Source organism: Oceanibaculum sp., assembly GCF_022449305.1.
Lineage (GTDB): Bacteria > Pseudomonadota > Alphaproteobacteria > Oceanibaculales > Oceanibaculaceae > Oceanibaculum > Oceanibaculum indicum.
The window spans coordinates 1-57,327 of the sequence record NZ_JAKUSO010000013.1 but is presented as its reverse complement, the minus strand read 5'-3'; the positions used below and the strand labels follow the sequence as shown (position 1 = coordinate 57,327).

Genomic DNA, 57,327 nt, shown 5'->3' with positions numbered 1-57,327 from the left:
AGCGTATTGATGGTTAATTCACAACCAAAGATGGGCTAATCTTATCTTGTGCCGGCTGGCACGCGGATGGCTTGCCAGACGGAGCGTGACAGTGGCCAAGGGCGAAACCTCGAATGGCGGTGCTTCGCCTACGCTACCCGGAGAATCCCCCTCTCCGGCGCCCCGTCGGCCGCGGCTATTGCGCAAGATGCTGCGGGCGCGGCGCCGGCTGAAGCAGGCGCTGACGCGGCCGGTTCTCACGCTGCGCTGGTATCCCTTCGGCACGCCGGTGATCCGCTGGGCCGATCTTATCGGGCTGACGGCCCTGCCCGCCATCCTGCTGACCCTGCTGGTCGCGTTGCTCGACCCGTTCGAGCTGACCGAGAAAACCCAGCTGGAATCGGACGCCTTCTTCTACCAGATCATCCGGCCCGACTATCCCGACACGGCGCGCGACGACATCACGGTCATCCTGATGACGGATCAGGATCTCGCCTCCTTCGCCGAGGAATCGCCGGAGATGGGTGTCTGGCCGCCACCCTATTCCGTCTATGCCCGCATGCTGGAGGTGATCCTGGATTTCCAGCCGAAGGCGGTTTTCGTCGATGTCGGCTTCCTGAGCCGCCGGGAGGCGCCGGGATATGACCGGCTGCAATCGGTGCTGCATGATTACATCATCTATCATGACGAACCGGTGCCGCTGTTCCTCTCGGGCGGCGAAAAGCGGGACGGCATAGACCGCACCATCATCTTCGATCTGCCCGGCCCGTCCGTCGCCGAGGTCAGCGTCACGCACAACCCGGCCTATTATCCGCTCTACGATTTCCGCAATGACCGGCTGTCGGCGGCCTGCGCCCTGTTTCGCAGCGGCAGGAGGCTCAATCTCGCCGCGCCCGAAAGCTGTATCGCCAATGATGACACGAACCAGCTTATGTCGGTGGTCTGGCCGCCGCGCGGCAGCAGCAGCCAGGGGGCGGGCATCTTTGCCTGCCGCGACCTGCCGGAAAGCCGTACCCAGCGCGTCATCGGCGCCTTTCTGGGGATGGCCGGCCTCGACTTCCTCGGCATCGCCCCCAGGAATGAGGCCAGCGGTTCGCCCTATCGCCAGACCTGCCCGCCGCATGTAACGCTTGCCGCGGGCGACCTGCACAGGCAGGGCGGCGATGTGCTCGAACGGCATCTCGCGGATAAGTACGTCCTTATTGGCAGCAGCTTCGCCATGGCGGACGATCTGATTGCCCTGCCGGCGCATCAGCCCCTGCCCGGTGTCTTCTGGCACGCGATGGCGCTGGATAATCTTCTGGTCTATGGCGACGGGGCGGACGGCAGCCGCTATGTCCGCCATGACAGCACCCCCCTGTTCGGGCCGCTGACCCACAGCCTGGTGATGAATATCGTCACCCTGATCATCATCCAGATTCTAACCTCGATCTTCCTCAGGATACTGGATGCAACACAGCTCTCCTTCCCGTCCGGCGCGGGCTTCGGACGTGTACTTTTTGGCGCCGCCGGTTGGCTGATCTTTACCGCCCTGATCATCCTGGCCGGTCTGGCCGTAATCTGGGCTACAAAGATCGCCCTCGCCCTGTTCGCCTTCGAGCAGCTGAAACTCGCCCCGATCAACCTGTGGGGCATCTTCACCGCCACGGCGGCCCGCACAATCATCCACCTGCCAAAGAGCCTGGCCGCCATGAGTGGCCTTGTCCTGCTGCGCTATCTGGCGCGCCGGGGCGGCTCCCGGCTATCTGCATAGGAGGTACCGATGAAGCTCTTTCCCCGCGCACTCCTGTCCGCCATCTGCTTGATTACGCTGCATCTTGTTGCAACACCGGCGAGGGCGGAGCCGACCCAGGTTCTTGCCGTCAAGTCGAAGAAGCTGAACCTTTACGGGGCCGCCGACGGCCCACGGGTGGAGTCCCTGCCCGGCGAACAGGTGAAAACGCCCATCGCCATCCTGGAGGTCGCGCCGAACAACCGGCTAAAAGTGGAGATCGGCGGCAAGCCCTACTGGCTGGCGCCGCACCAGGTCGAAACCGACGAAAAAATCACGGTCGAGGTCCGCTGCCGCGATCAGGTGTCGAGCTATGCCTCGACACGCGGTAACCTCGAAAAATGCAAGCCCTAGGAGCCAGCGATGACATCTCCCCACCCCTTGATACTTGTCCTCGCGGCCGTCCTGGCACTGGGCACGCTCTGGCCGGTCAACGCCGCGCACGCCTTTTTGGACCGAATCCTGCCCAGTACCGACACCAAGGACGAGTTTGACGGGCGCTTGATCGATACGCTGACGCCCGGCGCCTGGAACCCGCCGCTGGAAGCCGCGATGCGAGAAGCTGCGGAGAAATCCTCAGACTCCCCGTCCAGCTTCAGCTTCGGCGGCAGCGGGGACGATGTCAGTTCCGTCGAAGAAAAGATTGGAGCGAAAAATGCCATCCAGCCCGAATTCGAGGAAATTCCGGGCCTGACCATGCTGCGCATGGATGAGCGCGGCATCGTCGTTCTGCCGGCGCTGGACGCCTATCTTGCCGGCATCGCGCGGCGGCTGCTGGAACCCTCCCCCATTACCGGCGCGCCGATCACGGTCTATGTCACCGCCAGCGAGCGCTATGGCGAAGCCAAGGCCCTGCCGGATGGCACCATCGCCATACCGATGGCCTCCATCCTGCAGGCTGACAGCGAGGACGAGCTGGCTGCTCTGCTGGCCCATGAAATCAGCCATGTGCTGCGCGGCCATCACGATCTCGACTGGTTCGAGCAGCGCCAGGGTAATCTCGTCTCGGGGGCCGAACTGATGCTGGGCCTTGCCTCAGGCCTCGCGCAGCAGGTCGGCAAGGGTAACGAGATGGCGGCGAAGGCCGCGCGTATCCTGATCGTGGCGGAGGCCACCATGGCGGCGACCTCGAAAGGACTGTTCCCCAGCTGGACGCGCGAACATGAGGATGAGGCGGACCTGCTCGGGCTCGATCTGCTGATTGCCGCTGGCTACAATTATGATGGCATGTTCACGCTGATGCAGAAGATGGAGGAAGCGGAACTCATCGAAGCCAGCAAGCCCGATCCCTATCAGGAAGCCAGGAAGGCGCTGGAAGAGGAAATCCAGCAGCAGACCAACCAGGGCAATATCGGTGCTGCGCTGGGTAATGTGCTGCAGGCGGCGACGCTGGAATTTGGCACCGCGCTTGATCGCGCCTCCGCCGATCATCGCAGCGCGACGGACAGGCTGGCATCCATCCGCGATTATTTCGACCGGGAATATGCCGACGAGATTCCGCCGGCCATGACCGCCCTGCCGCTCGAACAGGTGCGCAAGTCGAGGGAATTCATGGAATTCGCGGAGGCCTACAAGGATGCCAGCAAGGCGCTCGACCTGGCGACAAAGGGCGAGCTGTCCGCCGCCGAGAAGGCAGCCCGCAGTGCCGTGAGCGGCCCCTACAAGAACCACGCCTGGACCCGCTATGCCTTCTACAAGGTGCGGCTGGAACAGGGGCACCGGGACCGCGCGATGCAGAATCTTGAACTGGCGCTGAACGACCCTTATGTGCCGCTGTCAGTCTATACCGAACTGGAAAAGATGAACCGCAAGGCTGGCTCCATGGACAGCGCCGCCCGGATTCTTGCCAGCGCCTGGGAGGAATTCCAGCGCCCGGCGGCCCTCTACCCGCCGTTGATCCATCACCACCAGCGCAAGGGCGAAAAGGCGCGCGCGCAGGAACTGGCCATCGAATGCGCCTTCAAGAACCGCGAAGTGGCGAAAATCTGCCGGACCGCGGCGGAAGGCCGCGACCCGGACATGGCAAGGACACAGAGCTGGCTGCAGGCCCTGCGCTAACGCCGGACTGTAGGCCAGCTACCAGAGCGGCGCCTTGTCCATGGTGGACACATGGGCGGCGACGACCTTCCAGCCCACATCGGGGAAGCGCACCCAGGTCTGGCTCTGGCGGCCGATCAGATCCTTGTCGCGGATCTTGAATTCCAGATTGGTGGTGGCGAAGTCGCGGCCCAGCGTCATGATCTCCAGGCGCAGCCGCTTTTCCTTGATGCCCGGTCCCTTTGGCCGGCGCACCCGGTGCTGGTGGATTTCATCGAAGCCATAGCCGTTTTCGTGCATGGCGTAGCGGATGGTCAGCGGACTATTCCAGAAGGTGTCGTCCAGCACATCGACATCCTTCTCCGCCAGCGCCTTCTCGTAACGCTCGAACAAGGCCGTCACTTCGGCCAACACCTCGGGAATGTTCGGGGTCATGTCGGTCATCGCTTTTCCTCCATCGCTTTCGCTACGGCAATCAGGGTCGCGTCGGTACCGGGGCCGCCCAGGATCGACAGGCCGATGGGCAGCCCGTCCACCATCGAGCCCGGCAAATTCACCTGCGGCATGCCGGCCAGCCCGCCATGCGCGCACAGGCACAGGATGCGGTCGCGGTCACTCTGCTGTTCCGGCACGCTGCGCCCGCGCAAGGGGGCCGGGAACGGCGTCGTCGGCAGGCACAGGATGGTTCCCGCCGGCAGCAGATAGCGCAGCCGGCCGCGCACCTCCTGCCGCATCAGATTGGCCCAGTTGCGTTCCTCCTGCGTCACCTGCGAGCCGGCGATCAGCCCACGCGCGACGGTAAAGGCCAGGCGCGGATTCGCGGATTCCAGCCAAGGCTGGAAGGTCTGCCACGCCTCATAGGGCTGCAGCACGCGCTGCGCCCGCCCCCAGACCGACAGGCCCGGCGGCGCCATCAGCACCTCCTCGGAAGCGCCGAGAAGCCCGGCCAGCTTATCCACCATCGGGCGCAGGGCGGCAGAGACAGCCTCATCCGCGAATCCGAAGGCGTCGGTCGCGATCAGCAGCTTCGTGGGCAGCGCTTCCGGTATCGCCTCCTGCAGCAGGACCGCGGACACCCGCGCGAAGGTTGCGGCGTCGCGGGCAAACCAGCCGACGGTGTCGGAACTCGGCGCCTGCGGCATCAGCCCTTCGACGCTGACCCGTCCATGCGTCGGGCGGATGCCGTACAGCCCGCAGAAGCTGGAGGGCACCCGCACCGAGCCGCCGGTATCGGTCCCCAGCGCCGTGTCGCACAACCCGGCGGCCACGGCGGCGGCGGAACCGGAGGAGGAACCGCCCGGCACGCGGTCGGGTGCGGCACTGTTCAGCGGCGTGCCGTCATAGGCGCTCTCGCCGAAGATGCCGAGCGAGACCTCATCGGTGATCGTCTTGCCGATCAGCGTGGCGCCGGCATCCAGCAGCGCCTGACCCGTCCAGGCATGCGCCGTCGGAACGCGATAGTTCTTCGCCCAGTCATGGTTGCCGCCGCCGGTCGGAGGACCCGAACAGATCCTTCGCCGCGAAGCTGAGGCCGGAGAGCGGCCCGCCCGGCTTGCCTTCGACCTTGACCGACGTTCCCGGCACGAAGGCGTTTATCCGATCCTGCACCTGCGACCCTCCCCTGCGTGATTGATCCTCGACAAAACGAACAGCTGCCGGAAGGATGCAGCGAACCAACCGCAGCCGGATTGCGACCCTTCATGGAGATCTTGCTCGATATCATCGTCCCGGTTTTCGGGATCGTGTTCCTGGGCTATGGCGTCGCCCGATTCGGCCTGTTCTCGGAGGGAGCCACCAAGGGCCTCAGCACCTTCGTGTTCAATTTCGCGATTCCGGCGCTGATGTTCCGCGCCATGGCGACGCAGGATTTCCCCGAGGAAGTCGAATGGGGCTTCCTGATCGCCTATTTCGGCGGCGGCTACATCGCCTGGGCAACCGGCCTGCTGGTCAGCAAATATGTATTCAAGCGCGATTTCGCGACCGCCTCCATCGTCGGCATGGGTGGCGCCTTCGGCAACACGGTGCTGCTGGGCATTCCACTGATCCTGACGATCTATGGCGATGCAGGCGCGCTGCCGGTGTTCCTCATCATCGCTTTCCATTCCTGGCAGCTGATGTCGGTCATCACCATCCTGATCGAGGGCTCGCGCGGCAACCGGCAGGAGATGTGGCAGATTCCGCGCAACATCGCCAACGGGCTGGTGCGCAACCCGATCATCGTCGCCGTGCTGCTGGGGCTGGCCTGGCATTTCAGCGGCTTCGAGCTGCCGAAGGTGGTGGATCAGCTGACCGCGACGCTGGGCCGAGCCGCCCTGCCCTGCGCCATCTTCGCCATGGGCGCGTCGCTGGCCGGCTACCGCATCGGCGGGGCGGTGCTGGGCGAGGCGACGCTGATGACGGTTCTGAAGCTGGGGCTGCACCCGCTGATGGTGTTCCTGATCGGCCACTTCATCTTCGATCTGGAGCCGCTTTGGCTGCATGTCGCGGTGATCGTATCCTCGGTACCGGTCGGCGTGAACGTCTATCTGTTCGGCGCGCGCTACAATGCCGGCGATGCGCAGGCGGCAACCGCGATCATCCTGTCCACAACCCTGTCGGTGGCGACGATGACCCTGCTGCTGTCCTTCCTGGGCGTGCGCTGACCTCACCACCCGCGCCCGCTACCACCAGCGCCCGTTCAGCACGATCCCGCCGCAGCGCAGATGCTGCTTTCCCTTGTGCGTCTCGCCGGTCGAATCGCGGAAATCGAAGCTGCCCTCCTCGACCTCCAGCACCGTCGCATCACCCAGCAGGCCGGGCTTCAGCGTGCCGCGATCGTCGAGATTCACCGCCTTTGCCGCGTTGATCGTGCTGGCGCGGATCACCTCCACCAGCGGCACGCCGATGGCCATGAATTTCGACATGGTGGAGAGCTGGTCGAAGGCCGGTCCCTGAATCGACAGCACATGCACGTCGCTGGAGATCACATCCGGCAGGAAGCCGTGCTTCAGCATCGTCAGCGCGGTCTCGAAGCCGAAGCTGCCCTTGCCATGGCCGATATCGAAGATCACGCCACGTTCGCGTGCCTCCAGCACATCGTCATGGATGTTCATGTCGCCGGCGACCGGGCTGTTCGGGAAGGGCCGGAAGCAGTGCGTCAGGATATCGCCCTTGCGCAGCCGCGGCATGACCTCGCTGCGGTAGGGCGGCGGCGAATCGAGATGCACCATCACCGGCAGGCCGGCGTGATCCGCCACTTCCAGCGCCATGTCGAGCGGCGCGATCGCCATCGGTCCGCTGGTGGTGCGGCCGACGCGCACCTTGATGCCGCGCACCAGATCGGCATGCTCACGCGCCGCCTTCAGGCATTCCGGCGAAGAGATCAGCCGTAGATTCTCGTTCTCGCCGAACATCACATTCAGCGAGAAGGCGAAGATGCCGGGATAGGAGATGTTGATCAGCGGCACGATGCGGGTTTCCGACCGCTCGATCACATGCTTGCGGAAGCCCAGGATATTGCCCGGCCCGGCCGACCCGGCATCGATCAGCGTGGTACAGCCGGCCTGCCGCGCGTAGGAATCGGGATCGACGCCCAGCGAAGTGCCACCGTAATAGACATGGGTGTGCAGATCGATCAGGCCCGGCGTGACGATCTTGCCGGAAACGTCGCGGACCTCCTTGCCTTCCAGCCCGTCGCCAAGGGCCGCCACATTGCCGCCCGTGAAGCCGACATCGGTGACCTTGTCCAGCCCCTGCGCCGGGTCGATCACCCGGCCGCCCTTCAGCACCAGATCGTGCATTGCCCGCTCCCTCTTCTCAGCTCAGCCGACCGCGCGCGGCCACCGGCAGCTCGCCCACGATCTCGTCCCCGCGAACCGTGACATAGCGGTCCACCATGTTGCACACGACGCAGACATGGTTCGGCCCGATGCGCACCCCCTCGCCCCCGCACCGCCGCGCGTTGCAGGCCGACAGATCGAGGAAACCATGCTCCTCCGAGAATTTCGGGATGCGCGCCTGCGGATGGTCGAGGATCAGCCCGTGCCCGTCCAGCCCCGGCATGGTCTCCACGGTCAGGGTCTTGGAGCCGGCATCGAGGATACCGCGCTCGGGTGCCGCGCGGCTCACCACCGTCGAATAGACGGTCAGCGCGCAATCCTCCAGCGTGGCGGCACTGCAGGCCAGCATCATCCGGTCGTTGAAGATGCAGGTGCCGGCGCGATGTTCCGTCGCCCCCTTGATCTTGCCGAGATTGACGAGGTTCGGCGTACCGCCGGAGGACACCACAGTGACCTCGAGCCCCATGTCGCGCACGCCTGCCGTGGCGGTATCGAGGAAGGTCTGCGTCTCCGCCATCGCATCCTCGGGCGGATAGAGCATGAAGCCGGCGAAGTTCAGCCCCTCGGCCTCCTTGATGGCGCGGGCAACGGCAATCGCGTCTGCCGGGCTCTCGACGCCGGAGCGCTTGCGCCCAGTATCGCATTCCACCACCACGTCGAGCGGCCTGCCAGCCAGTGCAGCAGCCTTGGCGAGATCGCCGACCACAATGGGGTTATCAGCGGCGACGCGCATGGTCACGCGCTGCATCAGCTTCGCGAGGCGGCCCATCTTCTCCTCGCCCAGCAAATTGTAACTGATGAAGATGTCGTCCTGCCCGCCATCGGCCATCACCTCGGCCTCGCCCAGCTTCTGGCAGGTGATGCCGGAAGCACCGGCCTTGCGCTGCAGTGCCGCCAACACCGGGCTCTTGTGGGTCTTGATGTGCGGCCGGTTGGCCACCCCCGCCTTGTCGCACAGCGCCTGCACGCGGGCGATGTTGCGCTCCACCACGTCGAGGTCGATGACCACCGCCGGGGTGGAATAGTTGAGGGCGATCTCCCGCTTCAGCTTTTCGATGTTCATGGCGATTCATCCTACTCGCATGTCATTGCCGGGCTTGACCCGGCAATCCAGGCTGCACCGGCTTTTCCCGTTATTCGATGTCAGAGGCTAGGCACCGCCCCTGGATGCCCGGGTCAAGCCCGGGCATGACAATCGTGTTTACGCACTCTCCGCCGGCGGGGCGGTGACGATGGATTTCAGCTCCGGCCGGGGATCGCGCAGCTTGGCCATATCCGGCTTCGGCCGGCCGAGGCCCGGAATGCCGGCAAAAGCCTGCTCCATGCCCTGCGCGATGTTCAGCAATTCCAGATCGCCGCGGAAGCGGCCGATGGCCTGCAGCCCGAACGGCATGCCCTGCGCATCGACGCCGCAGGGCAGCGAGATCGCCGGGTTGGTGGTCAGCGTGATGAAATAGGTCAGTGCCAGCCAGTGATAGTAGTTACGCAGCTTCTGGCCTTCGAGTTCCTGCAGGTAGAGCTGCGTCCAGGGGAAGGGCGAAACCGGCGTGGTCGGCGCCAGGATCAGGTCGTACTCCCTATAGAGCGCCTGGAAGCGGCGGAACAGGCTGGTCTGCTCGGTATGCGCCCAGGCCGCATCGGCCAGCGACATGGAGGCCGCCAGCTCGTAATTGGCGATGATGTTCGGCCCCAGCTTCTCGCGCTCGTTATTGTAGGAATGGTGATAACGCGCGAGGTAGCTCTGGCCGCGCACGACGTCGAAGCAGCGGTCCGCCTCGCCGAAATCGAACGTCAGTTCGTCGCAGCTTTTGAACAGATGCCCCATCGCCTTCATGCGGTCGCGCATCACCTGCTTGATCTCGGAAGAGACCGGGCACTGGCCGAAATCGACGCTCCAGGCGACGCGGAGCGTACCCAGATCGACCGGACGATAGGCGGCAATCTCCTTCGGATCGACCGGCTGGGACAGCGGATCGCGGTCATCCACCCCGACCTGGCTGGCGAACAGCAGGCGGGTATCGGCCACATTGCGGCCCATCGGCCCCAGCACCGAGATCGGCGTCCAGCCGAGGCCGCGCCCATCCATCGGCACCAGCCCCGGTGACGGGCGGAAGCCGACGATACCGCAGATCGCGGCGGGGATGCGCAAGCTACCGCCTGTGTCAGAGCCGGTGCAGATCGGCAGCATGTCGCAGGCCAGCGCCGCCGCCGAGCCGCCGGACGAGCCGCCGGCATTCAGGGTCGGGTTGAACGGGTTGCCGGTGGCGCCCCAGACCGGGTTGCGTGAATTGGCGCCGGCGCCAAACTCCGGCACGTTGGTCTTGGCGGTGACGATGGCGCCGCCCTTGCGGGCCAGCGCGATCTGCGCCGAGTCCTTCTTCGGCACATTGTCGCGGTAAAGCGGCGAACCGTGGGTGGTCAGCAGCCCCTCGGTATCCTGCAGATCCTTCACGCCCAGCGGCAGCCCGTGCAGCGGACCCAGCTCACCGCCCTTCAGCACCGCCGCCTCGGCGGCCTTTGCCTCCTCCCGCGCGCGCCTGTAGCCCTTGGCGGAGATCGCGTTCACCGCCGGATTCACCGCCTCGATACGATCGATGCAGGCTTCCAGCAGTTCGACCGGGGAAACCTCCTTCGTGCCGATGCGGCGGCGCAGTTCGACGGCGGACAGGGACAACAGCGACTCGGCAGACATGGAACGGTCTTTCAGTAAGGGGATCAGACGGTGGGGGTAAGCGGGACGGGTTCGGCGCCGACCGGGCGGCGGATACAGGCGACCTGCTGGCCCGGCGCCACCTCCATCAGCACCGGATCGATCTGCCGGCATTCCGGGATGACATAGGGGCAGCGTGTGTGGAAATGGCAGCCGCTGGGCGGCTTGGCCGGGCTCGGTACATCGCCCTGCAGGATCAGCCGGCTGGCGCGCTTCTTCTTCGGGTCAGGGATCGGCGCGGCCGACAACAGCGCCTCGGTATAGGGATGCAAGGGGCGCGTGAACAAGGTGCGCTTGTCCGTCAGCTCCACCACCCGCCCCAGATACATCACCGCGATGCGGTGGCTGATATGGCGCATGACGGCCAGATCATGGCTGATGAACAGATAGGCAAGCCGGTATTCCTCCTGCAGGTCGATCAGCAGGTTCAGCACCTGCGCCTGCACCGAGACATCGAGCGCGGAGACCGGCTCGTCGGCCACGATCACATCGGGATTGACCGACAGCGCCTTGGCAATGCCGAGACGCTGGCGCTGGCCACCGGAAAATTCATGCGTGTATTTCCGCATGTTCTCCGGCCGCAGCCCGACGCGCTGGAACAGCTGCGCCACCCGCTCGTCCTTCTCCCGGCCCCGCGCGATGCCGTAATTCTCCAGCGGTTCGCCGACGATGGTGCCGGCCCGCAGGCGCGGATTCATCGAGGAATACGGGTCCTGGAATACGGTCTGGATGCGCCGCCGGTGTTCCCACATCTTCCCCTGGCTCAGATGCGTCACATCCGTCCCGCCCAGCAGGATTTCACCGGAGGTCGGCTCCAGCAGCTTCAGCACGGTCTTGCCGACGGTGGATTTGCCGCAGCCGGATTCGCCGACCACGCCCAGCGTCTCGCCGCGCTTCAGGCTGAAAGACACGCCATCCACCGCACGCACCGCGCCGACCTGGCGCTGCAACAGCCCGCCGAGGATCGGGAAATGCTTCACGAGGTTGCGGACTTCGAGGCTCGGCTGTTCGGAGCTCATGCGGCACTCTCCATCACGCGGGCGGTTTCCCAGCAGGCGGCGACATGGCCCGGCCGGCTCTCGACCAGCGGCGGCCGTTCAGCGCGGCAGCGGTCGGTGGCGAAGTCGCAGCGCGGCGCGAAGGCGCAACCGGGGATCGGCTGTGTCAGCACCGGCACGAGGCCCGGAATCTCCTGCAGGCGGGCGCGGCGCCCTTCCGCCTCGGCATCGATATCGAGGCGCGGCACGGCGCGCATCAGCCCGCGCGTATAGGGGTGCAGCGGGTTCTCGAACAGCTCCTCGACTGTTGCCTCCTCGACCTTGCGGCCGGCATACATGACCACGACACGCTGCGCGGTTTCCGCGACCACGCCGAGATCGTGGGTGATCAGGATGATGGCGGCGTCGATCTTCTGCTTCAGCTCGATCATCAGATCGAGGATCTGCGCCTGGATGGTCACATCCAGCGCGGTGGTCGGCTCGTCGGCGATCAGCACCTTCGGATTGCAGGAGAGTGCGATGGCGATCATCACGCGCTGGCGCATGCCGCCGGAAAGCTGATGCGGATATTCGTTCAGCCGCCGCTTCGCATCGGCGATGCCGACCAGCTCCAGCATCTCCCGCGCGCGCTCTAGTCCCTGCTCCCAGGACACGCCCAGGTGCCGCACCACATTCTCCGCAATCTGCGTGCCGATGGTCAGCACCGGATTCAGGCTGGTCATCGGCTCCTGGAAGATCATCGAGATTTCGTGGCCGCGGATCGCCCGCATCTCCTCCTCGGAGAGTTTGGTGAGATCGCGCCCCTCGAATTCGATGGCGCCATCGACGATGCGGCCGGTCTCGGCCTGGATCAGCCGCAGGATCGACAGCGAGGTCACCGACTTGCCGCAGCCCGATTCGCCGACGATGGCCAGCGTCTCGCCCTGGCTCACCTCGAAGGACACGCCATCGACGGCCCGCACCACGCCATCCTGGGTGAAGAAATGGGTCTTGAGGTCCCGGACCTTCAGAATGCTCACATGCGCCTCGACAATCTCGGGTCCAGCCGGTCGCGCAGACCGTCGCCCAGCATGTTCACCGCCAGCACGGTGAGGGTGAGGAAGGCGCCGGGGATCAGGATGCTCCAGGGCGCGATCTGGAAGAAGGTGCGGCCCTGCGAGATGATGTTGCCCCAGCTGGGGATTTCCGGCGGCACACCGGCGCCCAGGAAGGACAGCCCCGCCTCCACCAGCATGGCGGAGGCACAGACATAGGTTGCCTGCACGATCAGCGGCGCCATGGTGTTCGGCAATATGTGCTTCACCAGCAGCTTCGGCCCGCGCGTACCGCCCGATATCGCGCTCTCGATATAGGGCTGGCTGCGGATCGACAGCACGACCGAGCGTGTCAGTCGCACGATGCGCGGCACTTCGGGAATGACGATGGCAACCAGCACGATGCCGAGGCCCGGACGGGTCAGGGTGATCAGCGCGATCGCCAGCAGGATGGAGGGGATCGACATGATGCCGTCCATGATCCGCATGACGATGGCATCCACCTTGCGGAAATAGCCACACAGCAGCCCCAGCGTCAGCCCGATTACGCTGGCGAAGGCAGCGACCGCCAGACCCACCACCAGCGAGACGCGGGCGCCATAGATGGTGCGGGAATAGACGTCGCGACCATACTGGTCGGTGCCGAACCACCAGCGCTCCGACGGCGGCTTCAGGCGCTGCGCGGGGTTCAGCTTCAGCGGATCGCCGGTGATCCAGGGCGCGATCACCGCCAGCACGATGAGGGTCAGCAGGATGCTCCCGCCGATGAAGATGGTGGGGTTGCGCCGGATCGCCGTGCGGGCGCGGGAGAGAAGACCGGGTGCCTCGGCGGCGCTGGCCGTGCCAGTGCCGCCCTCGGTGACCGCTGCCATGCCCTCAGCCTCTCAAGGCGAAGGAGCGGCGTGGAGGCATTTTCACGGCAATTTCAATTGATTGTCCCATTCGCCTCACCCCGCCTCTGTTCATCAGCGCCGCCTTAGGGCAGCTTTATCTTGTAAAGTATGGTGACAAAAATCCGGTGGGGTCAACGGCGTAACTTCTCCTAGTCCACAGAGCAAAAATTAATTAGCATATCCACATGAACGCCGGACTAAACAAGACATATGAACCGCACAAGCCATGCCCACAGCTAAAGGCAGGCGAAATTTGTTTTGTAGTTGAGCAGTACAATGAAGGTAAAATTGAGCGTCTTTATCATGAACATGCCCCAAGGCGCAGGATGAGCCGCGATGCAATTGTTAGCACATTACGCTGCTTAAATGCCGCCACCACCAAAATGAGCTTAATTCAAATTATATCAGCACATCTAAACACTGCTGGAAAAAAGCCGGAAAGACATCCTGCCTTCAACATCAGATCTGCATACATTGAACCTGGTGTGCAAAGATTATATTGCGGAACCAACACCGTATCTTGGGCAGATATTGTAATTAGTAAATCTCACTTCCGAACATAACAGTTACTTCGTCATGGTCGGGCTTGACCCGACCATCCATCCGGCGTTGCCGCAGGATGTATACGGATGCCCTATTACACCTACATCCTCGCCAGCAAACCGGGCGGCACGCTCTATATCGGCACGACCAACGACCTCATCCGCCGTATCCACGAGCATCGCGAAGCGGCCGTACCCGGCTTCACCAAACGCTATAAAATCCACCATCTCGTCTATTTCGAGGAACACGCCACCTCCGAGCAGGCGATCCGTCGGGAGAAACGTCTGAAGACCTGGTTGCGGATCTGGAAGGTGCAGTTGATTGAAACGGACAATCCGGACTGGAATGATCTGTATCCCTTACTGCTCTGAAGCTGCGCCTTCCGCTGTATGGTCGGGTCAAGCCCGACCATGACGAGATATGTTGGAATGCAAGGAGCTTCCCATACTCCCTCGTCACCCTCGGGCTTGACCCGAGGGTCTAGGGGCGATGCCCTACCTGTGACGTCTCAACCCACCGCGCCTGGATTGCCGGGTCAAGCCCGGCACTGACAGGGGATTAAAAAATCAACCCTGGGCTGGTCTCCTTGTCGAGCGGCCAGATCGGGCGCTGCACCTTGGTGAAGGGAATCTTCTCATAGGTGCGGCTGAGCGGCGCATCGGATTCGATGTAGAGCACCTTCTTGGCAATGGGCCCGAAGGCGGCCATGAAGTGGTTGGTGGACTTCACCAGCAGGATTTTCTGCTCCGTCGGCTCGATGCCGACATTGCGGAACAGCTCCAGCCCCAGCGCCTGGGTACGGTTGGAGATCAGCACCACTTTCACCCCGCCGATGCGGATAGCGGCACAATCGCCCAGCGGCACGGTGGTCGGGCCAAAGCTCTGCCGGCAGTCGCGGGCCAGCGCCGTGACCTCCACCATGGCATCGATGGGCTGGCCGGAGGTCGGGCCGATCTTGCCGCCGAAGCGCAGGGGGAAGGTCGCCCCCAGACCGGCATCGAAGCACAGCCGAACGGCCAGCGGGTCCCAGATCGGGCCGACCGCGGCATCCTGCGCATCCTGCGCGATCAGCTCGCGCAAGATGCTGGTATTGTCGGAGGGCGCGCCGCCGCCGGCATTATCCGCCGGATCGGCCATGACCACAGGTGCCACATTGGAGTCGATACCCTGCCTCACGCCGGAGGAAATCGAGTGATATTCCGGCATGGTCTTACCGCGCATGGAGACGAACTCCTCGCCCAGCTTTGTGGCCAGCGCATCGGCCTTCGCCTTGTCCCCATCCGCCACCACCAGGATGCGTCCCGACAGTTCCGGCACGTCGCCATAGGGGAAGCAGTGCGCGGCGGAGACCGAGAGGATGCCGTCCTTGCCTTCCAGCGCGAACATGCGGTCCACGAAGCCGCGCATCAGCGGCAGTGTCGTTGGGTAGCTGCTGATCTGCCGGCAGTCATAGACCGACATGACCGGCTTCACCTCGCCGCGGATCGTGCGCAGCACCAAGTCCAGCAGGTCTTCCGCGCGGTCCTGCACGTCGGTATGCGGGAATTCCTTGTAGAGGATGACGATGTCGGCGTTCTTCATCCGCTTCAGCGTCAGGTGGCAGTGCGGGTCCAGCTCCACGCCGATCACGCAGTCCGGCCCGACGATGGCGCGGGCGCGCTCCAGAATATCGCCCTCCACATCGTCATAGCCGTGGGCGACCATCGCGCCATGCAGGCCGAACAGCACGCCGTCCAGCGGCAGCGCCGCCTTCAGCTGGTCCAGCACCTCGTCGCGCATGAACTCATAGGCATCGCGGTTCACCGTGCCGGCCGGGCTGGCGGCGAAGCAGCTGCCCTCGATCAGCGTATAGCCCTCCGCCTTGGCGCGCTTGCGGGCAACGAACAGCGGTGCGGTGCACATGCGCGGCGTGTCGTCGGGATGCTCGCCCGGACGCAGCCAGACGCTCTCCCGGAAGGCATCCAGGCTGGTCGGCAGCGGCGAAAAGGTGTTGGTCTCGGTGGCAATGGTCGCGGAGAACAGACGCATGGAAGGCTCCTCAGGCGGCAGACTCAGGCGGCGGGCGGGGTCCAGACGGTCTGCTCGTCCAGCGGATAGACAGGGCGCGGCAGGCGGGTCCAGTTGAAGTTGTGGAGTGCCGGCGAGGTCAGGCCGGGGCAATCCACCTCATAGATGCGGTCGGGCGTGAAGAACTCGTCGAAGCCGGCTCGGAAATGCCCCCGGCTCTTCACCACGAGGCAGCGCACTTTCGACAGATCGACGCCGAACAGCTCCAGCTGCATCGGCTCCAGGCATTGCTGGCGGTTGGTGATGACCACGACCTGCACGCCGCCGACCTGCAGCAGCGCCGCCGGCCCAAGATCACAGGCCATGTCCTGATACATGCCGCGCCGCCCGACGAAGGGACCATCCGCCAGCGCCAGCACCTCCGCCTCGGCGGTGAAGGTCTGCGAGAACTCGTTGTCCTCCCTGGAATTGAAGATGGCGGTGAAGCGCGTGCCCTTGCCCAGCCGGTGCGCCTCGGCAGCCAGCGCCGGATCGAAGAACACACCCAGCGCAGCGCCCTTCGCCCCCGCCTCGACCAGCGCCTTCAGGATATAGATCGTGTTGCCGCGCCCGCCGCCGCCCGGATTGTCGGCGACATCGGCCAGCAGAACCGGATCGCGCTTCCCCTCCCCGGCAGCGACGGCCAGTGCCACCGCGTCCTCCAGCGAGGTCATCGGCTTCTTGAAGCGCTCCTTCATCGCCCAGACCTTCTGCGCGATATCCAGCGCCAGCGCACGCGCCGCCGCGCGATTGCCATTGCGCGCCGTCACCACGGACGTGAAACCGTTCTTCGGACAGTCGGAGAAGGCGAAGCCGGCCATCACCGAGACATTCATGATGTCACCGCCGACCTTACCCTGGCCGTAGGCGATCATCTCGCCATAGGGATTGCCCGGCGCGGTCAGCAGCGCGATGGAAGGCGGCACCAGCGGCAGCTTCACCATCTCGATGGCGGTTTTGCTGCCGGCCAGCAACTCGCGCAGATGCTTCGCCGCCTCGACGCCCCGGTCATAGATATCGGTGTGCGGATTCTTAAGATAGCCAACAAAAACCGACACATTATCAATCATTTTGCGTGAAATATTCGCGTGCAGATCGAATACGGCGGCAATCGGCAGGTCCGGGCCGACAACGCTGCGGATCGCCTCGAACAGATCGCCGTCCGGATCGTCGCTGCCGGTCGCCAGCGCCGCACCGTGCGAGGAAATGAAGATGCCGTCGAGCGGCCCGGCCTTGCGCAGCCCATCCAGGATGTCGGCAATGAATTCCTCGAAATAGGCCTGATCGACCGGTCCGCCCGGCTGCGCCAGCGCGACGCGCAGCGGCACCGGCGTCCAGGGGCCGGTGCGGTCCATCTCGGCGAAGAAGCCCGGAAGATCCGGCAGGGTGATGGAATTCTCCGAGCGTGACTGGCGGACGATCTCCTCGCCGCTGATGTCGGTATCCTCCGCGAAATCCGCCGCCGTCGAGACCGGGGAAAAACGGTTGCATTCGATGGCGAAGCCCAGAAGGGCGATACGCGGGTTTTCTGTCGGCACGGGCTGGCTTTCCTAAGGATGGCGGGTCGTAACCGCAGCGGACGCCGCGGACAATTTTCTTATGCAAACCCGGCGGCTAACGCAGGTCAACGAACCGATTTGCAGATCAGCGTTCTATTTTGTTGCGCCCCTGTTTTGCGGACAGCATAGTAAATTAGTCATATTGACAGACAAGTAAGCAAAATATCGATTGAACAGGGATTCCGGAGGGGATGGCGATGACACGATCTTCCTTTAAACGCATTCTGCTGGGCGGTGCTTCCGCCCTGCTCCTGGCCGGCGTGGCCGTCCTTCCCGCCAAGGCGGAATCGGTGCTGCGCGCCTCGATGCATGCCGACGTGCGCACACTCGACCCGCACTGGACGACGCAGACCATCGCCGGCATCCACGGCATGCTGGTCTATGACACGCTGTTCGGCGTGGACGAGGATCTGGTGCCGCACCCCCAGATGGTCGGCGACTACAAGATCAGCGACGACGGGCTGAAGTACAGCTTCACCCTGCGCGACGGGCTGAAATGGCATGACGGTACCCCGGTCACCACGAAGGACGTGATCGCCTCGCTGAAGCGCTGGGGCGGCAAGGACCAGGCGGCCCGCGCCATGATGAGCTACGTCACCGCGCTGGAAGCGGTGGACGACAAGACCTTCACCATGACGCTGTCCAAGCCCTACGGGCTGGTGCTCGACACGCTGGGCAAGACCGGCACCATGGTGCCGGTGATCATGCGGGAGCAGGACGCCAAGACCGAGGGCAATGCCCAGGTGACGGAAGCCGTCGGCTCCGGCCCCTTCATGATGCTGAAGGACCAGTGGGTGCCGGGCAGCAAGACGGTCTATGCGAAGAACCCGAACTATGTGCCACGCAAGGAAAAGCCCTCCGTCTTCTCCGGCGCGAAAATCCCGAAGGTGGACAAGGTCGAGCTGCTGTGGATCGCCGATGCGCAGACCCGCATGCAGGCGCTGATCGCCGGCGAGATCGATTTCCTGGAACAGCCCTCGGTCGATTTCATCCCGATCCTGGAAGGCGATTCCAACATCAAGGTCATCAATACCGGCAGTGTGGACAGCCACTGGGGCACGATCCGCATCAACCACCTGCATCCGCCGTTCGACAAGCCGGAGGCGCGGCAGGCGATGTACCGCGTGGTCAAGCAGCTGGACTTCCTGCAGACCATCGTCGGCAACGAGAAATATTACCGCGAGTGCTACAGCTTCATCACCTGCGGCACGCCCTATTCGAACGATAGCGGTAAGGAGATGATCGCCGACTACAATCCGAAGAAGGCGCTCGAGCTGATGAAGGCCGCCGGCTACAACAACGAGCCGATCTATGTGCTGGCCGCCACCGACCACCACACCATCACACCGGCCGCGCAGGTGCTGCTGACCAGCATGCGCGAGGCGGGGCTGAACGTGAACGCGGTGTCCATCGACTGGGGCTCTGTCGTTGCCCGCCGGGCCAAGCGTGAGAAGCCCGAGGATGGCGGCTGGAACATCTTCGTCACCACCTCGTCCGGTGTCGGCTCGCTGAACCCGGCGCTGAACACCTGGATCGGCGCCGGCTGCGACAAGGCCAATGTCGGCTGGCCGTGTGATGAGGAACTGGAAAAGCTGCGCGCCGAGTTCGCCTTCGCCAAGACGGTGGATGAGCGCAAGGCGATGGCCAAGAAGATCCAGGAGCGCGCGGCCTATGTCGTGCCCTACATCAACTTCGGCCAGTGGACCCAGCCGCTCGCCTACCGGTCCGACAAGATCGACGGCATCGTTCCGGTCACCGGCCTGACGGTGTTCTGGAATATCGAAAAGAAGGGCTGATCCCCTTCTCTCCTTCCGGTTGCTGCCTGCAGGGAAAAGCCCGGGGCAGCCACCGGTTCTGTTTTCCCGGTTTTGTGTTTCCGAAGCGTCTGGATGCCCGGATGACCGCCTATCTCCTCCGCCGGCTGTTCGCCACCCTTCCCGTCATGGCCGTCGTGGCGGTTTTCGTGTTCATGCTGCTGCGCCTGGCGCCGGGCGATCCCGCGGCGCTGATCGCCGGCGACGACGCGACCCTGGCCGATATCGAGGCGATCCGCGCCAAGCTGGGGCTCGACCTGCCAATCTGGGAGCAGTTCATCCTCTGGCTCTCCGATATTCTGCAGGGAGATCTTGGCGTCTCGATCTTCTCCAACCTGCCGGTCACCACGCTGATCGCGCAGCGGCTGGAACCGACACTGATGCTGATGCTGGCGACGCTGTTCGTCGCCGTCACGCTGGCGATCCCGCTGGGCGTGCTGGCCGCCTGGAAGGCCCGCACCATCATTGACCGGCTGGTCATGGTGATCTCCGTGCTGGGCTTCGCCATTCCCGTCTTCCTGGCCGGTTATGTGCTGATCTATGTGTTTTCGATCCAGCTGCGCTGGCTGCCCGTGCAGGGCTACAAGCCGCTGGCGCAGGGGCTTTGGCCCTGCATCCAGAGCCTGATCCTGCCGGCAGTGGCGCTGGGCACCACCTACATGGCGCTGATCGCGCGCATCACCCGCGCCTCCATGCTGGATGTGCTGGCGCAGGATTATATCCGCACCGCCAACGCCAAGGGGCTGGCGACACAGCGCGTGCTGCTGCTGCATGCGCTGAAGAACGCCTCCGTACCCATCGTGACGGTTATCGGCATCGGTATCGCGCTGCTGATCAGCGGCGTCGTCATCACCGAGACGGTGTTCAACATCCCCGGCCTGGGGCGGCTGACCGTCGATGCGGTGCTGAAGCGCGACTATCCCATCGTGCAGGGGCTGATCCTGGTCTTCGCCGGCACCAAGGTGCTGATCAATCTGGCGATCGACATGTCCTACGCCTTCCTCGACCCGCGCATCCGGTATTAGCGGGTTTCCAAGCACGACTGTTTGGATTTCACTCTTCCGTCACCCCCGCACTTGTGGCGGGGGGCCAGGGTTCAGCCTGCTGGATCGATGCCAAGGCTAGCTGAAGCCTGGATTCCCGGGACAAGCCCGGGAATGACAGGATGATGAGTAACGCACCGCCTCAGGCGATGCCGGGGCGGTTGGAGAGCGTTTCCTCGAAGGCGCCGGTATAGCCGAACAGCCCGACCGAGCCGCCGGTGTGCAGGAACACGACGTTCTCGCCCTTCTTGAAATGGCCCTTGCGGATCAGGTCGATCAGCCCGGCCATGCCCTTGCCGGAATAGACCGGGTCCAGGATGATCCCCTCCATCTCGGCGGTCAGGCGCAGCGCCTCCAGCATGCTCTCGGTCGGGATGCCATAGCCCTGCCCGACATAGTCGGCATTGGCCTTCACAGACTGCCGCGCGACAGCGCCCGGAATGCCCAGATGCGCCGCCGTCTTCTCGACCAGCGCGAAGACATTCTCTTCCTGCTTTTCCTTCGGCGCGCGCACCGAGATGCCGAGCACCGGGATGCCGGAGCGGATCGCCTCCAGCCCGGTCACAAGGCCGGCCTGGGTACCGGCACTGCCGGTCGCATGCACCAGATGGTCGATGCGCAGCCCCATCTCATTCGCCTGCGCCACCAGCTCGATGGCGCAGTTCACATAGCCCAGCGCACCGACCGGGTTGGAGCCGCCGCCGGGGATGATGTAGGGCTTCTTCCCCGCCGCCTTCAGCTCCTCTGCCTTCTTCGCCATTGCCGCGTTCATGTCGGTGCCGCCGGGGCAGTCGGACAGATAGGCTCCGAACAGCCGGTCAAGGAAGACATTGCCGGATTTCAGATATTCGCCCGGTGCCTCGTCAATCCGGTGTTCCAGGATGATGTGGCAGGCCATGCCGAGGCGCGCGGCTGCAGCCGCGGTCTGGCGCGCATGATTGGACTGGACGGCACCCTGGGTGATGACGGTATCAGCCCCCTGCGCCAGCGCGTCGGCCATCAGATATTCCAGCTTGCGCGTCTTGTTACCGCCCGAGGCAAGGCCGGTACAGTCGTCGCGCTTGATCCACATATTGGGGCCGCCGAGATGCTGCGACAGCCGCTCCATCGGCTCCAGCGGCGTCGGCAGATGGGCGAAGCGGTGGCGGGGAAAGCGGGCGAGGTTCATGCGGCGTTTCCTGTCGGTTTCTTGTTATCGGTAAAGGCGGGAAGCGGCTGCAGCCGCTTGGCGATTCTGACCGTGAGATCGGCCAGGGCAAGCGAGGAATCGATGAAGGGCAGCGAAAGATCGTCTGGCCCCAGAACCAGCGGCACCTCGGTACAGCCGGCGACGATGGCGTCCGCCCCCTGCTCCGCCAGTCCCTCGGCGAGGCTGCGCATGGCGGCACGGATATCAGCGCCGCGCTCGCCCGCCTTGATGCGGTAGAGCAATTCCATGAAACGGGCCTGCGCCGCATCGTCGAAGCCGACAGGCCGATAGCCGGCGCGTTCCAGCGAAGTCTCGTACAATCGCGCCGCGCGCGTACCCTCGGTCGCCAGCACGCCGACGGTGCGGGCTTCAGGCGCCTGCCGGCGCAGCGCCTCCAGCGTGGCATCGAGGATGGACAGGAACGGCAGATCGGTTGCCGCGCGGATATCGGCCTCCCAGTGGTGCGCGGTGTTGCAGGCCATCACCAGCAGGTCGGCCCCGGCGGCATCGAGACGGCGCGCCATGGCGGCAAGGTCCGGAGCGGGAGACGGGCCGGTGCCGGCCACCGCGCGGTTGCGGTTCGGCACCTTGGGATTGCAATCGACCAGCAGGTGCAGATGCTCCTGGTCGGTCGCGGCGCCAGTCAGCGCCGTGGTGCGCTCCAGCAGCTTCGCCATGTAGTCCAGCGTCGCCTCGGGCCCCAGCCCGCCCAGCACGCCGACCACTTGGTCGGTTTTAACGCTCATCCCGTTCTCTCCCTTGGCACCGCTCTCAGGCGGCTTTTGCCGTCACTATACACGCCGGCCCGAAGCGTTGGCACCTGCAAGCGCCTATCCTCCGGCCCGACTTTATCGCAGGGCCGCACTGCGCACGCCGGGGCTGCGCATCGGGCCTTCCGATGGCTAGAGTATTGGCGCAACAGGCACAGGCAGACCGGAACCCTTCATGACCGACCCGCACGCCATTCCGGTCCGCGCGACGATGACGCTGCTGCCCATGCTGGCGGTCATCACCATCGTCAGCCAGTTCTTCCGCACCTCGCTGGGCGTCATCGCGCCGGAACTGATCCAGGATATGTCGCTGTCGCCGGCGATCCTTGGCCTCGCCAATGGCAGCTTCTACATCGCCCTGTTCGTGGCGCAGATACCGGTCGGCATCCTGTTCGACCGCATCGGCACAAGGCGCACCGTTGCCTGGCTGACCGGCATCGCCGTTGCCGGCGCGCTGCTGCATGCCGTGGCGCGCAATGGCGAGGAGCTGGTGGCCGCCCGCCTGCTGCTGGGCCTAGGCTGCGGCGGCAGCTTCATGGGGGCGGTCATGCTGTCCTCGCGCTGGTTTGGCGGCGACCGGCTGAGCATGGTGCTGAGCTGGGTATTCTCGCTGAGCCAGATCGGTACGCTGCTGGCCGCCACGCCGCTTGCCGCCTCCGCAGACCTGTTTGGCTGGCGCTGGACCTTCGCTGGCACGGCCATCGTCACTGGCCTTACCGGCGCAGTGTTCTACCTGCTGGTGCGCGACGATCCGCCGGGCCGCCCGGCCCCGCCGCCCAGCAAGGACGGGCTTGGCGATATCATGCGTGGGCTGATGGCGGTCTGGAAGACGCCGCATCTCAGCCGCATCCTCGCCGTCCATACCTTCGCCTATGCCAGCCAGTCGACGGTACTGGGCCTGTGGGGCGGTCCCTACCTGCACGATATCCACGGGCTGGATGCGGTGGGACGCGGCAATGTGCTGCTGGCAATGGGGGCGGCGCAGATTGCCGGCATCCTGAGTTTCGGGCCGCTCGACCGGGTCTTCAACACGCGCAAATGGCTGGTCGCGGCGGGGTCCGCCGGCACCATCGCCGTGCTGCTTGCGCTGGCCTTGCTGAAATCCCCACCGGCCTGGCTCGCCATCTCCCTGCTGGTACTGCTGTGCTTCGTGACCACCTACTCGCTGGTCATCGTCGCGCATGGCCGCAGCCTGTTCCCGGACCATCTGGCCGGGCGCGGCATCACCACGGTGAACCTGGCGCAGGTGTTCGGCTGCGCCTTCCTGCCGGTGGCGACCGGCGCCATCGTGAATGCCTTCCCCAATACCAGCGCCGGCTACACGGAGGATGCCTACCGCCTCGCCTTTGGATTTATCGCCCTGTGCCTGGCACTGGGCTGCGCCTGGTATCTGGGCGGGCCGGATTCCAAGCCGAAGCGATTACCCGACCGCTGAGGCCTTGCGCCGTTCCCCCCAGCCCAGCACGAACACCATCAGGCAGGGCAGGAAAGTCAGCGTCACGATGGTCGCGCCCAGGATACCGAACAGCACAATGGCGCCGACTCCCCGGTAGAGTTCGGTCCCCTCACCCGGCAGCAGCACAAGCGGCGCCAGCCCGCAGATCGTGGTGATGGTTGACATGGCGATCGGCCGCAGGCGCGACGCGACAGCCTCCCGGATGGCGTCCCTGATCCCGCGCCCTTCCCTGCGGATCAGCTCCATCGCCTGATGCACGATCAGGATCGGGTTGTTCACCACCGTTCCCATCAGGATCAGGAAGCCCAGCATCGAGATCATGTCGAAGGGCTGGCGGATTTCGGCCAAGCCAACGCTGGGCAACCATCCCCCCACGACATTCATCAACCACAGCCCGACGATACCGCCGGCAATGCCCAGCGGAATCGTCGCCATGATCAGCAGCGGATACCCCCAGTGGGTGAAAATGGCGACCAGCAGCAGATAGACGATGACGATGGCCACGACATAATTGCCGGACAACGCCTCCTGCGTGGCGGCAAGCTGGTCGCTGGCGCCGGAGATATCGATGCGGATGTCAGCCGGTACCGCGCCGCTGTCGCGCAGATGCTGCACCAGTTCCTGGCGGACCAGCGCCACGCCGGATTCCAGCGGCACATCATCGGGCGGAATCACGTTCAGGGTGACAGTGCGGCGTCCGTTCAGCCGGCGGATGATGTTGGTATCGACGGTCTCCACGATCCGCGCCACGGAAGACAGCGGCACGACAGCGCCTTGCGGGGTCCGGATCGGCAAAGTCCCGATCCCGTCCAGCGGCACGCGCTGCCCTTCCCCGCTGTAGAAATAGATGTCTATCTTGTCGTCATCCTGGAAGAACTCGCCGACATAGGCGCCATCGGTCAGCGCCGAGACCATGAAGCCGATATCCTGCCCGTTCAGCCCCAGCTCGGCCGCGCGCCGCCAGTCCGGGCGAACCTCGATCAGCGGCTGCGACAGTGACAGGGTGGCCGGCTGCGCCTGAATGCGCGGATTGTCGAATATCTCCCCGGCGCGGCGATAGGCGGTCAGCGCCACCTCATACACCGCCTGCAGTGACGGCCCTGAGATATCCAGATTGATGCTGCGCGTGCCGCCATCATTGCTGGTGATGATCGAGCCTTGCGTGGCGAAGGCGCGCATACCCGGATATTCGCGATACTTTCTGGCAATGGCCTCGCTCAGCGCATCGATCTGCGCCGGATCGACGCTCTCGGCGATGATGCGGATCTGCTGCGCCTCGATCCGCATGTTGATGTAGCGCATCGCCGGTACCAGCACCTCGCCCGCCGCGAACCGCGCCGGGTCATCATCCACGAAGGGCAGGAAATAGGCCTCCAGCTCCCGGCCGATCTCCGACATGGCGGACAGGTTATAGCCCGGCGGCGCATTCATCACCGCGAAGGTCTTGGGCTCCTCGCCTTCGGGAAGATATTCCGCCGCCGGCGTCAGCCCGACGATCACGAAAGCGCATAGCCCCACCGTACCGGCAAGGCAGCCCAGCCTTCGGGCGGGCGTGGCGATCAGCGCCTGAACGCCGTCGGCGATACGCTCGTCCAGCTTCTTCCGGTCCGGACCGTCCTTTCCCGCTTTGCCGCCCGGCGCGGCGCCGATGAAATCGATACGCGCCGCTGCGGTCGGCACCAGCGTGACCGCGACAAGCATGGAAGCCAGAATCGAGGCGGAGATGGCGATGGCGATGTCGGAATAGATCTGCCCGGCCTCCTCCTCGATGAACAGGATCGGCACAAACACCAGAATCGTCGTCAGGGTGGAGGCAACGACCGCCGGCCAGACCTTGCGGACGCCTTCGACGGCCGCCCGCATGCGGTCCAGCCCCTTGCGGCGGTGGAGGTCGATGCTTTCCAGCACGACGATGCTGTTGTCGAGGGTCATGCCGATGGCAAAGGCGACACCGGCAAGGGAGATCACATTGACCGTGCGGCCGGCCAGCAGCAGGCCCAGGAAGGCGGCGACCGTACAGAGCGGGATGCCCATGACACCGACCAGCGTTGCCTTGCCGGACCGCAGGAACAGGAACATGACGGCAGTCGCCAGCACGGCGCCGATGCCCAGATTGATCCAGACATTGCGCACCGATGCCTCGACATAGCGCACATCGTCGGACAGCAGCGTCATCTGCATGCCGGCGGGACGCAGTACCTCCGTATTCACCTCGTCGATGGTTTCCAGCATTGCGCGCTTGATGTCGATGACATTGGAGCCGCTCTCGCGCCGCACCGACAGGCTGACCACCGGTTGCCCGTTCACGAAGGATTCGGTGCGCTGCTTGGCATGGCCCAGCCTGATCTCGCCCAGATCCTTCAGCCGGACCAGCGCATCGCCGCGCCGCACGACAATGAGGTCGCCGAGCGCTTCCAGATCGTCGAACCGCCCTATGGTGCGCAGCAGAAAGCGCCGTTTCCCGCTTTCCAGCTCGCCGCCGGATGTGTCCCTGTTGCGCTGCGCCAGTGCCTCCCGGACATCCAGGACGGTCAGGTCACGTTCGGCAAGGCGCGCCGGGTCGAGCAATATCTGCACCTGGCGTTCAGCACCGCCATAGACATTGACGCGCGACACCCCCGTCACCGCCTCCATGCGCGGGCGCACGGTATCGTCGAGGAAATCCTCCATCATGATCATGTTCAGGCCGCGCGGATTGCCCGGCAGCGGCGTGACATTGAAAAACATGAAGGAATTGGCGGAGAAGGAGGTGGCGTAGATGCGCGGCTGATCGACATTCTCCGGATAGGACGGCACCTGGCTCAGCGCGTTGTTCACCTGGATCAGCTTCTCGGTGATATCCACGTCGAAGGCGAATTCCAGCTCGATCTCCGCCTCGCCGGTGCTGGCCGTCGCGACCAGCCGTTCCAGGCTGGGAATGCTGCGCAGATACTGTTCCTGCTCGATCAGGATTTCCTTCTCGATATCCTGCGGCGTCGCCCCCGGCCAGTCCGTCCGCACCGAGATGGTACGCACATCGAGATCGGGGATCATCTGCACCGGTATGCGCGTCGCGGCGACGACGCCCAGCACGCCGAGCACCAGGACCGTGACCGTCATCAGCGTGCCACGGCGAATGATGGCTTCGAACACGATGCCTCCCCCGGTCAGCTGTCGGAACGGATCGTGACGGCCTGTCCCTGTCGCAGGGACTCATTGCCGCGGGTGACAATCTCCATCCCGGCCTCCAGCCCGGAGAGCACCTGAATACTGCCATTCACCGTGATGCCCGGCCTGATCAGCCGTTCGGAAACGCGGATCTCGCCATTCGTACGCTCGACGATCCAGACCGCCACCCGCCCGTCTGGAAAGCGGACCAGAGCGTCACGCGGAACGATGATGTCCCGGGTGCCGGTGTCGAGCCGGAGAATGGCCTGCGCGGACATGCCCGGAACCACGCGGTGGCTGCCCGCGTCGAAGGCGACACGCATGATGGCGGTACGGCTTTCCGGATCGCTGACCGGGATGAGAGCCTGGACACTGCCCGCGATATCCTGATCCGGCAGGGCATCGAAACGAACCGTTGCCTGCATGTCTGGGGCGATGCGCGGGAAAACCTCCTGCGGCACCCGCACATCCAGGAACAATCGCCCGGCATCGACCATTTCCAGCACGGCCGTGCCGGGGGTCAGCCATTCGCCGACATTCGCCATGCGGCGCGACACGATTCCGGCATAGGGGGCGACCAGCCGGTGCCGGGCAAGGCGTGCCAGCTGGAAGGCTTCTTCCGCCTGCAGGCGCTCCATCTCGGCCTTCGCAATCCGCACAGCAGCGGCGCGGGCCTCAACCACGTTCTCCGGGATGCCCCGACGCTGGACCAGCGCCTCGCCGACACGCAGCTGACGGCGCGCCTCGTCATAGGCCGCCCTTGCCGCCCGCGTCGCCGCGGCAAGACGATCCAGTGTCAGATGTTCCAGTTCGGTATCCATCTCCAGCAACACAGCGCCGGCTTCGACGCGGTCGCCGATATCGGCATGCACCGCGGTCACCAGCCCGGCCACTGCGACCGACAGGGCCGAATGCCTGGGCGCCGTCACCGTGCCGGTCAGCGGTACCGTCTCGACAATAGGCTCCACCGTCACACTTGCCGTCGTGACGATGGCGTCCTGGGCGAGAACCTGCGGCATTGCCAGCCACAGGAAAGCTGTTGCCACTATCGGGGCGGCTAGTCTGTGCGTCACATATCCGGGCAAAGCAAATACCTCTCGGCGATCGGGTCACATCGTCGGGTAAGTGTGAGAGTAAGTCGCATCTGGCAGAAGTCACCTTCTCATCCGCAATGCCATCAAAGAAGAGGACAAGAAAGCGCCCGGATGCGACACGGCGCCGGCTCGCTGCTCGGTGAATCACTCCTCGGTGAACCCACGGGCTTTCAGCATCTCGTCCACCCAGCGCCGGTCCCAGGTGCCAGCCTCGATCTGGCGCAGGATTTCCGCCTCCTTCGCCTGCTGTGCCTCGGCCAATCCGATGATCGACCCGGCCTCGGCTCGCGGCACCGCCAGTACGCCATCGGCATCGCCAATGACGATATCGCCGGAGTGAACCACCATGCCGCCGATGCTGAGCGGAACGCCGATCTCCCCCGGCCCGTCCTTGTACGGGCCGCGATGGGTGACGCCGGTGGCGAAGATCGGGAAGCTGCCGGCGCGGAAGGCGTCTAGATCGCGGATCGCCCCATTAATGACGAAACCGGCGACACCGCGGACCTGCGCGTGGCGGGCAATCAGTTCGCCGACCACGGCGCTGGTGGTATCTCCGCCGGCATCGACGACGATCACATCGCCCGGTTCCGCGACATCAATGGCCTTGTGGATCACCAGATTATCCCCCGGCCGTGTCAGCACCGTCAGCGCCGTGCCGACCAGCCCGCCGCTGCCCCCTTCACAGGCGTGCATTGGCCTGAGATCGGCACCGCCGGCGAACATGCGGTTCATATTGTCGCTGACGATGGCGACCGGCACCGCAGCAAAACGCTCGACCAGCGCGCGGTCCGCACGGACATGATTCTTCACCCACCTGAAACCAACCGGCATGGATATCCCTCCCTCTCTAGGCCTGGCAAAGGCTACACGCGCGAACCGCGCCAAGAAACCGGCTTGTCGAGCCACGGCTTTCCCCGAACAATGCCGAAAAATTCCTGGAGGAACCCCATGCAGCTTACCCTTCTCGGCACCGGATGCCCGGTTGTCAGTCTGGAACGCTACGGACCGGCGCAGCTGATCCGGACGCCGGACGCGGCCGTGCTGGTCGATTGCGGTTCCGGCGTTACCCAGCGTCTGGTAGCCGCAGGCTGCCCTGGCAAGCTGCTGGATGCGGTACTGCTGACGCATCTCCATTCCGACCATCTGGTCGATCTCTACCAGCTCATCATCTCCTCCTGGCATCAGGGGCGCGAGCGCCCTCAGCGCATCTTCGGACCGAAGGGGACGCGGCGCTATGTCGAGGGGCTGATGGCGCTGTGGGAGCCGGAGCGCCGGCAGCGCATCGCCCATGAGGCAAGGCCATCCACCATCGGGCTTGAGGTCGAGGTCACGGAAATATCGGATGGCTGGACGGAACGCTTCGGCAGCTTGCGGGCTACCGGCTTCGCGGTCGATCACCGGCCGGTCGAACATGCCTTCGGCTTCGCGTTCGAGAGCGGCGGCAGGAAGCTGGTGCTGTCCGGTGATACCCGCCCCTGCCCTGCGCTGGAGGAACAGGCGAAGGGCGCCGACCTGCTGGTGAACGAGGTGTTCATCCATCGCGAGATGCCGGTGATCGCGGGTGTGCGCTCCGCCGAGACGGTGGCGAATGTCGGCGCCTACCACACACTGTCCACCGAGGTTGGCAAGATGGCGCAGCGCGCTGGCGCGAAACGTCTGGCGCTGACGCATTTCGTCCCGCCCGCCTGTGACCGCGAGGCGCTGCTGGCCGAGGTCCGTGCCGACTATGGCGGACCAGTCATCATCGGCGAGGATCTGATGCGCTTCGATCTGGCAACGGAAACCCTGACCTATGGCCAGGCGACCCTGTCGCTGCCCTCCTGAAGACTGGCATTTTAAGAACTTACTTCATTAAGTCTTTCTTAGCACCCCACTGCCATACTCTGCCGCTCAGGGACGCGTTGATCCAAATCAACGCGTCCGGCGTATCAGGCAGCAAGTATGTATGCACAGATGAAAAACTTCCTTCCTGCTCTGGGTCTCGCTTTGCTCGGCACGGTCGCCATCGCCTGGATGGCACTGGCGCCGACGGAAGGCGCGTCCGTTGCCGTGTTTTTTCCCCCGGGGACGGAACGGGAAGACATGCTGTTGCGCGTATCGCAGGCCGGCTGGCTGCCGGTTTCCTACCTGAATGGAAACACCATGCTGGCGGCCCCTTCCGATACACCCCGTTCGCTTCTCGCCAACGGTGCCTTGCTGGTTCTTAACGCCGACGGTGCACGCGGCTGTAACCTTTAGGAAACAAAGATCATGAACGATTTGATCGCGCTTCGTCGCAACATGGCGAAGTTCTCCCTGATCCTGCTCTGGGTCCACCTTCCCCTGATGCTTGCCGTCGGCTATGGCGTCGGGCTGGCCAACACCGTGACCGCCAGCATCATCATTGCTGGCGCGGCCCTTATCGCCACGCTGGCCTCGATCCGCGACCTCAGCGGTGCCAGTGCGCGCTACACCATCGGCGTGGCGCTTGTCATCATCGTCTCGGCCTTTGTCTATGCCTTCGCCGGCCATCCCTGGCAGATCGACCTGCACATGTATTATTTCGCCGGCCTCGCTATCATTGCCGGCTTCTGCTGCTGGCCGACCATCCTGCTGACGGCGGGCGTGGTCGCCGTGCATCATCTGGTGCTGAACTTCGCCCTTCCCGCCGCGGTCTTCCCGGATGGCGGCAGCCTCGTCCGCGTCATCCTGCACGCCGTCATCGTCGTGCTGGAAACCGGCGTGCTGATCTGGCTGACCAGCAATCTGGTGAAGGCACTGTTCACCTCGGAAAGCGCCGTCAATGCTGCTCAGGAGGCGCAGGCCGAAACCGAACGCCTGTCGCTTGCGCGGGAGCGTGACCAGGCGGCAACGGCAGAACAGCGCCGGGCCGAACTGATGAAGATCGCCAGCGAGTTCGAGCAGGGCGTCGGGCGGATCGCGGCCAATCTGAAGCAGGCTTCCGAAAAGGCCCGGGCCGAGTCCGACCGTCTGGCGGAAACCGCCGCCTCGACGCAGAGCGAGACCGACGAGGCCGCAGGATCGGCCGAGGAAGCCGCGAATGGCGTGCAAAGCGTGGCCACGGCCTCGGAAGAGCTGAGCGCCTCGATCAGTGAGATCAGCCGGCAGGTAAACCAGGCAACCCAGCTGACAGACTCCGCCGGCCAGGATGCCCGGACGGCCAGCAAGACCGTCGAGGATCTGGCGCAGAGTGCCGAACAGATCGGTGCGGTGCTGGTACTGATCCAGGAAATCGCTGAACAGACCAACCTCCTGGCACTGAATGCCACCATCGAGGCGGCACGGGCTGGCGAAGCTGGCAAGGGCTTTGCTGTTGTGGCCTCGGAAGTGAAATCGCTGGCCAACCAGACTGGCGAGGCCACCGACAATATCCGCAAGCAGATCGGTGAAATCCAGGAAGCGACGCGCCTGGCCGTGCAGGCTATCGGTCAGGTTACCGGTGCTGTCTCCAACATCGACGGTGTGACCTCCACCATCGCTTCCGCCGTGCATGAGCAGAGCGCAGCGACCAGCGAGATTTCCGGTGCGGCACAGAAGGTGGCGCAAAGTGTCTCCAACACGGCGGCCAATATTCAGCACCTGCAATCTTCGGCCAGCCGCACCAATGCGGTCTCGATGGGCATGCAGGATGTCGCATCGGGCCTGCGCGACGAGGTCGGCAAGCTGGAGCAGGGTATCGCGAGCTTCCTGAACAACCTGCGCCGCGCCTGATTACTGTCGCTCTTCCCGGTCCGGGCAGGTTTAACTCCTTCAGGCTCATGAAGGGTTGAATCCGCTCGGATCACTTTTTAAATGTTATAAAACTTTGGATAATTCACGGATAATCATGTCAACCGGTTGCCAGGGCTGCAAAACGCAGCCCGAAGATTCGTTCGATTTCACCATGGCCTTTCAGCCGATCCTTGATGCCGGCCAGGAGGAAATCTATGCGCATGAGGCGCTGGTGCGCGGCGTGAATGGCGAACCGGCAGGGAAAATCCTGGGCAAGGTCACCGAGAAGAACCGCTACTGGTTCGACCAGCAATGCCGGGTGAAGGCCATTGAGCTGGCCGCCCAGCTGGGCCTGGGGGCGAAGCAGCGCCTGTCGATCAACTTCCTGCCGAACGCTGTCTATGAACCCAAGGCCTGCATCCGCATGACTGTGGAGACCGCACGGAAAGTCGGCCTGCCGCTTGACCGCATCATCTTCGAGGTCACGGAAGGTGAACGGGTCGTCGAGCATGACAGGCTGGTCGCCATCATCCGCGCCTACAAGGAATTCGGCCTGCTGACCGCGATTGACGATTTCGGCGCTGGCTATTCCGGCCTGAATCTGCTGGCCGACTTCCAGCCCGACATCATCAAGCTGGACATGGCGCTGACCCGCAACATCGACAGCGACCGGGTGCGCCGCTCCATCGTTGCCGGCATCCTGACGGTCTGCCGCGAACTGGACATCATGGTCATCGCCGAAGGCATCGAGACGCCGGAGGAATATGCGACGCTGCGGGAGATGGGCGTCCGCCATTTCCAGGGCTATCTGTTCGCCCGGCCCGTGTTCCGGGACTTTGCGCGACAGATCGCGTTTCCCGAGGTTTGATCCTGCCGTTTGACATAGATCATGGTGCCGCATCCGGCGGTCGCTAGGCTGGTTCCGTCGCCAGTAATGGCCAAACGAAATGCCTGGAGTCATGAATGTCTCACGTTCCGCACGAACTCGCCGAGGAATTCCCGGAATACAAGGAGAAGATGCATACGCTGAAGCAGGAAAGCGCGCATTTTGCACGTCTCAGCGATGAGTATCATGAGGTGAACCGTGCCATCCATCGCATGCAGGAACGCATCGAGCCGGTCTCCGAGGATGTCGAGGAAGAAATGCGCAAGAAGCGCCTCGCCCTGAAGGACGAGATTGCGGCCATCCTGAAAAGCGCCTGAGCCTTTCAGGCATGGACAGACCAAAGGGGGCAAAGCCCCCTTTTCTTTTGCCCGATCCTGACCGATGGTTTCCCGCCTTTTACGGGAGACCCCTGACGATGACCCATCCGCGCCGCGCCCGCGATCTCGGCATAGCCCCCGGCACGCTGCCGACTGGTCCGCTGAACGCCATCACCGACGTCGCCGGTGTGCGCGTCGGCCATGTGACGGTGCGCGAGGGCGAGCGCATCCGCACCGGCGTGACGGCGATCCTGCCGCATGGCGGCAATCCGTTTCAGGACAAGGTGCCGGCGGGCCTCGCCGTGTTCAATGGCTACGGCAAGCTGGCTGGCGCCACACAGCTGGTCGAGCTCGGCGAGATCGAGACGCCGATCCTGCTGACCAACACGCTGGCGGTCGGCCGCGCCATCGAAGCGGTGAACCGCTGGACCCTGGCACAGAAGGGCAATGAGCGTGTTGCCTCGCTGAATGCCATGGTGGGGGAGACCAATGACAGCCGGCTGAACGATATCCGCCAGCCCTTCCCTACCGTGGAACAGATGATAAACGCCATTGAGAGCGCCTCGGACGGCCCGGTCGCCGAGGGTGCCGTGGGTGCCGGTGCGGGCACTGTCGCGTTCGGTCACAAGGGCGGCATCGGCACCAGCTCGCGCGTGCTGTCCGGCAAGGATGGCGGCTACACGGTCGGTGTTCTGGTGCAGTCGAACTATGGCGGCGATCTGCGACTCGATGGGCAGAGTGTCAAGAATTTCAAAACCCTGCAGGCCGATGTTGACGGCTCGATCATGATGATCCTGGCAACCGATGCACCGCTGTCCGACCGCAATCTGCGACGTCTGGCGATGCGCTGCCATGGCGGGTTGGCCCGCACCGGGGCGGCGCTCAGCAACGGGTCCGGTGACTATGCCATCGCCTTCTCCACGGCAGAGGCGGTGCGCCGCACCCCAGACCGCCGCGCCGCCGCCAGCCCGATCCTCGACCTGCCGAACGACAAGATTTCTCCCCTCTTCCTCGCCGCCATCGAGGCGACGGAGGAAGCCATCCTGAATTCGCTGCTGATGGCCGAAACGGTGGAGGGCTGGGACACCGCCAGGGCGAAGCCGAACCGGGTCAAGGCCTTGCGGCTGGGCAATTGAGAACCAGCTTCCTGTTCCATGCCCAGAGCTTCCTGTTCCATGCAATGCGGCGCGGCGTCATTAGCGGGTGACGAAAGACCGGCCTGTCGGTCTATCATGCCGCCAAATCGAAGAACCCCATCGGGAGAAGACGGACCATGAACCTGCCTCTCGGCACCCGACAGGACGATGTGGCCATCGGCCATTCCGTGAAGCGCAAGGAAGACCCGAAGCTGCTGCGCGGCGAGGGCCGCTACAGCGACGATATCCGCCTGCCCGGCCAGGCCTATGCCATTATGGTGCGCAGCCAGCACGCGCATGGCACCATCCTGTCCATCGATACCGAAGAAGCCCGCAGCATGCCGGGCGTGCTGGGCATCTATACCGGCAAGGATCTGGAAGCCGCCGGCTTCGGTGGGCTGAAATGCCTGGTGAGCATCCCCTCGCGCGATGGCGGCGGCATCAAACAGACGCCGCGCCCGGCACTGGCCATGGACAAGGTGCGCTATCTGGGCGATCCGGTCGCCTTCGTGGTGGCGGAGACACCGGCCCAGGCGCGCGACGCGGCGGAAGCCGTCTATGTCGATATAGACCCGCTGCCGGTGGTGACGGACGCCAAAGCGGCGCTGGAGGCCGGTGCACCCGTTCTCTATGACGAAGTGCCGGGTAATCTGGCGCTGGACTTCCAGTATGGCGACAGCGCCAAGGTGGAGGCTGCCTTCGCCTCGGCAGCTCATGTCGTGCGCATGGACATGGCGAACACGCGCGTCGTGGTGAATGCGATGGAGCCGCGCTCAGCCCTCGCCGAATACGATGCCGATGCCGGCAAATGGACGCTGCATGCCGGCAGCCAGGGCGCCTTCCCTCTGCGCAACCAGATCGCCCGCGACATCCTGAAGGTCGAACCGGAGAAGCTGCGTATCCTGACTGGCAATGTCGGCGGCTCCTTCGGCATGAAGGCGGCGGCCTATCCGGAATATCCCTGCGTGCTGTACGCTGCGCGCGAACTGGGCCGGCCGGTGAAATGGACCGCTGACCGCTCCGAGAGCTTCCTGTCGGACCAGCATGGCCGCGACCATCAGGTGACGGCGGCGCTGGCGCTGGACAAGGAAGGCCGGTTCCTGGCGCTGAAGATCGATGTGGCGGCCAATCTCGGCGCCTATATCTCCTCGGTCGGGCCGCTGCCGGGCAGCATGAACATCGTGAAGAATTCGGTCAGCCTGTACAAATTCCCGCTGATCGAGGTGAACAGCCGCTGCGTACTGACCAACACCACGCCGATCGGCGCCTATCGCGGTGCCGGCCGCCCGGAATCCAACTATTTCGTCGAACGGCTGATCGACACCGCCGCCGCGGAGATGGGGCTGGACAAGCTGGATCTCCGCCGGCTGAACCATATCCAGCCGGAGGAGATGCCCTATCAGGCGGCTTCCGGGAACAGCTATGACAGCGGCGAGTTCACCGCGCTGCTCGACAAGGCGCTGGAAGTCTCCGACTGGCAGGGCTTCGCCGCCCGCAAGGCCGAGTCGGAAAAGCGCGGCAAGCTGCGCGGCATCGGCATCGGCGACTATCTGGAAGTCACCGCCCCGCCGGCCAAGGAGATGGGGGGCATCCGCTTCGAGGCCGATGGCGGTGTCACCATCATCACCGGCACCATGGATTACGGCCAGGGCCACGCCACGCCCTTCGCGCAGGTGCTGGCGCAGAAGCTGGGCATCCCGTTCGAGAAGATCGGCCTGCTGCAGGGCGACAGTGACCAGCTGATCGCCGGCGGCGGCACCGGCGGTTCCAAGTCGCTGATGGCCAGCGGCGCCGCCATTCTGGAAGCCGCCGACAAGGTGATCGAGAAGGGCCGCGAGATCGCTGCGGCAGCGCTGGAGGCCGCCCCCGCGGATATCGAATTCGCCGATGGCCGCTTCACCATCGCCGGCACCGACCGCTCCGTCTCGATCATGGAGCTGTCCGGCAGGCTGCAGCGCAAGGAAATCCCGCTGGGTGGCGCGCCGGACAGTCTGGATGTCAGCCACATCTACGATGCGGCCCCGTCCGCCTTCCCCAATGGCTGCCATGTCGCGGAAGTCGAGATCGACCCGGAAACCGGCGTGGTTGAGGTGGTGAAATACACCGCCATCAACGATTTCGGCAATGTCGTGAACCCCATGCTGGTCGAAGGCCAGGTGCATGGCGGCGTGGCGCAGGGGCTCGGCCAAATCCTGATGGAAACCACGATCTATGACGAGGGCGGTCAGTTGCTGAACGGCTCCTTCATGGATTACGCCATGCCGCGCGCGGACAATATGCCGGACATCGTGCAGGCCTATCATTCGGTGCCGGCGACGACGAACCCGCTGGGTGCGAAGGGCTGCGGCGAGGCTGGCTGTGCCGGCTCCATGCCGTCAATCATGAACGCCATCGTCGATGCGCTGTCGCCCTACGGGATCAGGCACATTGACATGCCGGCAACGCCGTTCCGGGTATGGCAGGCGATTCAGGCGGCTAAGGCCGCCTAACCGCCAAACAGACGGCGCAGTCGGTCACGCAACACCTGCCAGATCAGGCTGGCGAGGTTCAGCTCCGCCTTTGCGGGTGCCTGAGCCTCGCCGCCGGTCAGCATGGCGGTAAGGTTAGCGGCGAAAGTCTCGGTCATGCGCCGCGCGAAGTCGGTGACAAGCGCGGAGCGGCCGAACTGCGCCAGCGGGCCGGTCAGCTTGTAGCGCACCGTGACATCGATGCGCGTGCCCTCGCCCTCCGCCAGCACCGTGTAGGCGATCTCACCCGCGGCCGAGGAACCGCCTTTGGCGTCGCGCCCCCTGCCCTTCACCGTACCGGTGCGGGATGAGTCGTCGCGGGCGACCTCGCCCTCGCCGGCGAAGCTGGCCTTGATCGGCCCGAAGCTGACAGTCAGCGAACCGGTCACGCGGCCGCCTTCCACCGTATCGACTGATGCGCCGGGCAGGCAGGCGGCCATGCGGCGGATGTCACCCAGCGCCGCCCAGACCTGATCGGCAGGCGCCGGCACCGTCAGCTGCTGCGTCAGAACGGAGAACCCGTCGCCAGAGGTGCTGAAATCCATCGGTGCGGCTGCCGGCGCAACTGGCGCTGACTCGACAGCAACAGAAGCGGCAGCCGTTTCCGCGCGCGCCTCGAAGGACCAGTTCTGCGGCTGCGGCTGGCGGCCCTTCGCCACCTGCCGTATCGCCCCGACGATGCCGACATAGCCGGTACAGCGGCAGATATTCCCCGACAGTTCCCGCCGGATCGTCTCCTCATCCACATCGCCCAGCCGGGTGACGATGTCGCGTGCCGTCACCAGCATGCCCGGCGTGCAATAGCCGCACTGCAACGCATGATGCGCGGCGAAGGCCTCGCGCAGTTCCGCCATCACCGGATCGCTGTCGAAGCCTTCCACGGTGCAGATGTCATCGCCCTGGCAGGAGACGGCGAAGGTCAGGCAGGAGCGCTGCGGCATGCCATCGACCAGCACGGTGCAGGCGCCGCACACACCCTGCTCGCACCCCAGATGCGTGCCGGTCAGGCCAAGTTCCCCGCGCAGGAAATCCGCCAGATGGGTGCGCGGTTCCGCCTGTCCGCTGACCTTGCGGCCATTGACGGTCAGCTCGATAGGATGCGCGGTCATTTATTGAGCCTCCCCAAGGACTTCGAGGGCGCGGCGGACAGCAATCCTGTGCAGCTGCCGCGCCGAAGGTGGCCGGTCCGACAGGCGCTCATCGATCTCAGCGGCGGCGGCATCGGCATCGCGCGCCTCCAGCAGCAGAGGAGTGACTTCGACCGCGCCGCAGACCAGACGGAACACGCCGCGATCCGGGTCGCTGACCACCGCGCCGATGGCCTTGGCGAATTCACCCGTCTTGCGGCAGATCTTGTAATAGCCCCAGCGCGCCGTGGCAGACAGGCGCGGCACCGACACGCCGGTAATAAGCTCGCCCGGCTGCAGGACGGTCGTGAAGCCGCCCAGCATGAAGCGCTCGACCGGCCAGGCGGTCTCGCCCGCCTTCCCCCGCACGATCACCCGCGCATCCAGCGCCATCAGAGAGGACACCCAGTCCGCCGCCGGATCGGCATGTGCGAGGCTGCCGCCGATGGTGCCGCGATTGCGCACAGCCCGATAGGCAATGCCACCAGCAACATGACAAAGCATGCCCTTGGTGGCATCGGGCACCGCCCCATCCTCGAAAGCGGCATGCGGCAGGGCCGCGCCATAGCGGATGGCGTCGGGAGTCTCGGACACAGCCAGCAAATCCGGCTGGCGGCGGATATCGACCAGCGACGCCGGCCGCGCGAGGCGCAGATTCAGCATCGGCGTCAGCGACTGGCCACCGGCGATGGGCTTCGCCTCGTCCGACAGGGCGCTGAGGGCGTCAGCGAGATCGGCGGGCTTGGTATAGTCGAAGGCAGCGGGTTTCATTCGGCGGCCTGCTTGGTTTGCGCGGCGAAGATGGCGTCGAGGATGCGTTCCGGCGTGGCCGGTATCTGGCCGATTTCGGCCCCCAGCTCCTGCAGCGCATCGTTAATCGCGTTCACGATGGCCCCGGCGGGCGCGATGGCCCCGCCCTCGCCCACGCCCTTGATGCCATGCGCGGAATAGGGCGACAGCGTCTCCATATGGCCGATGCGGAAGCCGGGCAGCTCGGTCGGGCCGGGCAGCAGATAATCGATCAGCGTCGAGGCCAGCGGCTGACCAGCGGAATCGTAGGGGCTTTCCTCGAACAGCGCCGTGCCGATGCCCTGCGCCGCCCCGCCATAGGCCTGGCCCTCGACGATCATCGGGTTCACCATCTGGCCGCAATCCTCGACGATGACGTAATCCAGAATTTCCACCATGCCGGTATCGGCATCGACGGCTACCAGCGCCGCATGCGTGGCATAGGAGAACACGCCGCTATCGACATCCGGCTTGTAACCCTGCGTGACCTCCAGCCCGTTGGTGTCGATATCGTCCGGTAGCGTCTCGGGCCTCAGATACCAGGCCTTGCCGACATCGGCGAAGGACAGGCTGGCCTCGCCGGCATGGATGCGGCCAGCGCGGAACGCCACATCCTCCGGCTTGCATTGCAGCAGATGGGCGGCCAGCCGCTTGACCCGCCCGGCCAGCTCGGTCGCTGACTTGGAAACGGCGCCGCCTGCCATGACAATGCCGCGCGAGGCATAGGCGCCGGTCGAATAGGGCGTGCTGGCGGTATCGCCCAGCTTCACCGCGATATCCATCAGCGGGATGCCGAGCGCCTGGTTGGCAACCTGCGCCAGCGTGGTTTCCAGCCCCTGCCCGATGGTGTGGATGCCAGCACGGACCTCCAGCGTGCCGTCGGCCAGCAGCTTCACCGTCGCCTGCTCGAAACCCGGCACCAGCGGCAGCCCCCAGGCGGCGAACACCTTGGTGCCATGCGCCGACTGCTCGGTATAGGTGGCGAAGCCGACGCCGATGCGCCGGCCGTCCGGCTCCCGCCCCTTCTGGCGTTCGCGGATGGCGTCCAGCGCGATCATCTCCCGCGCCTTGGCCAGGCTGCCGGGATAATCGCCGGAATCGTAATGCTTGTTGGTGACGTTGGTGTAGGGCATCTGCGCCGCCTGCACCAGATTCTCGGCCCGCACATCCGCCGGCTCCCGCCCGACGGCGCGGGCAATGGCATCGATGGTCAGCTCGATGGCGAAGCACACGCCGGGCCGCGCCACGCCGCGATAGGGCGCGAAGGGCGGCTTGTTGGTCGCCACCGAATAGGTCCGCGCGCGGTAGGCCCGGAAATCATAGGGGCCGGGCAGGTTCCCGCCGGCCTGCGCCGCCTCCAGGCAGGCCGAGAAGGGCCAGACCGAATAGGCGCCGATATCGACATTGATCTCCGCATCCAGCCCCAGCAGCCGGCCGCGCTCGTCAGCATAGGCGGTGACCTTGTAGTGATGCTGGCGGGCATTGGCCCCGGCCACCAGATGCTCGCGCCGGTCCTCGACCCAGCGATAGGCGCCCTTGCGGGTCATGGCGAGCCAGGCGACGGTCACCTCCTCCGGCTGCAGCAGGCATTTATAGCCGAAGCCGCCGCCGACATCGGGCGGGCTCACACGCACACGCGACTGGTCGAGCCCCAGACACTCCGACAGGCCGGTGCGGATCAGGTGCGGCACCTGGGTCGAGGTGATGACGACCAGCTGGTCGGCCTGAAAATCCCAGTAGGCGACCAGGCCCTTGCCCTCCATCGGGTGCATGCATTGCCGGGCGGTTTTGTATTCCCGCACCACCTTCACCGGGGCGGTCTTCGCCACCTCCTCGATACCGCTGTCGAAATCGGTGACGAGGCAGAGATTGTCGCCCCACTCCTCATGCACCAGCGGGGCATCCTTCGCCTTGCCCAGTTCGCTTTCGGTCACCGCCGGCAGTTCGTCGAAATCGACGGAGACCAGCTCCGCCATATCCTCCGCCTCGGCCCGGCTGGGGGCAACGCACAGGGCAATGCCCTCGCCGACATAGCGCACCTTCTCATGCGCCAGCGGATAATAGGAGGACAGCTTGTAGCCCGGCAGGCTGGACCGGGTGACGATGGGCTGGACGCCTGCCATGTCGGACCAGAAGAACACCTGATCCTCCCGCCCCTGCGGCTTGGCGAGGCTACGGAGTCGGGCATGCGCGACGGGGCTGCGCAGGAACGCGACCTCCAGCATGCCGGGCATCTGGATATCGCCGACGAAGCGGCCACGCCCCATCAGGTGGCGGGCATCCTCCTTGCGGCGGACACGGGCGCCGATCCCCTCTCCCTCAACCGTTGAAGCCGCCATCCGTCACCTGCCTGTCTCTTCTGATTATGCGGTATGCTGACTTTTATCCGAGGGCCTGTCAATCGAGCGGCGAAGCGCCGCAGGCGGCTTTTTGAATAGCCAAACCAAGGATTAGACCGCATTATCGGCCTCAAGAATCAGTCTCAAGGCAAGTAATGCGGCATCGAAAATTCCAATGGAATGCCGCCTATCGGGAGAAACCGCATGGCGGTCGAAAAGAAACTGGCATCAGAGGCGCCGCAGGCCGAGGGCAATGAGGACAGTCTCATCATGTCGCGCATGCCGCTCTGGGCGCGGCCGGGCTATCTCGTACGCCGGCTGCACCAGATCCATTACGCACTGTTCTTCGAGGAATGCGCTGCCTTCGACATCACGCCGGTGCAGTACGGGCTGCTGACCACGCTGGCGCAGAATCCCGACATGGACCAGAACTCGCTGGGCCGCGAACTCGGCATCGACCGCACCAATGTGGCCGATGTGCTGAACCGGCTGGCCAAGCGCGGGCTCGTCGCGCGCGAGCGCAGCAAGACCGACCGCCGCATGGTGCTGTGGCGCCTGACGGCCGAGGGCGAGAAGATCACCGGGGAAATGTACGAGGCGATGCAGCGCGCCCAGATGAAGCTGATGGAGCCGCTGCGGCCGGAGGAGCGTAACGCCTTCGTTACCATGCTGATGCGGCTTGTGGACGGCAACAACCATCTGGGCCGCACGATTTTCCGGCCGAGCTGAGGTGCGTATTTCCCTCTCCCCTTGCGGGAGAGGGTTGCGCAGCCTTATGAGCGAAGCGAATTAGGCGGAGCTGGGTGAGGGGTAATCGCAAGGGCGGAGCCGCCCCCTCACCCGGTTCGCTTACGCTCACCACCCTCTCCCACCAGGGGCGAGGGTTTATTTTCTACACTGGATAGACGACCGAATTGTCGATCAGCAGATTGTCGTACACCGCGCGGCGCTCCTTCAGCTTCAGCGCGCCGCCGGTCCGCACGAACACATCGTAATAGGTGCCGATCTGGTGCAGCGTCGGCTCCGGCCGGTCGAACAGGGTCTGCAGCAGGATGTAGTTCGATGTGGCGACGATCTCGCCGTTCGCGCGGGTCTCGACCACCCGGCAATTCGAAATGAAATGCCGCATGTAGCGCGGCGCGAACATCGCCGTCTTCTCGATGGCGAAGATGCGGTCGCGCAGCATGCCCTTGCCCTCGCAATAGATCAGCCCGACCGGCAGGCCGCTGGCAAAATTCTCCCGCGCGGTGATGACGTAGAGCGCATCCTCGGCGAACAGATCCGGCCAGTCCGACAGCGGGCCATTATCCAGCACATCCGCATAGGCAGCGTTGAACTCCTCAATCTCCTGGCGCAGCAGCAGCCGGTCGATCAGCGCATCAGACGCGGCGGGGTTTTTCAGCGAAGTCACGGTCATGTCGTTGCTCCTCAAACCCCGATGACATCGCGCCAGTGCTTGTACATGGCGCGGATCGCGGATTCCGAAATCAGCGTGTCGGCGGTTCCGGTCGCCGTGCCGGGGTCGAGCGCCACCAGATGCTCGCCGCCCGGCACATGCTTCATGCCGTCCTGCACGAACTTCATCGCCTCATTATCCTCCAGCCCCAGGAAGCCGGCAGGCCCCATCAGATTGCCCTGGCGCAGCCGGTGGCGGGTCATCTCCTCGTCATCCCCCTCGAAGCCGAACATGGTCCAGATCATGGTGAACTGGTTCGGCCCTTCCGGCACGATATGGCGCACGCCCAGCGTGTTCATCTCGCGCTGCACGATCAGGTTCGGCCAGATGGTGGACATGGTGACCGACCAGGGCGAATCGAACTCCGGCACGAAATCCATGAAGCGCGGCTCTTCCAGCTGCATGCCTTCCTTGTAGGCGCGCATCTCCTTCTTGGCGTCGGCGCTCACATTCTTGCCGTCCGACTTGGCGGAGCACATGGCGCCGTGCCGTCCGCTGGCATCGCACAGCATCTGCGACTTGTTGCCAGCAACCAGCAGCCCGAAAGTGACCAGGAAGGTGTGCAGCAGGGTCGCGTGGTACGGGTCCTTCAGATTCTCGTGATAGAGCTTCCAGTTGCCCGGCAGCGTGTTGCGGTAATAGCCCAGCACCACCAGCTTGCGGCCGTCGAAGGTGGCATCGAACTCGCGTGTCATCTCCGGGCCGAGATAGCTGTCGAACGGCTCCATATCCTCCGCGTAGGAGGCGAAGATCACCCCGCCGCGCGTGGTGACGGAAAGCTTGCGCGGGTGATGGTCCGCAGGGTCGAAATCCGCCGGCATGCCGCCCTTGCCATCGACGCCGCGGCGGAACGGGACACCCGCCAGATTGCCCTTAAGGTCATAGGACCATTGATGATAAGGGCAGACGAATTCCTGCACATTGCCGCGCAGTTCGCGGCAGAACTCGGCAGCGCGGTGCGAGCAGCGATTCTCGAAGACATTGATGCCGCCTTCCTCGTCGCGTGACACCACCACCGGCACCGGACCGACGAAGGAGCGGGTGAAATCGCCCGGATTGGGAATTTCCGCTTCCAACCCGACATAGTTCCAGGTGCGGCCCTTGAAGATCTTCTCGACCTCCAGCCCGTAGATATGATCGTCGGTATAGACCCAGTCGGGCACGCGGTTCAGCCCCTCGGCCGGCCAGACAAACTGCTTCGCCTGAGGGGTGGCCTGCGCCGGCAGGCTCTCCAGCGCACGTTCATAGCCCATGGAACTCTCCTCCTCCTGCTGGTCCAGCCAGCGCAATCCCCGCAGACCCTCGGCGACATCAGCCCCGGTCTCCAACCGCCGCCGCGCAATGCGGAAGGTCTCCGCATCGCCGAAGATGATGGCGCTGGCGATGGCACCGTCGCGCTCTGTCAGATAGACCGATTCCGGCTGGCCGATCCCGCCCTGCACCGCCACCCCGTCGCCGGCCTGCGGAATGCCGGCCATCTGGATGTTGAGTCCGAACTGCTCGGTCCAGAACCAGGGCAAGGGCGGCTTTTCCGCCGGCTTCCCCAGCATGGCGAGCGCGGCGGCGCGGCCCTGTGCTTCCGCATTGGCCCAGCTTTCCAGACGGAGACGAGTGCCACCCACCGCCTCGGGATAAAGCGCGCAATCGCCCGCCGCGAAGATATCGGCATCCGAGGTGCGGCACGCCGTGTCGATGACGATTCCGCCCGACTTCACCGATAGCCCGGCCTGCTCCGCCAGCTCCGCATTGGCGATGGCGCCGATGCCGGCGACCACCAGATCGACGGCCAGCTCGCCGCCATCGGCGAAGGCCAGCGTCGTCCCCGCACCGTTGCGGCGGATCGCCTCGATCTTCGTGTCCAGCCGAAAGGCAACGCCCTTCGATTCGGCCAGCGTCTGGAAGGCCTGCCCCAGCGCCGGCGGCAGGATGCGCGACATCAGCGCCGGCTCGCGCTCGATCACCGTCACTGCCAGCCCCTTCTCGCGCGCGACCGAGGCAATCTCCAGCCCGATGAAGCCGCCGCCGATCAGCGCCAGGCTGCGCGCCCGCGACAACGCCGCACCAATGGCCTGAGCATCCTCCAGCGTGCGCAGATAGAGCACGCCATCGCCGCTTCCGTCTGGCAGCGTCCGCGCCCGCGCACCGGTGGCAATCAGCAACCGATCATAGGGCAGCGTCTCGCCGGTCGAGAGCGTCACCGATTTCGCCTTGCGGTCGATGGCCGTGGCGCGGCTCCCAGTACGCAGGTCGATCTCCAGCGCATCGAACTCGGCCGGCTTCAGCACCGCGCAATCGTCCGCCCCTGCCTTGCCCAGCAACACTTCCTTGGACAGCGGCGGGCGTTCGTAGGGGCGATGCCCCTCCTCCGCGAGCATCACGATCCGGCCGGCAAAGCCTTCGCCGCGCAGATGCTGCGCCGCGCGGCAGCCGGCCTGGCCGCCGCCGATAATGACGAAGCTGCGGTGATCCTGCGCCAAGGGCGCTTTCGGCGCCTCGACCTCGACGGCGGGCGCCTCCAGATCGACGAAGATATCGTCGCCCTCGCGCTTTACCCGATAGGTGGCAAGGCGCCCGGTGACCGGCGCGCATTGTGCCTTGCCGGTGCGGATATCGAACTGGCCCTGATGCAGCGGGCATTCGATGCAGCCATCCTCGACATAGCCCTCCGACAGGAAGGCGAACTGGTGGGTGCAGATATTGTGGGTGGCATACACCACGCCATCGAGCAGATAGAGGGCGACCGCTGTGCCGGCGACATCGACGCCGATGACACCGCCTTCCTTCAGATCGTCGAATGACGCTGCGCGCAGCCAGCCCATCTCTTCAAGCCCGTCCTGCCGTGGCAATAAGATCAGTATGCCGCCTATTTATGGTCCCATCAAGCGGCGCATGCGGCACGGTCTTTACGCCGCAAATATATTCAGTGTACCGTCCTATTTAACGCGACACCGACCAGCAGGAGGCACCAGCATGGCCCAGGAACCCTTGGCGACGAAGGGCAATTTCCTTCACATCTACGATTTCCGCATCAAGCCGGGCACCGAGGCCGAATTCATCCGGCTGTTCGAGGAATTCGACTATTCCGACGGCAATCCGATGCACAAGAGCTGGGCTCAGGTGAAGGACGGCGTGCTGTGCCGCGACACCGAGGACCCGTTGCGCTTCTTCCTGATCGCCGAATGGTCGGACATCAAGGAACATGCGGCGATCCGCAATATCCTGGCGGAAGAGATCAAGCCGGAATTCATCAAATTCATTGAGGGCGGCAAGTTCGTGCCGAAATATGTCGAGGTCGTCTCCTCCACGCCCGAGGAAATCCTGAACAAGGCGGCGGGGGAGTAACTCCCCCTCCTCCTCACAGCGTCGAGTAGGTCGCCCGGCCGATCGCCAGCAGCACGCCGGCCTCGTTGAACACATCGACATCAGCGATGCCCACGCTCTTGCCGTTGCGGCGAACCTTCGCCACAGCGACAAGGTCGGTGTTAATAGCCGGGCGCAGGTAATCCACGCGGAAATTCACCGTCGGCAGCGGCTTGCCGACCAGATAGGCCAGCGCGAAGTCGCCGACCGTGTCGATGACGGCGGCGATCGGCCCGCCATGCCACTGGCCAGTGCCCGCCTCGCGCGCCATTTCCGGCCGCATCGGCGCACGCACCGTCAGTTCCTGCGTCGCTGTATCCAGCTTCACCACCTTCAGCCCCAGGAAGGCGATGAAGGGAGAGGAATCGAAGATCGCCTGGATATCGGTTTCGGTCATCATGGCATCACCCGCATGCCGGTGAGGTCGAGGGCCGGCACCTTGCCGGCGATGAGGTCGGCGGTCACCCGCGCCGAGCCCGGCGCCATGGTCCAGCCGATATGGCCATGGCCGGTATTGAACCACATATTGCGGTAGCGCCCGGCGCCGAAGATCGGCGTACCCTCCGGCGTCATCGGCCTGAGGCCCGCCCAGTAGAAGGGCTGCGAATAATCCGCCCCGTCCGGATAGATATCCTGCACCGCCTTCAGCATGTGGGTGTAGTCAGATGGCTGGTGGCTCTTGTTATAGCCGGCGAATTCCGCCGTCGCCGTCACCCGCATCCGGTCGCCGAAGCGCGCATAGGCAACGAGGTTGTCCTCGTCCACCCCGCCCACCGTCGGCGGGTTGTTGCGGCCGCCAATCGGCATCGTCACCGAATAGCCCTTGATCGGATAGATCGGCAGCGTCACGCCCAGCTGCTTGGACAGGCGCGGGCCGAATACGCCCAGGCTGAACACGAAACCATCCGCCTCAATACGACCGGTCGAGGTGCGCACGGCGGTAACCTTGTCGCCCTCGGTGTCGAAGCCCTGGATGTCGCTGCCGAAGACGAACTTTACCCCCTGCCCCTCGCAATATTTCGCGAGGTTCTGGGTGAACACGCGAGCATCGCCGCTCTCGTCAGAGGGGCAATAGACCGCACCGGCGAATTTGTGCTTCACCGGCTCCAGCGCGGGATCGATCTTCGCCGCCTCGTCCGGGGTGATGGCGCGCAGTTCCAGCCCCTCCTCGCTGAGGATGCGGGTGTTGGCGCTGCCGCGCGCGAAGCTCTCCGGCGTGCGGTAGAGATAGAGCAGACCGCCAGTTACGCCGTGATACTCGATCTTCGTTTCGGCAGCGATACGGTGTAACTGCTCTTGCGAGTACATGCACAGCCGCACCTTGCGCTTGGTGTTGATGCGGGTCTTCTCCGCCGTGCAGTTCTGCAGGAATTTCAACGACCAGAGCCAGAGATTCGGGTCCAGGCTGGGCTTGAAGCGCAGCGCCTGCCCTTCCTGGAACAGTGACTTCAGCAGGATCTTCGGCGCCTTGGGCGAGGCCCAGGTATAGGCGTGCCCCGGCGAAAACAGGCCGGCATTGGCGAAGCTGGTCTCCGAGGCCGGTTCGGCCAGCCGGTCGATGACCGTCACCTCATGCCCGTCCTTCATCAGCTCGTAAGCCGTCGAGACGCCGATGACGCCCGCGCCCAGTACCGCTATCCGCATAAGCCTTCCCTCGCCTCTTCTTTTCTCGTTCGGTCACAGATTGTTCCGGTCCGCCTTTGCACTACCTCGGATGGGCGGGCACAAGACAGTCTTGTCGACACAAGTGTATCCATCCATGCATTATTGAACTTGAGTGCGGGACGGTCTATAGGGAGCGCCCGAATTTTGGAGGAAGCGCAATGAACAACCGGATCGGCGGCAATCCGGACTTTTCTTCCACCCCGCTGAAGAGCATCCGGGCGGCCGACAGCGTTAATCGCGTCTATCAGGAAATCAAGGAACTGGCCGTCGAATACCGGTTCCGGCCTGGCCAGAAGGTGAACGAGGTCGATCTGGCCGAGAAGCTGGGTGTCAGCCGCACGCCGGTCCGTGAGGCGCTGAACCGGCTGGTGCGCGACGGCTTCATGAGCTTCGTCCCGAACAAGGGTTTCTTCGCGCGCGAACTGTCCGCCGACACGGTGCGCCAGCTTTACGAACTGCGCGCGGCAATTGAGTGCGCCGCCTACAAGCTGGCCTGCACCCGCGCGACTGACCGCGAGATCGAGGACGCGGTGCGCCCGTGGGAAATCGCGACGGACCCGGCGACCGGTTTTTCGCAGACCCGGATGGCGGAGGCGGACGAAGCGTTCCACATGGCGGTGGCACGGCTGTCCAAGAACCCCGAGATGATTGACGCGCTGGAGCGGATCAATGCGCGCATCCGCTTCTTCCGCCGCACCGACATGGAAACCCAGCCGCGCCGCCAGGAAACCTTCGGCCAGCATGCCCGTATCATCGAGCATCTGCGCCGGCGCGAACCGGAGGCCGGCGCGCCGATCCTGGAACAGCATGTGACCCTGAGTTCCGCTCACGCGATCCTCGTCACCAAGGAGGTTATCGCCCGCATCTTCCTCGGCCCTGCTGCCTGACTCCTCCTCGCCTTATCGCAGCACCACCGGCAACCACAGCGCCAGCGACGGCCAGAAGTAGACCAGCACACCGGTCAGCAGCTGGCAGGCGACGAAGGGGATCACGCCCTTGTACATCTCTATCGTCCGGAAATCCGGCGGGGCGATGCCACGCAGATAGAAGATCGACGGCGCCATCGGCGGGGTAACGTAGGATGTCTGGATCATCACGATGACCAGGATCGCGAACCAGAGCGGATCGATCCCGGCCGGCGCCAGGAACGGCATGAACAGCGGGATACAGATCAGCACGACCGATACCCAGTCCAGCAGCGCGCCCATCACGAAGACGATGCCAAGGAACAGCAGCAGCAGGCCGGTCGGGCCAAAATCGAGCGCCCGCACCAGATCGGTCACCAGCATGCCGCCGCCCTGCAGGCGGAAGACGCTGGTGAACATGGTGCCGCCGACCACGATCAGCAGGATCATCGAGGTGATGACCACCGTCTTGTAAGCAGCGCCCCACAGCCCCTTCCAGGTGAAGTCCCGGTAGATGACGTTCAGCAGCACGGCACCCGCGGCACCGACAGCGGCGGCCTCGGTGACTGCCGCGATGCCGGCCAGGATCGAACCGACGACGGCGCAGATCAGCAGCAGCGGCGGAATCAGCGCGGTGACCGTCAGCTTCAGCTTCTCGGACAGCGGCATGTCGAATTCGCTGGGGTCGATCCGCGGTGCAGCCTGCGGGCGGATCGTGCAGTAGAGCAGAATCCAGAGAATGAACAGCGCCACCATGATGCCGCTCGGGATGATCACGGCCGCCAGCACGTCGCCGACCGGGATCTGCGCCACCGAGGCGTAGATGATGACGACGATGGAGGGCGGGATCATCGTGCCCAGCGAGCCGCCGGCACAGATCGTGCCGGAAATCAGCGACTTCTCGTACTTGTTGGCGACCATGGCCGGGATCGCCAGCAGGCCGACCATGACCTCGACCGCGCCGACGATGCCGGTGCCGGCGGCGAACACCGCGCACATGCTCATGGCGGCCAGCGCCAGCCCGCCCGGCAGGCGGCCCAGCCACAGCTTCATCACCTCGAAGACGCGGCGTCCAATGCCGGAATTTTCCAGCACCGCGCCCATGAAGACGAACAGCGGGACGGCGGCCAGCGCATAGTTGTTCGCCACGCTGCCGACGAAGCGATAGAGCTGCAGCCCGGCCAGTTCAACGCCGAAGAAGGGAATCGAGAAGGCAACCGCGATCACGATCAGGCTGAGCGATACGGGCATCCCCAGGAAGATCAGGACGAAGGCAGCCGGAAACATCCAGGCCGCAAGTGGCATGGCGGACATATTCCGGCCTCCTCAGTGTTGCGATGATTGTTCGGCCGGCGCGAGCACGCGCGCCAGGACCTGAAGCCACAGGGCGGACAGCCCGACGGCCAGCATCAGCCGGAACGGCCAGATCTTGGGCTGCCAGGGGCTGACCGTCTCGACCTCCCCGCTGACCCAGGCCTTCCAGAATTCACCCCAGCCGGCATAGGTCACCAGGCTGAGAGCCGGCAAGATGAGACACAGATAGACGGCGATCTCGATGACCCGGAACCAGCGTTCGGGGATCGCCTTGGAGAAGATATCGATGGAGACATGCTGGTTCAGCCGCAGGGTCATGGCCATCGCCAGGACAAAGACCGCGCCATTCAGCATGTAGGAAACGTCAAAGGCCCAGACCGTCGGCGCATGGAAGGCATAGCGCGAGATCACCTCGAACATGGTGACGACCACCAGTCCGAATGAGGCCAGAACGGCCGCAGCGCAGCAAACGCTGGAAATCCGCCCGATCAATCGAGTCATGAAGCATCCAGGGTAAACGGCAAATCAACGGCATAAAACCGTCAGCAAGGAAAAGGGCGGCGGCCGCAACCAGCCCGCCGCCTGCCTTTCGTCAGTCCACCGCCCGATAGACGGCGTTCTCTGCCCAATCGTCGTAGAAGGCGTAGTAGGAATCCGTGACCTTCTTCATCCACGGATCGCCCTTCGCCGTCTGCTCCTCGGCCTTCTTCATGGCCCACTTGCGGCCGGCCTCGCGCAGCTCCACGGCAAGCGACGGATCGGGGGTGATGATCTCGGCCTTGCTCTTGCGCATCTCCTTCATCGCCTTCATGTCCTCGATGGTCCAGGCGAAGAGGGTTTCCGGCGTCGAGGCACGGGCGGCCGTCTCGATCATGTACTTCACGTCGTCCGGCAGCGCATCCCACTTGGCCACCGGCATGATCAGCTCGAACAGGAAGCAGTTGGTGTGCGGGGCCGGCATGATGATGTAGGGGGCGGCGTTCTGGAAGCCCATCTTGATGTTCTCGGCCGGGCTCGACCATTCGATCACATCGACGCCCTTGCGCTCCAGCATTGTGTAGATTTCGCTGCCCGACACGGTGGTCGCGGCGCCACCGAAATACTCGTTCAGGATCTGCGCCCAGGCGCCCGCGGTGCGGAACTTCAGACCCTTCAGATCGGCCGAGGTCCTGATCGGCACATGCGAATGCCAGATCTCGTTCGGCCCGATGCTCAGCGGAATCGAATGCAGCTTCATCGTCGCGCGGCGATGCTCGGCCAGCAGTTCCTGGCCACCGCCCTTGTACAGCCAGTGCATCATCATCTCTGGCGGCATGCCGCCGACATGGCCACCGTAGAAGGTGTTCACCGGGTCGCGGTTGACGATGTAGAGCGGCGTCATCTGGCCGGCATCGGCGATGCCATCCTCGACCGTCTTGTAGGCCTCCAGCGGCGGCGACAGCACGCCCCCCGGGAAAGGCTGGAACTCGATCCTGCCGCCGCTCAGCTTCTTGATCCGCTCCGCGAAAGGCAGAATCGTCAGTGTATAGAACATTGACGTTTCGCCGGCGAAGTGATTCAGGCGGAATTTGTAGCTCTGCTGCGCCTTGGCGACCGACGGCGCGGCGATGATGCCAGCGCCAGCCGCGCCGGCGACAGCGGCCCCGGAGCCAACATTCTTCAGAAAGTTTCTACGGCTTGTCATCGTGATGCACTCCTCTATTGGGCGGGAGATTCCAGCCATCCGGCCCGACCATTCGGCCTTGTATGAGCCCCACCTCAACTGTATCGTGATGTGGATACACTTTTGCGTCAAACACAAAACGCGCGAAAAACGGGCAGATTGAGGTGAATCGCATGACGCTGCACATGGAATCGGCAATTGACGTACAATCGGGCGGTACACTGATTAATTTGGAGCACCTCCCCTTCGCCACTGATTCTGGGATCGGGGCGCGGGCCGCCATCGGCCTGCTGGTCCTGGAAACCGATCAGACCATCGAAGATGAGTTCCGGGCGATCTGGCCGCGCGACGGCGTGGCGCTCTATGCGGCGCGGCTGCACAATGACGTCATGATCACGCCGGAAACCCTGATGGCGATGAAGGCGGAAATACCGCCGGCAGCGAAGCTGCTGCCCTTCATGACCGACTTCAAGGTCGTTGCCTTCGCCTGCACCTCCGGCGCGCTGGTGATCGGCGAGGACAAGGTTGCGGAACTGATCCACAGCGTGAAGCCCGGCGTGAAGGTGACCGATCCGGTGACGGCCGCGCGGGCAGCGATATCCTCGATGGGTGTGAAGCGCGTGGCGCTGCTGACGCCGTACCTGAAGGAAATCAACGAACGGCTGCGCAACAGCCTGATCGAGCGCGGCCTGAACATCCCGGTGATGGGCAGCTTCAACGAGGCCGACGACGACATCGTGGCACGCATGACGCCGGAGTCGATCCGCGACGCCATCGTGAAGCTGGGCTCCCTGCCCGATTGCGATGGCGTGTTCGTCTCCTGCACCTCCCTGCGGGTCGCCAAGATCGCCGAGGAGGCCGAGGCGCTGATCGGCAAGCCGGTCACCTCCTCCAACCATGCGCTGGCCTGGCACATGCTGCGGCTGGCCGGCATCGAGGACGAGATACCCGGCTTCGGCCGCCTGTTCCGCACGCCGCTGAAGGGCTGAGGCATGTCGCAGAACCTGCCGATCATCCAGCGCCGCCGGATCGAAGCGGAAATCCTGAAGCAGGTCTATGAGACCGCGAAAGAAAGGCTCGGCGTAGCGGAGGCACAGACCCTGATTGGCGAATCGGTGCGCCGCGCCTCCATCGCCCAGGCCCAGCAATTCGCCGCCAGCGAGCCGGAGGGCACCAGCCTGGAAAGCTTCATCCGGCTGTTCGACCTGTGGACCGCCGAGGATGCGCTGACCGTCGAGGTGAAGCATGCCGACGCCGAACGCTTCGAGTTCAACGTCGTACGCTGCCGCTATGCCGAGATGTACAAAGATATGGGGCTGGGAGACATCGGCCATCTGCTGTCCTGCCAGCGCGATGGCACCTTCTGCGAGGGCTATGACCCCGACATCAGGTTCGAGCGGACACAGACCCTGATGCAGGGCGCCAGCCATTGCGACTTCCGCTACGCCTATAAGCCCACTGATAAGTCCTGAACACGCTTCCCCAAGACACGCGACCATAAGGAAGAAGAACGTGAAAGCTATTCTCTACAGCGCCCATGGCGGACTCGACCAGATCAGCCATGGCGAATTCCCGACGCCGGCCGTCGGTCCTGACGAGTGCCTGCTGAAGGTGAAGGCGGTCGCGCTGAATGGCTTCGATCCGATGATCCTGAAGGGTATCCCCGGCCTGAAGACGCCCTTCCCGATGATTCCGGGCGGCGATATCGCCGGCGAGGTTGTCGATGTCGGCGCCAATGTTCCGGCCGGCAAGTTCCGCCCCGGCGACCGGGTTCAGGTCGTCCCCTTCCAGCCCGGCATCGGCCAGATGGGCGAGACACTGCGCGGCGGTGCCTGCGACTATATTGCCGTCGATGCCAAGTTCCTGCTGCAGATCCCCGAGGGCGTCAGCTACGAGCAGGCGGCCTCCCTGCCCATCGCCTATGGCACGGCGCGCCGCATGATGATGGTGCGCGGCCAGGTGAAGGAAGGCGAGAAGGTTCTGGTGCTGGGCGCCACCGGCGGTGTCGGCACCGGCGCGGTACAGCTGGCCAAGATGGCGGGGGCCTATGTGATCGCCTGCGCCAGCTCCGCCGAGAAATGCGAGAAGCTGAAGGAAATCGGCGCCGACGAGACCATTGACACTTCGAAGGAGGATTTTGTCGCCGCCATCCATGAACGCCACGGCAAGCCGCGCATCTGGGGCGGCGGCGGCGTGAATGTGGTGGTGAACTATATCGGCGGCGACACCTGGACCAAGAGCCTGAAGGTCATGTGCCGCTTTGGCCGCATGCTGGTCTGCGGCGCCACCACCGGCTACGACCCGAAGGAGGATATCCGTTACATCTGGTCCTACGAACAGTCGATTGTCGGCTCCAACGCCTGGACGCCGGAAGACCAGATTGCGCTGATGGAAATGGTGCGCGATGGCACGCTCGTCCCGGTGATCGACCGGGTGTTGCCGATGACGGAGGAAAATTTCAAGGAAGGGCTGCAGGCGCTGATCGACCGCAAGGTGTTCGGCAAGGTGGTCTTCGTTCCGTAACGGGCAGCAACTGATGACCGCTATTCCAAATCTCGGCGCCATCCTCTCCCCCGGCGCCGATCCTGACCGCACAGTGCTGTGGGATTATGCGGCAGGCGATCCGCCGCGTGCCTGGAGTGCCGGGGAACTGGACGGGCTGGCCAGCGGGCTGGCGCGCGGCCTTTTGAAACGAGGGCTGAAGCGCGGCGATTCCATCGCCGTGCTGGCGGCTAACCGGACGGAGTTCGTGGCGCTGTATTTCGGCGCCATGCGGGCCGGCATCATCGTGGTGCCGGTCAACTGGAAGCTGGCCGCCGAAACCGTGGCGCTGATCGTCGAGGATGCAGAGGCGAAGCTGATCTTCGTCGATGAGGACCGCGCCCGCCTCGCCCCCGCCGGCGTGCCCCGCATCCTGTTCGGCAGCGCGGACTGGGAGGCCCTGCCCGATCCCGGTGCGTTTGAGCCCATCACCCCGGAACCGGACGAGCCTGCGCAGATCCTCTACACCTCCGGCTCCACCGGACGGCCCAAGGGCGTGCCGCTCAGCCATCGCGGCCAGCACTGGATGGTGCAGGTGGTCAGCAAGGGCGACAACAGCCAGCACCGGCTGATCGTCGCCGCACCCATGTATCACATGAATGCGCTGTTCAACCTGAAGTTCGCCTTCCTGAACCGCGCGCAGGTGATCCTGCAGCCGGTCTTCACGGCGGAAAGCTATGTGAAGGCCATCGTCGGTCATCAGGCGACTTGGCTGACCTGCGTGCCGACCATGATGGCGATGGTCGCGAATCATCTGGGCGACAAGCCACGCCCCGCGGCATTCGATGGGGTGACGCGGCTGTTCATGGGCTCCTCGCCCTACTCGCAGGCGCTGGTGGACCGGGTGCGCGCGCTGTTCCCGAATGCCCGGATCACCAACGGCTATGGCACGACCGAGGCTGGCGCTGCCGTCTATGGTCCGCACCCGGACGGCATCCCGACGCCGGACGAGGCGCTGGGCTATCCGATTCCCGAGGGCGAAACGCGGCTGGTCGCGCGCGACGGCAGTGTGGTGGACGGTGTCGGCGAAGGCATCCTGCAGATGCGCAACCCGGCGACCATGCGGGGCTATCGCCACATGCCGGAAAAGACGGCAGCAGCGCTGCGCGACGGCGGCTGGTATCACAGCGGGGATGTGGTGCGGCGCGACGAGAACGGCTTCCATTATTTCGTCGGGCGCGAGGACGACATGTTCGTCTGCGGCGGCGAGAATATCTGGCCGGCCGAGGTGGAGCGCCTGCTGGAATCGCATCCCGCGATCAGTCAGGCCGTCGTGGTCCCCGTACCGGACGACGTCAAGCAGAAGCTGCCTGTTGCCTTCGTCACCCTGCGCGAGGGTGAAAGCCTGTCGGAAGAGGCCGTGAAACAATGGACCATCGAACGCGGCCCCGCCTATCAGCATCCGCGCCATGTGTTCTTCGTGCCGGCGATCCCGCTGGCCGGCACCAACAAGATCGATCGCAACGGGCTGACGCGGCAGGCGGCTGAGCTCGCGGCGGCGCGGAATTCTAGCCGAACTTGACCGCCGTAGTGTTCGCGCCGCAGACCAGCACCGCCACCTTCTCGCCGGCCCGCGGAACATAGCGGCCAGACAGCAGCGCGGCGAAGGCGGCGGCCCCGCCCGGTTCCGTCACCACACGAACGGACTCCCATAACGCCTTCTGGGCGTTTAGAATATCGTCATCACTGACCAGAACCGATTGCGTCACATGATCGCGCGCCAGCGGGAACATCAGGTCGCCCACCTGGCGCGGCGCCAGCGAATCGGCGGCGATGCTGCCGGCCTCCGCCTCGACCGGATGGCCTGCCGCCAGCGCCTTGTTCAGTGTCGGCGCCCCTTCCGGCTCCACCGCGACGATCCGCACCCTGCCGCGATACCAGGCACAGAGGCCACCGATCAGCCCGCCACCGCCGACCGCGACCAGCAGCGTGTCGATATCCGGCAGATCCTGCTCGATCTCTGCCCCCAGCGTGCCCTGACCCAGCAGCGTGGTGGGCTGATCGTAGGCATGGATCGGCAGCGCGCCGCTTTGCTTCACGAACAGTTCGCTGGCCGCCAGCGCATCGGCATAGCGCTGCCCGCCAATCTCCAGCCTGGCCCCGTAGGAGCGGATACGATCCGCCTTGGCCGGGCTGGTGATCTCCGGCACGAAGATGGTGGCCGGCACGCCCCGCTTCATTGCCGCATAGGCAACAGCGGCACCGTGATTGCCGCCCGAGGCCGCGACCACGCCGGCGGCAGGAATGCCCTGCGTCATCAGGCTGGTGAAGGCACCGCGCGCCTTGAAGGACCCGCTATGCTGCAGTTGCTCCAGCTTCAGATCGACAGGGCGGGACGCGGCACCGAAATCCGCCATATCGACGCGCAGCACTGGCGTGTGGCGAACATGCGGTCGGATCAGCTGCAGCGCCTCGCCGATCTTTTCAGGCGACAGGGCGGCGGGGATATCGGCGATGGCGGACATGGCTGGCTCTGATGTGTCGGGCAGGAAAGACAGCTCTTTTTCGCACGGACGCGTCTTTGCTGGCCAGAGCCGATAAGGAAAAACTGTCTTTTGCAGCTATTGCGCCGCCTGCTTCTGCACCACCCGACCGGCAGGCAGCCAGGCGATGGCGCAGGTGCCCTCGCCCACAATGCTGCGCAGCTCGATGCGCCCGCCATGCAGCTCCATGAAACGCTGGGCGAGCGACAGGCCCAGACCGAGACCGTGGCTGTTCAGGCCGCTATCCTCCAGCTGGACGAAGGGCTGCATGACTGACCGCAGCTTTTCCGGCGGGATACCCTCACCAAGGTCGGTGACGCGCAGGCCAAGGGCACCATCTGGTGCCACCTCGAAATCGACAGTGACCGGCAGGTCCGATGGCGAGTATTTCAGGGCATTCGAGATCAGGTTGGTGAGCACCTGGCGCAACAGCCTCGTATCGACATCGACGATCATATCGAAGGCACTGCTGACCTGTATTCTCCCTTCATTGGCACCACCGCCGAAGGCACGGGCGCAATAGCCGATGATATCGGCCAGGGCCGCCGGTTCCGTGGTCAGCTTGAAATCGCGATGATCCATCCGGCTGAGTTCGAGCACATCATTGATGATGCCCAGCAGATGCGTCCCGGAATCGAGGATGTAGGAGGTGTATTCCTTGTATCGGTCATTGCCGAGCGGCCCGAAACTCTCCGCTCGTAAAATCTCCGAAAAGCCGATGATTGCGTTCAGCGGCGTGCGCAGTTCGTGGCTCATATGCGACAGGAAGATCGATTTTGCCTGATTGGCGGCTTCCGCCTGTTGCTTCTGTTCGATCAGCGCTTGTTCTACACCCTGCTGGTGCCGCACTTCGCGCTCAAGGTCACGCTGCGCCTGGACTGCGCGGGCCATGGCGCCGATCTCGTCGCGGCGCTCGGTGCCTTCCACCTTCTGCGGCTCTGCGCCCGGCACCCGCCTGGCGACGGTATCGGTCACCTTCTTCAGCGGCAGTATGATGCCATAGCCAGACACCGCATAGGCCAGCAGGATCGACAGGGCAATGCCGATGGTGGAGGTCGCCGCAATCAGGAAGAATGCCTTGTCATACTGCTGTTCTCTCAGCGCATTCAGCCGCACAACCTGTTCAGTGTTATAGGCTGCCTCCTGCGCCATCAGCACGTTCAAGCCCTGACGCTTCAGCCGGTTGTCATAATTGGCCCCCTTACCACGCCCCAACCCCGCAGCGAC

The 57,327-nt window shown here is 64.5% G+C and carries 51 protein-coding genes; 23 read left to right on the top strand and 28 right to left on the bottom strand.

Going from position 1 to position 57,327, the window contains the following annotated elements:
* The first annotated feature begins 187 nt into the window (after nt 1-187).
* Genes MK313_RS06475 through MK313_RS06465 form a run of 3 tightly spaced genes read left to right on the top strand, consistent with a single transcriptional unit; the run spans nt 188 to nt 3,808 of the window.
* Complete coding sequence (locus tag MK313_RS06475) at nt 188-1,732, top strand: CHASE2 domain-containing protein (protein ID WP_287780527.1); 1,545 nt, start codon at nt 188-190, stop codon at nt 1,730-1,732.
* 9 nt (nt 1,733-1,741) lie between these two features.
* Nucleotides 1,742-2,104: a hypothetical protein gene (locus MK313_RS06470; protein WP_287780526.1), complete on the top strand. Its 363-nt coding sequence runs from the start codon at nt 1,742-1,744 to the stop codon at nt 2,102-2,104.
* A gap of 9 nt (nt 2,105-2,113) precedes the next feature.
* Entirely contained in the window at nt 2,114-3,808 is a 1,695-nt protein-coding gene (locus MK313_RS06465; protein ID WP_287780525.1) for a M48 family metallopeptidase, read from the top strand.
* 18 nt (nt 3,809-3,826) lie between these two features.
* Here MK313_RS06465 and hpxZ read toward each other — a convergent pair whose 3' ends face one another.
* From hpxZ to MK313_RS06450, 3 genes are read right to left on the bottom strand one after another with little or no spacing between them, the layout of a single operon-like run.
* The gene (gene hpxZ, locus MK313_RS06460) at nt 3,827-4,231 is read right to left on the bottom strand and encodes an oxalurate catabolism protein HpxZ (protein ID WP_008944776.1); all 405 of its coding nucleotides are present in this window, start codon (nt 4,229-4,231) and stop codon (nt 3,827-3,829) included.
* On the bottom strand, nt 4,228-5,298 hold the full coding sequence (locus MK313_RS06455; protein ID WP_287780532.1) for an amidase: 1,071 nt from the start codon (nt 5,296-5,298) through the stop codon (nt 4,228-4,230). The genes hpxZ and MK313_RS06455 overlap by 4 nt, the downstream gene beginning before the upstream one ends.
* Complete coding sequence (locus MK313_RS06450) at nt 5,261-5,395, bottom strand: hypothetical protein (protein WP_287780524.1); 135 nt, start codon at nt 5,393-5,395, stop codon at nt 5,261-5,263. Before MK313_RS06450 ends, MK313_RS06455 begins: the two co-directional genes overlap by 38 nt.
* Nucleotides 5,396-5,487: 92 nt before the next feature.
* Here MK313_RS06450 and MK313_RS06445 point away from each other — a divergent pair, with 92 nt between their 5' ends.
* Nucleotides 5,488-6,429, top strand: coding sequence for an AEC family transporter (locus tag MK313_RS06445; RefSeq protein WP_287780523.1), 942 nt, complete (start codon nt 5,488-5,490; stop codon nt 6,427-6,429).
* Nucleotides 6,430-6,447: 18 nt separating this feature from the next.
* On the opposite strand, the gene MK313_RS06440 is transcribed toward MK313_RS06445, so the two are convergent.
* From MK313_RS06440 to MK313_RS06415, 6 genes are all read right to left on the bottom strand, one after another.
* On the bottom strand, nt 6,448-7,566 hold the full coding sequence (locus tag MK313_RS06440) for an amidohydrolase/deacetylase family metallohydrolase (RefSeq protein WP_287780522.1): 1,119 nt from the start codon (nt 7,564-7,566) through the stop codon (nt 6,448-6,450).
* Nucleotides 7,567-7,582: 16 nt separating this feature from the next.
* On the bottom strand, nt 7,583-8,668 hold the full coding sequence (locus MK313_RS06435; protein ID WP_287780521.1) for a D-TA family PLP-dependent enzyme: 1,086 nt from the start codon (nt 8,666-8,668) through the stop codon (nt 7,583-7,585).
* A 138-nt stretch (nt 8,669-8,806) separates the two neighbouring features.
* On the bottom strand, nt 8,807-10,297 hold the full coding sequence (locus MK313_RS06430) for an amidase (RefSeq protein ID WP_008945237.1): 1,491 nt from the start codon (nt 10,295-10,297) through the stop codon (nt 8,807-8,809).
* A gap of 23 nt (nt 10,298-10,320) precedes the next feature.
* The gene (locus MK313_RS06425) at nt 10,321-11,334 is read right to left on the bottom strand and encodes an ABC transporter ATP-binding protein (protein WP_008945238.1); all 1,014 of its coding nucleotides are present in this window, start codon (nt 11,332-11,334) and stop codon (nt 10,321-10,323) included.
* The gene (locus MK313_RS06420) at nt 11,331-12,332 is read right to left on the bottom strand and encodes an ABC transporter ATP-binding protein (RefSeq protein WP_008945239.1); all 1,002 of its coding nucleotides are present in this window, start codon (nt 12,330-12,332) and stop codon (nt 11,331-11,333) included. Before MK313_RS06420 ends, MK313_RS06425 begins: the two co-directional genes overlap by 4 nt.
* On the bottom strand, nt 12,329-13,219 hold the full coding sequence (locus tag MK313_RS06415; RefSeq protein ID WP_008945240.1) for an ABC transporter permease: 891 nt from the start codon (nt 13,217-13,219) through the stop codon (nt 12,329-12,331). The genes MK313_RS06420 and MK313_RS06415 overlap by 4 nt, the downstream gene beginning before the upstream one ends.
* Before the next feature lie 206 nt (nt 13,220-13,425).
* Here MK313_RS06415 and MK313_RS06410 point away from each other — a divergent pair, with 206 nt between their 5' ends.
* Nucleotides 13,426-13,803, top strand: a complete 378-nt coding sequence (locus MK313_RS06410) for a hypothetical protein (protein WP_156816304.1) — start codon at nt 13,426-13,428, stop codon at nt 13,801-13,803.
* A 66-nt stretch (nt 13,804-13,869) separates the two neighbouring features.
* The gene (locus MK313_RS06405) at nt 13,870-14,154 is read left to right on the top strand and encodes a GIY-YIG nuclease family protein (RefSeq protein ID WP_008945241.1); all 285 of its coding nucleotides are present in this window, start codon (nt 13,870-13,872) and stop codon (nt 14,152-14,154) included.
* Between the two features lie 187 nt (nt 14,155-14,341).
* On the opposite strand, the gene MK313_RS06400 is transcribed toward MK313_RS06405, so the two are convergent.
* Both MK313_RS06400 and MK313_RS06395 read right to left on the bottom strand, forming a co-directional pair.
* Nucleotides 14,342-15,811 (bottom strand): M81 family metallopeptidase, encoded by a 1,470-nt coding sequence (locus tag MK313_RS06400; RefSeq protein ID WP_008945242.1) that lies wholly within the window; start codon nt 15,809-15,811, stop codon nt 14,342-14,344.
* A 23-nt stretch (nt 15,812-15,834) separates the two neighbouring features.
* Complete coding sequence (locus tag MK313_RS06395; protein WP_287780520.1) at nt 15,835-17,367, bottom strand: M81 family metallopeptidase; 1,533 nt, start codon at nt 17,365-17,367, stop codon at nt 15,835-15,837.
* Nucleotides 17,368-17,585: 218 nt separating this feature from the next.
* Here MK313_RS06395 and MK313_RS06390 point away from each other — a divergent pair, with 218 nt between their 5' ends.
* Both MK313_RS06390 and MK313_RS06385 read left to right on the top strand, forming a co-directional pair.
* A complete protein-coding gene (locus MK313_RS06390) occupies nt 17,586-19,184 on the top strand; it encodes an ABC transporter substrate-binding protein (RefSeq protein ID WP_121219133.1) in 1,599 nt (532 codons plus the stop codon).
* 101 nt (nt 19,185-19,285) lie between these two features.
* Nucleotides 19,286-20,227: an ABC transporter permease gene (locus MK313_RS06385; protein ID WP_008945245.1), complete on the top strand. Its 942-nt coding sequence runs from the start codon at nt 19,286-19,288 to the stop codon at nt 20,225-20,227.
* Between the two features lie 160 nt (nt 20,228-20,387).
* Here MK313_RS06385 and MK313_RS06380 read toward each other — a convergent pair whose 3' ends face one another.
* Nucleotides 20,388-21,413 carry a D-cysteine desulfhydrase gene (locus tag MK313_RS06380; RefSeq protein WP_287780519.1) on the bottom strand — a complete coding sequence of 342 codons (1,026 nt, stop codon included), beginning with the start codon at nt 21,411-21,413 and terminating at the stop codon, nt 20,388-20,390.
* Entirely contained in the window at nt 21,410-22,180 is a 771-nt protein-coding gene (locus tag MK313_RS06375; protein ID WP_287780518.1) for an aspartate/glutamate racemase family protein, read from the bottom strand. Before MK313_RS06375 ends, MK313_RS06380 begins: the two co-directional genes overlap by 4 nt.
* Before the next feature lie 199 nt (nt 22,181-22,379).
* On the opposite strand from MK313_RS06375, the gene MK313_RS06370 reads away from it, so the two are divergent.
* Entirely contained in the window at nt 22,380-23,639 is a 1,260-nt protein-coding gene (locus MK313_RS06370; RefSeq protein ID WP_287780517.1) for an MFS transporter, read from the top strand.
* On the opposite strand, the gene MK313_RS06365 is transcribed toward MK313_RS06370, so the two are convergent.
* The 3 genes from MK313_RS06365 to MK313_RS06355 form a co-directional block, all read right to left on the bottom strand.
* Nucleotides 23,625-26,792, bottom strand: a complete 3,168-nt coding sequence (locus tag MK313_RS06365; protein ID WP_287780516.1) for an efflux RND transporter permease subunit — start codon at nt 26,790-26,792, stop codon at nt 23,625-23,627. The two genes, MK313_RS06370 and MK313_RS06365, sit on opposite strands and share 15 nt — an antisense overlap.
* 14 nt (nt 26,793-26,806) lie before the next feature.
* Entirely contained in the window at nt 26,807-27,826 is a 1,020-nt protein-coding gene (locus tag MK313_RS06360) for an efflux RND transporter periplasmic adaptor subunit (RefSeq protein ID WP_287780515.1), read from the bottom strand.
* A 219-nt stretch (nt 27,827-28,045) separates the two neighbouring features.
* Entirely contained in the window at nt 28,046-28,732 is a 687-nt protein-coding gene (locus MK313_RS06355; protein WP_287780514.1) for an RraA family protein, read from the bottom strand.
* 117 nt (nt 28,733-28,849) lie between these two features.
* Between MK313_RS06355 and MK313_RS06350 the strand changes: the two genes are divergently transcribed.
* The 7 genes from MK313_RS06350 to MK313_RS06320 all read left to right on the top strand — a co-directional run bounded on the left by MK313_RS06350 (nt 28,850) and on the right by MK313_RS06320 (nt 36,440).
* Entirely contained in the window at nt 28,850-29,725 is an 876-nt protein-coding gene (locus MK313_RS06350) for an MBL fold metallo-hydrolase (protein ID WP_287780513.1), read from the top strand.
* Between the two features lie 117 nt (nt 29,726-29,842).
* Complete coding sequence (locus tag MK313_RS06345) at nt 29,843-30,139, top strand: hypothetical protein (protein ID WP_287780512.1); 297 nt, start codon at nt 29,843-29,845, stop codon at nt 30,137-30,139.
* Nucleotides 30,140-30,151: 12 nt separating this feature from the next.
* The gene (locus MK313_RS06340) at nt 30,152-31,612 is read left to right on the top strand and encodes a methyl-accepting chemotaxis protein (protein WP_287780511.1); all 1,461 of its coding nucleotides are present in this window, start codon (nt 30,152-30,154) and stop codon (nt 31,610-31,612) included.
* Between the two features lie 172 nt (nt 31,613-31,784).
* Entirely contained in the window at nt 31,785-32,480 is a 696-nt protein-coding gene (locus tag MK313_RS06335) for an EAL domain-containing protein (RefSeq protein WP_287780510.1), read from the top strand.
* Between the two features lie 95 nt (nt 32,481-32,575).
* Nucleotides 32,576-32,815 carry a YdcH family protein gene (locus tag MK313_RS06330; protein WP_008945256.1) on the top strand — a complete coding sequence of 80 codons (240 nt, stop codon included), beginning with the start codon at nt 32,576-32,578 and terminating at the stop codon, nt 32,813-32,815.
* 98 nt (nt 32,816-32,913) lie between these two features.
* Entirely contained in the window at nt 32,914-33,951 is a 1,038-nt protein-coding gene (locus MK313_RS06325; RefSeq protein WP_287780509.1) for a P1 family peptidase, read from the top strand.
* Between the two features lie 137 nt (nt 33,952-34,088).
* Nucleotides 34,089-36,440 (top strand): xanthine dehydrogenase family protein molybdopterin-binding subunit, encoded by a 2,352-nt coding sequence (locus MK313_RS06320; protein WP_287780508.1) that lies wholly within the window; start codon nt 34,089-34,091, stop codon nt 36,438-36,440.
* On the opposite strand, the gene MK313_RS18190 is transcribed toward MK313_RS06320, so the two are convergent.
* From MK313_RS18190 to MK313_RS06300, 3 genes are read right to left on the bottom strand one after another with little or no spacing between them, the layout of a single operon-like run.
* On the bottom strand, nt 36,437-37,567 hold the full coding sequence (locus MK313_RS18190) for a xanthine dehydrogenase family Fe-S subunit (protein WP_322098628.1): 1,131 nt from the start codon (nt 37,565-37,567) through the stop codon (nt 36,437-36,439). The two genes, MK313_RS06320 and MK313_RS18190, sit on opposite strands and share 4 nt — an antisense overlap.
* Complete coding sequence (locus MK313_RS06305) at nt 37,568-38,356, bottom strand: FAD binding domain-containing protein (protein WP_287780507.1); 789 nt, start codon at nt 38,354-38,356, stop codon at nt 37,568-37,570.
* The gene (locus MK313_RS06300) at nt 38,353-40,713 is read right to left on the bottom strand and encodes a xanthine dehydrogenase family protein molybdopterin-binding subunit (RefSeq protein ID WP_287780506.1); all 2,361 of its coding nucleotides are present in this window, start codon (nt 40,711-40,713) and stop codon (nt 38,353-38,355) included. Before MK313_RS06300 ends, MK313_RS06305 begins: the two co-directional genes overlap by 4 nt.
* Nucleotides 40,714-40,917: 204 nt before the next feature.
* On the opposite strand from MK313_RS06300, the gene MK313_RS06295 reads away from it, so the two are divergent.
* Nucleotides 40,918-41,442 carry a MarR family winged helix-turn-helix transcriptional regulator gene (locus tag MK313_RS06295; protein WP_287780505.1) on the top strand — a complete coding sequence of 175 codons (525 nt, stop codon included), beginning with the start codon at nt 40,918-40,920 and terminating at the stop codon, nt 41,440-41,442.
* A gap of 163 nt (nt 41,443-41,605) precedes the next feature.
* Here the strand turns inward: MK313_RS06295 and MK313_RS06290 are convergent, their stop codons facing one another.
* Nucleotides 41,606-42,130 (bottom strand): aromatic-ring-hydroxylating dioxygenase subunit beta, encoded by a 525-nt coding sequence (locus MK313_RS06290; protein ID WP_121217500.1) that lies wholly within the window; start codon nt 42,128-42,130, stop codon nt 41,606-41,608.
* 11 nt (nt 42,131-42,141) lie between these two features.
* Complete coding sequence (locus MK313_RS06285) at nt 42,142-44,988, bottom strand: FAD-dependent oxidoreductase (protein ID WP_287780504.1); 2,847 nt, start codon at nt 44,986-44,988, stop codon at nt 42,142-42,144.
* 151 nt (nt 44,989-45,139) lie between these two features.
* Between MK313_RS06285 and MK313_RS06280 the strand changes: the two genes are divergently transcribed.
* Nucleotides 45,140-45,511 carry a hypothetical protein gene (locus MK313_RS06280; protein WP_287780503.1) on the top strand — a complete coding sequence of 124 codons (372 nt, stop codon included), beginning with the start codon at nt 45,140-45,142 and terminating at the stop codon, nt 45,509-45,511.
* A 13-nt stretch (nt 45,512-45,524) separates the two neighbouring features.
* Here MK313_RS06280 and MK313_RS06275 read toward each other — a convergent pair whose 3' ends face one another.
* Both MK313_RS06275 and MK313_RS06270 read right to left on the bottom strand, forming a co-directional pair.
* Nucleotides 45,525-45,929, bottom strand: a complete 405-nt coding sequence (locus tag MK313_RS06275; RefSeq protein ID WP_287780502.1) for a PaaI family thioesterase — start codon at nt 45,927-45,929, stop codon at nt 45,525-45,527.
* Nucleotides 45,926-47,173, bottom strand: a complete 1,248-nt coding sequence (locus MK313_RS06270; protein WP_287780501.1) for a D-amino acid dehydrogenase — start codon at nt 47,171-47,173, stop codon at nt 45,926-45,928. Before MK313_RS06270 ends, MK313_RS06275 begins: the two co-directional genes overlap by 4 nt.
* A gap of 179 nt (nt 47,174-47,352) precedes the next feature.
* On the opposite strand from MK313_RS06270, the gene MK313_RS06265 reads away from it, so the two are divergent.
* The gene (locus MK313_RS06265) at nt 47,353-48,081 is read left to right on the top strand and encodes a GntR family transcriptional regulator (protein WP_287780500.1); all 729 of its coding nucleotides are present in this window, start codon (nt 47,353-47,355) and stop codon (nt 48,079-48,081) included.
* A 12-nt stretch (nt 48,082-48,093) separates the two neighbouring features.
* Here the strand turns inward: MK313_RS06265 and MK313_RS06260 are convergent, their stop codons facing one another.
* The 3 genes from MK313_RS06260 to MK313_RS06250 form a co-directional block, all read right to left on the bottom strand.
* A complete protein-coding gene (locus MK313_RS06260) occupies nt 48,094-49,413 on the bottom strand; it encodes a TRAP transporter large permease (protein ID WP_008945269.1) in 1,320 nt (439 codons plus the stop codon).
* Between the two features lie 12 nt (nt 49,414-49,425).
* Nucleotides 49,426-49,914, bottom strand: a complete 489-nt coding sequence (locus MK313_RS06255; RefSeq protein WP_040707734.1) for a TRAP transporter small permease subunit — start codon at nt 49,912-49,914, stop codon at nt 49,426-49,428.
* A 91-nt stretch (nt 49,915-50,005) separates the two neighbouring features.
* A complete protein-coding gene (locus MK313_RS06250) occupies nt 50,006-51,097 on the bottom strand; it encodes a twin-arginine translocation signal domain-containing protein (RefSeq protein WP_287780499.1) in 1,092 nt (363 codons plus the stop codon).
* A 152-nt stretch (nt 51,098-51,249) separates the two neighbouring features.
* Between MK313_RS06250 and MK313_RS06245 the strand changes: the two genes are divergently transcribed.
* The 4 genes from MK313_RS06245 to MK313_RS06230 are packed head-to-tail and all read left to right on the top strand — an operon-like array spanning nt 51,250 to nt 55,139.
* Complete coding sequence (locus MK313_RS06245; RefSeq protein ID WP_287780498.1) at nt 51,250-52,065, top strand: Asp/Glu racemase; 816 nt, start codon at nt 51,250-51,252, stop codon at nt 52,063-52,065.
* Between the two features lie 3 nt (nt 52,066-52,068).
* Nucleotides 52,069-52,548 carry an L-2-amino-thiazoline-4-carboxylic acid hydrolase gene (locus MK313_RS06240; protein WP_008945273.1) on the top strand — a complete coding sequence of 160 codons (480 nt, stop codon included), beginning with the start codon at nt 52,069-52,071 and terminating at the stop codon, nt 52,546-52,548.
* A gap of 40 nt (nt 52,549-52,588) precedes the next feature.
* Nucleotides 52,589-53,599, top strand: coding sequence for a zinc-binding dehydrogenase (locus MK313_RS06235; RefSeq protein ID WP_287780497.1), 1,011 nt, complete (start codon nt 52,589-52,591; stop codon nt 53,597-53,599).
* Between the two features lie 13 nt (nt 53,600-53,612).
* Nucleotides 53,613-55,139, top strand: a complete 1,527-nt coding sequence (locus MK313_RS06230; protein ID WP_287780496.1) for a class I adenylate-forming enzyme family protein — start codon at nt 53,613-53,615, stop codon at nt 55,137-55,139.
* On the opposite strand, the gene MK313_RS06225 is transcribed toward MK313_RS06230, so the two are convergent.
* Entirely contained in the window at nt 55,126-56,082 is a 957-nt protein-coding gene (locus tag MK313_RS06225; protein WP_287780495.1) for a threonine/serine dehydratase, read from the bottom strand. The genes MK313_RS06230 and MK313_RS06225 overlap by 14 nt on opposite strands.
* A gap of 96 nt (nt 56,083-56,178) precedes the next feature.
* A partial coding sequence (locus tag MK313_RS06220; RefSeq protein ID WP_287780494.1) for a sensor histidine kinase occupies nt 56,179-57,327 on the bottom strand: 1,149 nt, incomplete at its 5' end.

Bases quoted from the DNA above. Each gene is read 5' to 3' on its own strand.
- MK313_RS06350 (WP_287780513.1), top strand. From the start codon at position 28,850: ATGCAGCTTACCCTTCTCGGCACCGGATGCCCGGTTGTCAGTCTGGAA.
- MK313_RS06435 (WP_287780521.1), bottom strand. From the start codon at position 8,668: ATGAACATCGAAAAGCTGAAGCGGGAGATCGCCCTCAACTATTCCACC.
- MK313_RS06290 (WP_121217500.1), bottom strand. From the start codon at position 42,130: ATGACCGTGACTTCGCTGAAAAACCCCGCCGCGTCTGATGCGCTGATC.
- MK313_RS06440 (WP_287780522.1), bottom strand. From the start codon at position 7,566: ATGCACGATCTGGTGCTGAAGGGCGGCCGGGTGATCGACCCGGCGCAG.
- MK313_RS06355 (WP_287780514.1), bottom strand. From the start codon at position 28,732: ATGCCGGTTGGTTTCAGGTGGGTGAAGAATCATGTCCGTGCGGACCGC.
- MK313_RS06285 (WP_287780504.1), bottom strand. From the start codon at position 44,988: ATGGGCTGGCTGCGCGCAGCGTCATTCGACGATCTGAAGGAAGGCGGT.
- MK313_RS06415 (WP_008945240.1), bottom strand. From the start codon at position 13,219: ATGGCAGCGGTCACCGAGGGCGGCACTGGCACGGCCAGCGCCGCCGAG.
- MK313_RS06370 (WP_287780517.1), top strand. From the start codon at position 22,380: ATGACCGACCCGCACGCCATTCCGGTCCGCGCGACGATGACGCTGCTG.
- hpxZ (WP_008944776.1), bottom strand. From the start codon at position 4,231: ATGACCGACATGACCCCGAACATTCCCGAGGTGTTGGCCGAAGTGACG.
- MK313_RS06385 (WP_008945245.1), top strand. From the start codon at position 19,286: ATGACCGCCTATCTCCTCCGCCGGCTGTTCGCCACCCTTCCCGTCATG.
- MK313_RS06240 (WP_008945273.1), top strand. From the start codon at position 52,069: ATGTCGCAGAACCTGCCGATCATCCAGCGCCGCCGGATCGAAGCGGAA.
- MK313_RS06425 (WP_008945238.1), bottom strand. From the start codon at position 11,334: ATGAGCTCCGAACAGCCGAGCCTCGAAGTCCGCAACCTCGTGAAGCAT.
- MK313_RS06475 (WP_287780527.1), top strand. From the start codon at position 188: ATGCTGCGGGCGCGGCGCCGGCTGAAGCAGGCGCTGACGCGGCCGGTT.
- MK313_RS06230 (WP_287780496.1), top strand. From the start codon at position 53,613: ATGACCGCTATTCCAAATCTCGGCGCCATCCTCTCCCCCGGCGCCGAT.
- MK313_RS06405 (WP_008945241.1), top strand. From the start codon at position 13,870: ATGCCCTATTACACCTACATCCTCGCCAGCAAACCGGGCGGCACGCTC.
- MK313_RS06445 (WP_287780523.1), top strand. From the start codon at position 5,488: ATGGAGATCTTGCTCGATATCATCGTCCCGGTTTTCGGGATCGTGTTC.
- MK313_RS06245 (WP_287780498.1), top strand. From the start codon at position 51,250: ATGACGCTGCACATGGAATCGGCAATTGACGTACAATCGGGCGGTACA.
- MK313_RS06330 (WP_008945256.1), top strand. From the start codon at position 32,576: ATGTCTCACGTTCCGCACGAACTCGCCGAGGAATTCCCGGAATACAAG.
- MK313_RS06335 (WP_287780510.1), top strand. From the start codon at position 31,785: ATGGCCTTTCAGCCGATCCTTGATGCCGGCCAGGAGGAAATCTATGCG.
- MK313_RS06250 (WP_287780499.1), bottom strand. From the start codon at position 51,097: ATGACAAGCCGTAGAAACTTTCTGAAGAATGTTGGCTCCGGGGCCGCT.
- MK313_RS06295 (WP_287780505.1), top strand. From the start codon at position 40,918: ATGGCGGTCGAAAAGAAACTGGCATCAGAGGCGCCGCAGGCCGAGGGC.
- MK313_RS06225 (WP_287780495.1), bottom strand. From the start codon at position 56,082: ATGTCCGCCATCGCCGATATCCCCGCCGCCCTGTCGCCTGAAAAGATC.
- MK313_RS06380 (WP_287780519.1), bottom strand. From the start codon at position 21,413: ATGAACCTCGCCCGCTTTCCCCGCCACCGCTTCGCCCATCTGCCGACG.
- MK313_RS06360 (WP_287780515.1), bottom strand. From the start codon at position 27,826: ATGCCGCAGGTTCTCGCCCAGGACGCCATCGTCACGACGGCAAGTGTG.
- MK313_RS06390 (WP_121219133.1), top strand. From the start codon at position 17,586: ATGACACGATCTTCCTTTAAACGCATTCTGCTGGGCGGTGCTTCCGCC.
- MK313_RS06325 (WP_287780509.1), top strand. From the start codon at position 32,914: ATGACCCATCCGCGCCGCGCCCGCGATCTCGGCATAGCCCCCGGCACG.
- MK313_RS06300 (WP_287780506.1), bottom strand. From the start codon at position 40,713: ATGGCGGCTTCAACGGTTGAGGGAGAGGGGATCGGCGCCCGTGTCCGC.
- MK313_RS06340 (WP_287780511.1), top strand. From the start codon at position 30,152: ATGAACGATTTGATCGCGCTTCGTCGCAACATGGCGAAGTTCTCCCTG.
- MK313_RS06470 (WP_287780526.1), top strand. From the start codon at position 1,742: ATGAAGCTCTTTCCCCGCGCACTCCTGTCCGCCATCTGCTTGATTACG.
- MK313_RS06305 (WP_287780507.1), bottom strand. From the start codon at position 38,356: ATGAAACCCGCTGCCTTCGACTATACCAAGCCCGCCGATCTCGCTGAC.
- MK313_RS06465 (WP_287780525.1), top strand. From the start codon at position 2,114: ATGACATCTCCCCACCCCTTGATACTTGTCCTCGCGGCCGTCCTGGCA.
- MK313_RS06400 (WP_008945242.1), bottom strand. From the start codon at position 15,811: ATGCGTCTGTTCTCCGCGACCATTGCCACCGAGACCAACACCTTTTCG.
- MK313_RS06260 (WP_008945269.1), bottom strand. From the start codon at position 49,413: ATGTCCGCCATGCCACTTGCGGCCTGGATGTTTCCGGCTGCCTTCGTC.
- MK313_RS06270 (WP_287780501.1), bottom strand. From the start codon at position 47,173: ATGCGGATAGCGGTACTGGGCGCGGGCGTCATCGGCGTCTCGACGGCT.
- MK313_RS06410 (WP_156816304.1), top strand. From the start codon at position 13,426: ATGAACGCCGGACTAAACAAGACATATGAACCGCACAAGCCATGCCCA.
- MK313_RS06430 (WP_008945237.1), bottom strand. From the start codon at position 10,297: ATGTCTGCCGAGTCGCTGTTGTCCCTGTCCGCCGTCGAACTGCGCCGC.
- MK313_RS06265 (WP_287780500.1), top strand. From the start codon at position 47,353: ATGAACAACCGGATCGGCGGCAATCCGGACTTTTCTTCCACCCCGCTG.
- MK313_RS06275 (WP_287780502.1), bottom strand. From the start codon at position 45,929: ATGATGACCGAAACCGATATCCAGGCGATCTTCGATTCCTCTCCCTTC.
- MK313_RS06345 (WP_287780512.1), top strand. From the start codon at position 29,843: ATGTATGCACAGATGAAAAACTTCCTTCCTGCTCTGGGTCTCGCTTTG.
- MK313_RS06280 (WP_287780503.1), top strand. From the start codon at position 45,140: ATGGCCCAGGAACCCTTGGCGACGAAGGGCAATTTCCTTCACATCTAC.
- MK313_RS06320 (WP_287780508.1), top strand. From the start codon at position 34,089: ATGAACCTGCCTCTCGGCACCCGACAGGACGATGTGGCCATCGGCCAT.
- MK313_RS06375 (WP_287780518.1), bottom strand. From the start codon at position 22,180: ATGAGCGTTAAAACCGACCAAGTGGTCGGCGTGCTGGGCGGGCTGGGG.
- MK313_RS06255 (WP_040707734.1), bottom strand. From the start codon at position 49,914: ATGACTCGATTGATCGGGCGGATTTCCAGCGTTTGCTGCGCTGCGGCC.
- MK313_RS18190 (WP_322098628.1), bottom strand. From the start codon at position 37,567: ATGACCGCGCATCCTATCGAGCTGACCGTCAATGGCCGCAAGGTCAGC.